General features: G+C 72.6%; 50 protein-coding genes and 1 pseudogene. 29 read left to right on the plus strand and 22 right to left on the minus strand.

Annotated elements, in window-relative coordinates; genetic code table 11:
• Nucleotides 1-535: 535 nt before the first annotated feature.
• From ACH01S_RS26400 to ACH01S_RS26420, 5 genes are all read left to right on the plus strand, one after another.
• Entirely contained in the window at nucleotides 536-1,825 is a 1,290-nt protein-coding gene (locus ACH01S_RS26400; protein ID WP_067896998.1) for a GGDEF domain-containing protein, read from the plus strand.
• Nucleotides 1,826-1,875: 50 nt separating this feature from the next.
• A complete protein-coding gene (gene ettA / locus ACH01S_RS26405; protein WP_067897000.1) occupies nucleotides 1,876-3,540 on the plus strand; it encodes an energy-dependent translational throttle protein EttA in 1,665 nt (554 codons plus the stop codon).
• Nucleotides 3,541-3,639: 99 nt separating this feature from the next.
• Nucleotides 3,640-4,077: an acyl-CoA thioesterase gene (locus tag ACH01S_RS26410; RefSeq protein ID WP_067897001.1), complete on the plus strand. Its 438-nt coding sequence runs from the start codon at nucleotides 3,640-3,642 to the stop codon at nucleotides 4,075-4,077.
• A complete protein-coding gene (locus ACH01S_RS26415) occupies nucleotides 4,074-4,667 on the plus strand; it encodes a GNAT family N-acetyltransferase (RefSeq protein WP_067897004.1) in 594 nt (197 codons plus the stop codon). Before ACH01S_RS26410 ends, ACH01S_RS26415 begins: the two co-directional genes overlap by 4 nt.
• Before the next feature lie 544 nt (nucleotides 4,668-5,211).
• Nucleotides 5,212-6,618: a S28 family serine protease gene (locus ACH01S_RS26420; protein WP_218010404.1), complete on the plus strand. Its 1,407-nt coding sequence runs from the start codon at nucleotides 5,212-5,214 to the stop codon at nucleotides 6,616-6,618.
• 418 nt (nucleotides 6,619-7,036) lie between these two features.
• On the opposite strand, the pseudogene ACH01S_RS26425 reads toward ACH01S_RS26420, so the two are convergent.
• From ACH01S_RS26425 to ACH01S_RS26435, 3 genes and pseudogenes are all read right to left on the minus strand, one after another.
• A pseudogene (locus ACH01S_RS26425) lies at nucleotides 7,037-7,402 on the minus strand (globin); the annotation flags it as partial.
• A 73-nt stretch (nucleotides 7,403-7,475) separates the two neighbouring features.
• Entirely contained in the window at nucleotides 7,476-8,471 is a 996-nt protein-coding gene (locus ACH01S_RS26430) for a mechanosensitive ion channel family protein (protein WP_067897018.1), read from the minus strand.
• A 257-nt stretch (nucleotides 8,472-8,728) separates the two neighbouring features.
• A complete protein-coding gene (locus tag ACH01S_RS26435) occupies nucleotides 8,729-9,010 on the minus strand; it encodes a hypothetical protein (protein ID WP_067897020.1) in 282 nt (93 codons plus the stop codon).
• 437 nt (nucleotides 9,011-9,447) lie between these two features.
• On the opposite strand from ACH01S_RS26435, the gene ACH01S_RS26440 reads away from it, so the two are divergent.
• Both ACH01S_RS26440 and ACH01S_RS26445 read left to right on the plus strand, forming a co-directional pair.
• A complete protein-coding gene (locus ACH01S_RS26440) occupies nucleotides 9,448-11,094 on the plus strand; it encodes an NsdA family TPR-like regulatory protein (protein ID WP_067897023.1) in 1,647 nt (548 codons plus the stop codon).
• A gap of 6 nt (nucleotides 11,095-11,100) precedes the next feature.
• On the plus strand, nucleotides 11,101-11,712 hold the full coding sequence (locus tag ACH01S_RS26445; protein ID WP_067897024.1) for a GNAT family N-acetyltransferase: 612 nt from the start codon (nucleotides 11,101-11,103) through the stop codon (nucleotides 11,710-11,712).
• A gap of 347 nt (nucleotides 11,713-12,059) precedes the next feature.
• Here ACH01S_RS26445 and ACH01S_RS26450 read toward each other — a convergent pair whose 3' ends face one another.
• Together ACH01S_RS26450 and ACH01S_RS26455 are read right to left on the minus strand one after the other, a co-directional pair.
• Nucleotides 12,060-12,830, minus strand: a complete 771-nt coding sequence (locus ACH01S_RS26450; RefSeq protein ID WP_246237183.1) for a class I SAM-dependent methyltransferase — start codon at nucleotides 12,828-12,830, stop codon at nucleotides 12,060-12,062.
• On the minus strand, nucleotides 12,827-14,929 hold the full coding sequence (locus ACH01S_RS26455) for a prolyl oligopeptidase family serine peptidase (RefSeq protein WP_067897025.1): 2,103 nt from the start codon (nucleotides 14,927-14,929) through the stop codon (nucleotides 12,827-12,829). Before ACH01S_RS26455 ends, ACH01S_RS26450 begins: the two co-directional genes overlap by 4 nt.
• Before the next feature lie 278 nt (nucleotides 14,930-15,207).
• Between ACH01S_RS26455 and ACH01S_RS26460 the strand changes: the two genes are divergently transcribed.
• Both ACH01S_RS26460 and ACH01S_RS42625 read left to right on the plus strand, forming a co-directional pair.
• Nucleotides 15,208-15,717 (plus strand): HNH endonuclease, encoded by a 510-nt coding sequence (locus ACH01S_RS26460; protein ID WP_067897030.1) that lies wholly within the window; start codon nucleotides 15,208-15,210, stop codon nucleotides 15,715-15,717.
• A gap of 201 nt (nucleotides 15,718-15,918) precedes the next feature.
• Nucleotides 15,919-16,134 carry an FmdB family zinc ribbon protein gene (locus ACH01S_RS42625; RefSeq protein ID WP_083981167.1) on the plus strand — a complete coding sequence of 72 codons (216 nt, stop codon included), beginning with the start codon at nucleotides 15,919-15,921 and terminating at the stop codon, nucleotides 16,132-16,134.
• Here the strand turns inward: ACH01S_RS42625 and ACH01S_RS26465 are convergent.
• The 3 genes from ACH01S_RS26465 to ACH01S_RS26475 form a co-directional block, all read right to left on the minus strand.
• The gene (locus ACH01S_RS26465) at nucleotides 16,131-16,478 is read right to left on the minus strand and encodes a DUF1330 domain-containing protein (RefSeq protein WP_067897033.1); all 348 of its coding nucleotides are present in this window, start codon (nucleotides 16,476-16,478) and stop codon (nucleotides 16,131-16,133) included. The genes ACH01S_RS42625 and ACH01S_RS26465 overlap by 4 nt on opposite strands.
• Nucleotides 16,479-16,572: 94 nt before the next feature.
• Nucleotides 16,573-18,426 carry a dihydroxy-acid dehydratase gene (ilvD, locus tag ACH01S_RS26470; protein WP_067897036.1) on the minus strand — a complete coding sequence of 618 codons (1,854 nt, stop codon included), beginning with the start codon at nucleotides 18,424-18,426 and terminating at the stop codon, nucleotides 16,573-16,575.
• Nucleotides 18,427-18,816: 390 nt separating this feature from the next.
• The gene (locus ACH01S_RS26475; RefSeq protein ID WP_246237184.1) at nucleotides 18,817-19,650 is read right to left on the minus strand and encodes a nuclease-related domain-containing protein; all 834 of its coding nucleotides are present in this window, start codon (nucleotides 19,648-19,650) and stop codon (nucleotides 18,817-18,819) included.
• A 234-nt stretch (nucleotides 19,651-19,884) separates the two neighbouring features.
• Here ACH01S_RS26475 and ACH01S_RS26480 point away from each other — a divergent pair, with 234 nt between their 5' ends.
• Together ACH01S_RS26480 and malQ are read left to right on the plus strand one after the other, a co-directional pair.
• Nucleotides 19,885-21,309 (plus strand): amidase, encoded by a 1,425-nt coding sequence (locus ACH01S_RS26480; RefSeq protein ID WP_067897044.1) that lies wholly within the window; start codon nucleotides 19,885-19,887, stop codon nucleotides 21,307-21,309.
• A gap of 28 nt (nucleotides 21,310-21,337) precedes the next feature.
• Nucleotides 21,338-23,419: a 4-alpha-glucanotransferase gene (gene malQ / locus ACH01S_RS26485; protein ID WP_067897048.1), complete on the plus strand. Its 2,082-nt coding sequence runs from the start codon at nucleotides 21,338-21,340 to the stop codon at nucleotides 23,417-23,419.
• Here the strand turns inward: malQ and ACH01S_RS26490 are convergent.
• Together ACH01S_RS26490 and pepN are read right to left on the minus strand one after the other, a co-directional pair.
• Nucleotides 23,400-24,404, minus strand: coding sequence for a hypothetical protein (locus ACH01S_RS26490; RefSeq protein WP_067897050.1), 1,005 nt, complete (start codon nucleotides 24,402-24,404; stop codon nucleotides 23,400-23,402). The two genes, malQ and ACH01S_RS26490, sit on opposite strands and share 20 nt — an antisense overlap.
• 109 nt (nucleotides 24,405-24,513) lie before the next feature.
• Nucleotides 24,514-27,093 carry an aminopeptidase N gene (gene pepN, locus ACH01S_RS26495; protein WP_067897053.1) on the minus strand — a complete coding sequence of 860 codons (2,580 nt, stop codon included), beginning with the start codon at nucleotides 27,091-27,093 and terminating at the stop codon, nucleotides 24,514-24,516.
• Nucleotides 27,094-27,260: 167 nt separating this feature from the next.
• Between pepN and ACH01S_RS26500 the strand changes: the two genes are divergently transcribed.
• From ACH01S_RS26500 to ACH01S_RS26520, 5 genes are all read left to right on the plus strand, one after another.
• Nucleotides 27,261-27,872, plus strand: coding sequence for a mycothiol-dependent nitroreductase Rv2466c family protein (locus ACH01S_RS26500; protein WP_067897055.1), 612 nt, complete (start codon nucleotides 27,261-27,263; stop codon nucleotides 27,870-27,872).
• A gap of 122 nt (nucleotides 27,873-27,994) precedes the next feature.
• Nucleotides 27,995-28,708, plus strand: a complete 714-nt coding sequence (locus ACH01S_RS26505) for an energy-coupling factor ABC transporter permease (RefSeq protein ID WP_067897064.1) — start codon at nucleotides 27,995-27,997, stop codon at nucleotides 28,706-28,708.
• A gap of 13 nt (nucleotides 28,709-28,721) precedes the next feature.
• Entirely contained in the window at nucleotides 28,722-29,066 is a 345-nt protein-coding gene (locus tag ACH01S_RS45475; protein ID WP_067897067.1) for a PDGLE domain-containing protein, read from the plus strand.
• Nucleotides 29,066-29,830, plus strand: a complete 765-nt coding sequence (cbiQ, locus tag ACH01S_RS26515) for a cobalt ECF transporter T component CbiQ (protein WP_067897070.1) — start codon at nucleotides 29,066-29,068, stop codon at nucleotides 29,828-29,830. The genes ACH01S_RS45475 and cbiQ overlap by 1 nt, the downstream gene beginning before the upstream one ends.
• On the plus strand, nucleotides 29,827-30,591 hold the full coding sequence (locus tag ACH01S_RS26520) for an energy-coupling factor ABC transporter ATP-binding protein (RefSeq protein ID WP_067897073.1): 765 nt from the start codon (nucleotides 29,827-29,829) through the stop codon (nucleotides 30,589-30,591). Before cbiQ ends, ACH01S_RS26520 begins: the two co-directional genes overlap by 4 nt.
• Before the next feature lie 19 nt (nucleotides 30,592-30,610).
• On the opposite strand, the gene ACH01S_RS26525 is transcribed toward ACH01S_RS26520, so the two are convergent.
• Nucleotides 30,611-31,714: a TolB-like translocation protein gene (locus tag ACH01S_RS26525; RefSeq protein ID WP_067897076.1), complete on the minus strand. Its 1,104-nt coding sequence runs from the start codon at nucleotides 31,712-31,714 to the stop codon at nucleotides 30,611-30,613.
• A complete protein-coding gene (locus tag ACH01S_RS26530; RefSeq protein WP_067897079.1) occupies nucleotides 31,711-32,187 on the minus strand; it encodes a SigE family RNA polymerase sigma factor in 477 nt (158 codons plus the stop codon). Before ACH01S_RS26530 ends, ACH01S_RS26525 begins: the two co-directional genes overlap by 4 nt.
• Nucleotides 32,188-32,522: 335 nt before the next feature.
• On the opposite strand from ACH01S_RS26530, the gene ACH01S_RS26535 reads away from it, so the two are divergent.
• Both ACH01S_RS26535 and ACH01S_RS26540 read left to right on the plus strand, forming a co-directional pair.
• Nucleotides 32,523-33,470, plus strand: coding sequence for an ATP-binding protein (locus ACH01S_RS26535; protein ID WP_174564914.1), 948 nt, complete (start codon nucleotides 32,523-32,525; stop codon nucleotides 33,468-33,470).
• A 43-nt stretch (nucleotides 33,471-33,513) separates the two neighbouring features.
• On the plus strand, nucleotides 33,514-34,593 hold the full coding sequence (locus tag ACH01S_RS26540; RefSeq protein WP_067897085.1) for a hypothetical protein: 1,080 nt from the start codon (nucleotides 33,514-33,516) through the stop codon (nucleotides 34,591-34,593).
• A gap of 25 nt (nucleotides 34,594-34,618) precedes the next feature.
• Here the strand turns inward: ACH01S_RS26540 and ACH01S_RS26545 are convergent, their stop codons facing one another.
• Both ACH01S_RS26545 and ACH01S_RS26550 read right to left on the minus strand, forming a co-directional pair.
• Nucleotides 34,619-35,095 (minus strand): ribose-5-phosphate isomerase, encoded by a 477-nt coding sequence (locus ACH01S_RS26545; protein WP_067897088.1) that lies wholly within the window; start codon nucleotides 35,093-35,095, stop codon nucleotides 34,619-34,621.
• A gap of 44 nt (nucleotides 35,096-35,139) precedes the next feature.
• Nucleotides 35,140-35,367 (minus strand): hypothetical protein, encoded by a 228-nt coding sequence (locus tag ACH01S_RS26550; protein ID WP_067897090.1) that lies wholly within the window; start codon nucleotides 35,365-35,367, stop codon nucleotides 35,140-35,142.
• Nucleotides 35,368-35,487: 120 nt separating this feature from the next.
• On the opposite strand from ACH01S_RS26550, the gene ACH01S_RS26555 reads away from it, so the two are divergent.
• Complete coding sequence (locus ACH01S_RS26555) at nucleotides 35,488-36,606, plus strand: PP2C family protein-serine/threonine phosphatase (RefSeq protein ID WP_067897092.1); 1,119 nt, start codon at nucleotides 35,488-35,490, stop codon at nucleotides 36,604-36,606.
• Nucleotides 36,607-36,619: 13 nt separating this feature from the next.
• Here the strand turns inward: ACH01S_RS26555 and ACH01S_RS26560 are convergent, their stop codons facing one another.
• Complete coding sequence (locus ACH01S_RS26560) at nucleotides 36,620-37,729, minus strand: serine/threonine-protein kinase (RefSeq protein WP_067897094.1); 1,110 nt, start codon at nucleotides 37,727-37,729, stop codon at nucleotides 36,620-36,622.
• Between the two features lie 460 nt (nucleotides 37,730-38,189).
• Between ACH01S_RS26560 and ACH01S_RS26565 the strand changes: the two genes are divergently transcribed.
• Nucleotides 38,190-39,554, plus strand: a complete 1,365-nt coding sequence (locus ACH01S_RS26565) for a sensor histidine kinase (protein ID WP_169809358.1) — start codon at nucleotides 38,190-38,192, stop codon at nucleotides 39,552-39,554.
• A 26-nt stretch (nucleotides 39,555-39,580) separates the two neighbouring features.
• Here ACH01S_RS26565 and ACH01S_RS26570 read toward each other — a convergent pair whose 3' ends face one another.
• Nucleotides 39,581-41,026, minus strand: a complete 1,446-nt coding sequence (locus ACH01S_RS26570) for an amidase (protein WP_148344752.1) — start codon at nucleotides 41,024-41,026, stop codon at nucleotides 39,581-39,583.
• 72 nt (nucleotides 41,027-41,098) lie between these two features.
• On the opposite strand from ACH01S_RS26570, the gene ACH01S_RS26575 reads away from it, so the two are divergent.
• Entirely contained in the window at nucleotides 41,099-42,589 is a 1,491-nt protein-coding gene (locus tag ACH01S_RS26575; protein ID WP_148344753.1) for a carboxyl transferase domain-containing protein, read from the plus strand.
• Nucleotides 42,586-43,203, plus strand: a complete 618-nt coding sequence (locus ACH01S_RS26580) for a class I SAM-dependent methyltransferase (RefSeq protein ID WP_067897104.1) — start codon at nucleotides 42,586-42,588, stop codon at nucleotides 43,201-43,203. The genes ACH01S_RS26575 and ACH01S_RS26580 overlap by 4 nt, the downstream gene beginning before the upstream one ends.
• Before the next feature lie 20 nt (nucleotides 43,204-43,223).
• Here the strand turns inward: ACH01S_RS26580 and ACH01S_RS26585 are convergent, their stop codons facing one another.
• Complete coding sequence (locus ACH01S_RS26585; protein ID WP_067897107.1) at nucleotides 43,224-43,469, minus strand: hypothetical protein; 246 nt, start codon at nucleotides 43,467-43,469, stop codon at nucleotides 43,224-43,226.
• A 149-nt stretch (nucleotides 43,470-43,618) separates the two neighbouring features.
• On the opposite strand from ACH01S_RS26585, the gene ACH01S_RS26590 reads away from it, so the two are divergent.
• A complete protein-coding gene (locus tag ACH01S_RS26590) occupies nucleotides 43,619-44,338 on the plus strand; it encodes a type 1 glutamine amidotransferase (RefSeq protein WP_067897110.1) in 720 nt (239 codons plus the stop codon).
• Here ACH01S_RS26590 and ACH01S_RS26595 read toward each other — a convergent pair.
• The gene (locus ACH01S_RS26595; protein ID WP_067897118.1) at nucleotides 44,283-44,993 is read right to left on the minus strand and encodes a gamma-glutamyl-gamma-aminobutyrate hydrolase family protein; all 711 of its coding nucleotides are present in this window, start codon (nucleotides 44,991-44,993) and stop codon (nucleotides 44,283-44,285) included. The genes ACH01S_RS26590 and ACH01S_RS26595 overlap by 56 nt on opposite strands.
• Nucleotides 44,990-46,459, minus strand: coding sequence for an aldehyde dehydrogenase family protein (locus tag ACH01S_RS26600; protein ID WP_067897121.1), 1,470 nt, complete (start codon nucleotides 46,457-46,459; stop codon nucleotides 44,990-44,992). The genes ACH01S_RS26595 and ACH01S_RS26600 overlap by 4 nt, the downstream gene beginning before the upstream one ends.
• Nucleotides 46,460-46,567: 108 nt before the next feature.
• On the opposite strand from ACH01S_RS26600, the gene ACH01S_RS26605 reads away from it, so the two are divergent.
• The 3 genes from ACH01S_RS26605 to ACH01S_RS26615 are packed head-to-tail and all read left to right on the plus strand — an operon-like array spanning nucleotide 46,568 to nucleotide 49,754.
• A complete protein-coding gene (locus ACH01S_RS26605) occupies nucleotides 46,568-48,016 on the plus strand; it encodes an aldehyde dehydrogenase (protein WP_067897123.1) in 1,449 nt (482 codons plus the stop codon).
• On the plus strand, nucleotides 48,004-48,909 hold the full coding sequence (locus ACH01S_RS26610) for a DODA-type extradiol aromatic ring-opening family dioxygenase (RefSeq protein WP_067897124.1): 906 nt from the start codon (nucleotides 48,004-48,006) through the stop codon (nucleotides 48,907-48,909). The genes ACH01S_RS26605 and ACH01S_RS26610 overlap by 13 nt, the downstream gene beginning before the upstream one ends.
• Nucleotides 48,906-49,754, plus strand: a complete 849-nt coding sequence (locus tag ACH01S_RS26615) for a fumarylacetoacetate hydrolase family protein (RefSeq protein WP_067897236.1) — start codon at nucleotides 48,906-48,908, stop codon at nucleotides 49,752-49,754. Before ACH01S_RS26610 ends, ACH01S_RS26615 begins: the two co-directional genes overlap by 4 nt.
• 3 nt (nucleotides 49,755-49,757) lie before the next feature.
• On the opposite strand, the gene ACH01S_RS26620 is transcribed toward ACH01S_RS26615, so the two are convergent.
• Together ACH01S_RS26620 and ACH01S_RS26625 are read right to left on the minus strand one after the other, a co-directional pair.
• Complete coding sequence (locus ACH01S_RS26620; RefSeq protein ID WP_067897127.1) at nucleotides 49,758-50,690, minus strand: TIGR03619 family F420-dependent LLM class oxidoreductase; 933 nt, start codon at nucleotides 50,688-50,690, stop codon at nucleotides 49,758-49,760.
• 125 nt (nucleotides 50,691-50,815) lie between these two features.
• Nucleotides 50,816-51,388, minus strand: coding sequence for a MarR family winged helix-turn-helix transcriptional regulator (locus ACH01S_RS26625; protein WP_067897129.1), 573 nt, complete (start codon nucleotides 51,386-51,388; stop codon nucleotides 50,816-50,818).
• A gap of 374 nt (nucleotides 51,389-51,762) precedes the next feature.
• On the opposite strand from ACH01S_RS26625, the gene ACH01S_RS26630 reads away from it, so the two are divergent.
• Both ACH01S_RS26630 and ACH01S_RS26635 read left to right on the plus strand, forming a co-directional pair.
• Nucleotides 51,763-52,566, plus strand: a complete 804-nt coding sequence (locus ACH01S_RS26630; RefSeq protein ID WP_246237186.1) for an SAM-dependent methyltransferase — start codon at nucleotides 51,763-51,765, stop codon at nucleotides 52,564-52,566.
• Nucleotides 52,567-52,924: 358 nt separating this feature from the next.
• Nucleotides 52,925-54,172 carry an HNH endonuclease signature motif containing protein gene (locus ACH01S_RS26635; RefSeq protein WP_067897133.1) on the plus strand — a complete coding sequence of 416 codons (1,248 nt, stop codon included), beginning with the start codon at nucleotides 52,925-52,927 and terminating at the stop codon, nucleotides 54,170-54,172.
• A 31-nt stretch (nucleotides 54,173-54,203) separates the two neighbouring features.
• Here the strand turns inward: ACH01S_RS26635 and ACH01S_RS26640 are convergent, their stop codons facing one another.
• Nucleotides 54,204-54,644, minus strand: a complete 441-nt coding sequence (locus ACH01S_RS26640) for a MarR family winged helix-turn-helix transcriptional regulator (RefSeq protein WP_067897134.1) — start codon at nucleotides 54,642-54,644, stop codon at nucleotides 54,204-54,206.
• 84 nt (nucleotides 54,645-54,728) lie between these two features.
• Here ACH01S_RS26640 and ACH01S_RS26645 point away from each other — a divergent pair, with 84 nt between their 5' ends.
• The gene (locus ACH01S_RS26645; RefSeq protein ID WP_067897136.1) at nucleotides 54,729-55,394 is read left to right on the plus strand and encodes a maleylpyruvate isomerase family mycothiol-dependent enzyme; all 666 of its coding nucleotides are present in this window, start codon (nucleotides 54,729-54,731) and stop codon (nucleotides 55,392-55,394) included.

A 55,394-nucleotide genomic window follows, 5' to 3' on the forward strand; every position in this document is an offset into this window, starting at 1 on the left:
TGGCCGAGCATGCGGCTGACCCACCTCGGGCAGGTGCCGACGACTAGGTCCGGACGTCTCGGCCGAGCATGGACCGGCCCACACGCGGTAACGGCGGTGGCCTCGGCGGCGGTGGCTGAGCGGGTGGTGGCTGAGCGGGTGGTGGTGTCGGGGGCTGGGGACTGGAGGTTTTCCGGCAGGTGGGAAGGGCGCCCGGCCTTCGAGGGGTCGGCGGGGCGCGGGCCGGGCCGGTGGGCCCTGAGGGGGGAAGTGGGGGGAGGTGTTTCTCCGGGGAGCGGGGGCGTGGCCGGCAGTGGTTCGGCTGCCGGTCGGCGCCCCCGCACCGTCGGGGTTCTGCGGCCTGGTCAGATCCAGGAAACGCCGCGCATGGTGTATCCCCCTCAGGATGTGCCGGGGACCGCGACTCCGCGGTCCCTGATGCGGGGCGACCTCGGCGGTCACCCGCATGTGCGTTCCCGAACGTACCTGTTTCACGCCCCTTCCGCACACGTTGCAACTATCGTGTTACACAACGTGATGCGCGTAAGGGGGAAGGATGACGGCAGTGCAGTCGTCCGCCGAGGACCGTGGTGGGGAGCTGGCCCGCAGGCCCAGGCGCCGGGCGCTTCTGGGGCGTCCGCCCCTGCTCCTGGTCTACGTTCCGGTGGTCGTCGCCGTCCATCTGGGGCTGATCGCCGGGGGGCTGGTCGAGACGCCGTTCCGGATCGGCGACGTGACGACGTTCGCGGCCCTCCTCGCGTGCAGCGCGGTGTGCATCGAGGCGTCCCGGCGGCTCGGCATGCCCGCCGGGGTCGCGCGCGACCTGCTGTCGGCGTGGTGGCTGCCGGTGGCGCTGCTGCTCCCGCCGGTGTACTCGCTGCTGCTGCCGGTGCCGCTCCAGGCGCTGCTGCAGTTCCGGGTGCGGCGGACGCTGATCTACCGGCGGGTGCTGGTCGCGGCGGCGTACGGGATCGCCGGGGCGGGGGCGTCCGGCGTGTTCCACCTGGTGGTGCCGGAGCCGTTAGAGGGGGCGCGCGACTGGGTCGTCGACGGGTATCCGGGCATCCCGGCGGCGGTCGGGTGCGCCGCGCTGTTCACCGTGGTGAACACCGCGATCGTCGCGATCGCCGCGCACGCGGCCAACCCGGAGAGCCGCTGGCGCGACGTCCTCTGGACGCGCGAGATCCTCCTGCTGGACGTGGTCGAGCTGTGCGTCGGCATCCTCGTCGCGATCACGAGCGCGCTGTCGCTCGGCCTGCTCCTCCTCGCGCTGCCCCCGGTCGTCCTGCTGCAGCGGAGCCTGATGCACCAGCAGCTCCAGGCCGCCGCCCGGACCGACGCCAAGACCGGCCTGCTCAACGCCTCGGCGTGGCAGCGCGAGGCCGACACCGAGCTGTCCCGCGCCCAGCGCACCCACGACGCCGTCGCCCTCCTGCTGATCGACATCGACCACTTCAAGCGCGTCAACGACACCCACGGCCACCTCATGGGCGACCAAGTGCTCGTCGGGGTGGCGAGCACGCTCTGCCACCAGCTCCGCGACTACGACGTCGTCGGGAGGTTCGGCGGCGAGGAGTTCGTGGTCCTCCTCCCCGGCGCCGACACCGTGGAGGCGTGCCGGGTGGCCGAGCGGCTCCGCGGCCGGGTGCGGCGCCTCGCCGTCCCGGCGGAGGAGGGCACGGTGACGGTCACGGTGTCCGTCGGCGTCGCGCTGTTCCGCACCCACGGCGAAGACCTGCTGGAGCTGATGGCCGCCGCCGACCTGGCGCTGTACCGTGCCAAGTCGTCCGGCCGCGACCGCGTGTGCCTCCCCGCCCTCGACGGCCCCCCGGCCCCCACCGCCTAACCTCCCGCGACGCGACGAAGCGGTGCCCGCGACCCTCTAGGCTTGACGATATGGCCGAGTACATCTACACGATGCAGCGTGTGCGCAAGGCACATGGCGACAAGGTCGTCCTCGACGACGTCACCCTGCACTTCCTCCCCGGCGCGAAGATCGGCGTCCTGGGACCGAACGGCACCGGTAAGTCGACGCTGCTCCGCATGATGGCCGGTCTGGAGCAGCCGTCCAACGGCGACGCGCGCCTCATGCCCGGGTACACGGTCGGCATGCTCCAGCAGGAGCCCCCGCTGAACGAGGAGAAGACCGTCCTCGGGAACGTGCAGGAGGGCGTCGCCGAGACCAAGGCGATGATCGACCGCTTCAACGAGATCGCCGAGAAGATGGCGACGGACTACTCCGACGAGCTCATGGAGGAGATGGGCAAGCTCCAGGAGCAGCTCGACCACCGCAACGCGTGGGACCTCGACAGCCAGCTCGAACAGGCCATGGACGCGCTCCGCTGCCCGCCCGGCGACGCCGACGTGACCAAGCTGTCGGGCGGTGAGCGCCGCCGCGTCGCGCTGTGCAAACTCCTCCTCGAAGCGCCCGACCTGCTTCTGCTGGACGAGCCCACCAACCACCTCGACGCCGAGAGCGTCCAGTGGCTGGAGCAGTTCCTCGCCAAGTACGAGGGCACCGTCCTGGCCGTCACCCACGACCGCTACTTCCTCGACAACGTCGCCACGTGGATCCTGGAGCTCGACCGGGGCCGCTGCTACCCGTACGAGGGCAACTACTCCACCTACCTGGAGAAGAAGGCCGACCGCCTCAAGGTCGAGGGCAACAAGGACGCCAAGCGCAAGAAGCGCCTCCAGGACGAGCTGGAGTGGGTCCGGTCCAACCCCAAGGCCCGCCAGACGAAGAGCAAGGCCCGCCTGGAGCGGTACGAGGAGATGGCCGCCGAGGCCGCCAAGACCCGCAAGCTCGACTTCGAGGAGATCCAGATCCCGCCGGGCCCCCGCCTCGGCAACACGGTGATCGTCGCGGACAAGCTGACGAAGGGCTTCGAGGACCGCGTCCTCATGGACGACCTGTCCTTCAACCTCCCGCCGAACGGCATCGTCGGCGTCATCGGCCCGAACGGCGTCGGCAAGACCACGCTGTTCCGGATGATCGTCGGCGAGGAGCGGCCGGACGCGGGCGAACTGCGGCTCGGCGAGACCGTCAAGGTCTCCTACGTCGACCAGGGCCGCGGCGGCATCGACCCCAAGAAGACGGTCTGGCAGGTCGTGTCGGACGGTCTCGACCACATCAACGTGGGCCAGGTCGAGATGCCGTCCCGCGCCTACGTCGCCGCGTTCGGGTTCAAGGGCCCCGACCAGCAGAAGCCGTCCGGCGTCCTGTCCGGCGGGGAGCGCAACCGGCTCAACCTGGCGCTCACCCTCAAGCTGGGCGGCAACGTCCTGCTGCTGGACGAGCCGACCAACGACCTCGACACCGAGACCCTGTCCAGCCTGGAGAACGCCCTCCTGGAGTTCCCCGGCTGCGCCGTGATCACCTCGCACGACCGGTGGTTCCTCGACCGCATCGCGACGCACATCCTCGCGTGGGAAGAGGGCTCGAACTGGTTCTGGTTCGAGGGCAACTTCGCCGACTACGAGAAGAACAAGATCGAGCGCCTCGGCGCCGACGCGGCCCGTCCGCACCGCGTGACGCACCGCAAGCTCACCCGCGACTGATCCGCCCGCCCCGCGGGCGCGCCGGGCGCGCCCGCGGGGACGGAACCTACTGCGGGTAACATCGGGCCGAACCGGTTTCCCGTACCCCCAGGCGAGGACATGCAGCAGACCGACCTGCCCGAGGCCGAGTACCGGCACGTCTACGAGTTCCACATCCGGTTCGGCGACATCGACTCCCAGGGCCACGTGAACAACGTCAAGTTCCTCGGCTACCTGGAGGACGCCCGGCTGGAGATGTTCCACGGCGACCCGGTGCGCAAGGGGGAGCAGCCGGTCCGCGGCATGGTCATCTCGCGGCACGAGATCGACTACCGGCTGCCGCTGCTGCCGACCGTCTACCCGATCCGGGTCGAGTCGTGGGTGACCGAGGCCCGCGCCGCGTCGTTCAAGCTGGCCTACGAGGTGCGGGACGACGACAACGTCTACGCCGAGGCGACGTCCACCCTCGTCGCGTTCGACCCGGAGACGAACCGGCTGCGCCGCTTCACCCCGGCGGAGCGGGAGTTCATCGGGCGCTACCTGGCGCCGGGCGCATGACCGCGCTGGCGGGGACGCCGCCCCGGCTCGGCCGCGTCCGGTCGGAGGTGCGGCTCCGCGTCGTCCAGATGGCGGACGCCGAGGCGCTCGCCGCGCTGTACGCGGAGAACCGCGACTACCTGCGCCCCTGGGAGCCGGTCCGGGGCGACGCGTACTTCACCGTCGACGGCCAGCGCGACAACCTCCAGCACCTGGTCGAGGCGTACGCGACGGGCGAGATGTGGCCCGGCGTGATCCTGCTGGAGGGCGAGATCGCCGGACGGATCACGCTCAACAACGTCCTGCGCGGCCCCCTGCAGAGCTGCTTCCTCGGCTACTGGGTGGCGCGCGCGCACGCCGGACGCGGCGTCGCGACCGAGGCGGTGCGCCTCGCCCTGGACGTCGCCTTCGGCGACCTCCGGCTCCACCGCGTCGAGGCGTTCACGAGGGTCGACAACCACGCGTCGCAGCGCGTCCTGGAACGGAACGGCTTCACCGTCGTGGGCACGGCCCGCCGCCACATCCACCTGGACGGCCGCTGGCACGACGAACGCTTCTACGAACGCCTGGCCCCCTGGGACGACGGCATAACCCCCACCCCACCCACCTAACCGCCCCACGACCACCCCACCACCCAGCACCACCACCCCACCCCCGCTCGCCGCCTGCTTGTGCGCCGTCCGCTTGTGCGCCGTCCGCCTGTGCCGTCCGCCCGTGTGCTGTTCGCCTGTGCGCTGTTCGCCCGTGTGCTGTTCGCCTGTTCGCCTGTTCGCCTGTGTTGTCCCCCCGCGCTTTTCGCCTGTGCGCTGGCCATCCGTGTGCTGTCTGACCGCGTGCTCTCCGCCCGGTGTACGTCCGCCCGTGGGCTGTTCGGTCGTCTGCAGTTGGGTCGTGTGCAGTTTGGTCGTGCGGTGTTCGCCCGTGCGGTGTTCGGTCGTGTGCTGTTCGGTTGGGCGGGTTCGGTTTGGCGGCGCTCCGCGTTCGGGTGGGCGCTGGGTGCTGTGGGCGGGTGGGGCGTGACAACTGACCTGTCACGGATAGGTAACAAGCGCAACAGCAATCCGTTTTCGGCACCCTTCTCCCTCTAAGGTCGCGACGCGAATGTGGAGAACCCACGCGAAAGGGGCACTAATGCGGCGCGTCTCACGAGGAGCGATGGCACTGCTGCTCGCCGCCGGAATGACCGGGGCGGGCGTCACGGCGGCGCAGGCGGGCACCACGCAGGCGAGCCCGGCCCAGCGGGGAACGGCCCAGGCCGTCGACATCCTTGATCAGCTCAAGGCGATTCCCGGAATGCAGGTGACGGAGAAGACCTCGTCACTGCCCGGCTACCGTTGGTTCTGGCTCGAATACCGGCAGCCCGTGGACCACCGGAAGCCGCGCGGGCAATGGTTCGAGCAGCGCATCATGCTGCAGCACAAGGCGTCCGACCGGCCGATGGTGCTCTACACCAGCGGTTACAACACGCCGGAGACGATGTTCACGGCCGAGCCGACCGCGCTCGTCGACGGGAACCAGATCTCCGTGGAGTACCGGTACTTCACGCCGTCCCGTCCCGAGCCCGCGGACTGGTCGAAGGACGACATCTGGCAGGCCGCCACCGACGAGCACCGCCTCATCGGCGCGCTGAAGAGGATTTACAAGGGCAAGTGGATTTCGACGGGCGCCAGCAAGGGCGGCATGACCGCCGTCTACCACAAGCGCTTCTACCCGCGTGACGTGGACGGAAGCGTCGTGTACGTGGCCCCCAACGACGTGAACAACAACGACGACCACGCCTACGACGACTTCTTCAAGAAGGTCGGCACCGACCCGCAATGCCGCGCCCATGTCAAGGCGCTCGCCCGCGAGTTCCTGAAGCGCCGTCCCGCCATGCTCAAGCGCTTCAAGGCCGCCGCCGACGAGGGCGGCTGGACGTTCAACATCCTGCGCACGCAAGATCGCGCGTTCGAGAACTCGGTAATGGACTACGAGTGGGCGTTCTGGCAGTACAGCCTGCAGTCCGACTGCGCGTCGCTGCCCGCGGTGAACGCGTCCGACGACGACATCTACCAGACGCTCGACACCATTTCCGGGCTCTCTTTCTACAGCGACCAGGGACTCCAGCCCTACATTCCGTACTACTACCAGGCGGGCACCCAGCTCGGCTGGCCCACGCCGCAGTTCAAGAACCTGCGCCCGCTGCTGCGCTACGAGAGCAGCTACCAGCCGCGCACGTACGTCCCGCGTGACATTCCGATGCGGTTCGACGGCGGAAAGGCGATGCGCGACATCGACCGCTGGGTGCGCGGAAACGCCAACCACATGCTGTTCCTCTACGGCTCGAACGACCCGTGGGGCTCCGAGCCGTTCCGCCTCGGGCACGGCAGCCGCGACTCGGCCGTCTACGTCGCGCCCGGCATGAACCACAGCGCCCGCCTGATCGACAAGCTCACCGCGGACCAGAAGGCGAAGGCCATCGCCTCCCTCAAGCGCTGGGCCGGTGTCGAGGCGGGCACGCAGTCGCTGAAGGCCGCCCCGGCGGCCGACGACCCGCTGCAGCTCCAGCGCCCGCCGCTGTAGCCCCGGAAGGCCGGTAGCGGAACCCGCGGTGTGCCCGGCCCGTGCGTTGACCCCTGGCACGGGCCCGGCACACCGTGCCGCTTTCTCGGCCGCCTCAGCAGCAGGCACAGGCGAGCCGGAGCGCGGCGGCCCAGTGCAAGTCGAAGCCCGTCCGCGTGGAGGCTAGAGCGCGTCCGCCTGAGCCGGAGCCCGTTCATGTGGGAGCCGGAGCGGCGTCCGGTGGAAGCCGAAGCGCGTGCGCGTGGAGGCCGGAGGGCGTCCGGGCGGGAGCCGGAGCGCGTTCGCGTGTGAGCTGAATAGCGTCCGCGTAGAGGCCGGAGGGCGTCCGCGTGGGGGCCCGAGGGCGTGCGCGGGCTAGCGGCGGCTTCGCGTGTGGGCGGAAGCCCGCGTCCGCGTTCGGGTCGGGCTAGCGGGCTGACGGGGCGTTGACGAGGCTCTGGGCGGCCATCGTGAAGTAGTTCCAGAGCTGCCGCTCCAGGGGCTCGGGCAGCTTCAGCTCCTCGACGGCGACCCGCATGTGGCGCAGCCAGGCGTCCCGCTGGGCCTCGTCGATCACGAAGGGGACGTGCCGCATCCGCAGCCGCGGATGCCCGCGCCGCTGGCTGTAGGTCGACGGTCCGCCCCAGTACTGGATCAGGAACAGCCGGAGCCGCTCCTCGGCGGGGCCGAGGTCTTCCTCGGGGTAGAGGGCGCGGAGGTCGGGGTCGTCCGCGACGCCCTGGTAGAAGCGGTGCACCAGGCGATGGAAGGTCTCCTCGCCGCCGACCGCCTCATAGAAGGTCACCTGTTCAGCCATAGCGCTCCCCACCCTATGCGAGACCCCGCGCGGACCGCGGCCGGGTTCGGATCTTGACCGGCTACGGCGCCGGGGTGGCGACCGTCACGCCCGCCTCGTCGAACGACCGCTTGACCCGTTCGCGCAGCTCACGCGCCACGTCGCCCTGCCTGCCCGGCGCCGTCTTCAGCACGACGCGGATCACGAGCGCGTCCCCGGCGAGCGCCTGCACGCCCCACACCGACGGCTCCTCCAGGACGAGGTCGTTCCACGGCCCGTCCGCGGCCATCTCGTCGGCGGTGTTCTGCAGGATCTCCTTGACCTTCTCGGTGTCCTCGTGGATGTCGACCGGGATGTCGAGGACGGCGCGGCCCCAGTTCTGCGACTCGTTCCCGACCTTCTTGATCTCGCCGTTCGGGACGTACCAGACGACGCCGTTCACGTCCCGCATCCGCGTGACCCGCAGCGTGACCGCCTCGACCGTGCCTTTGGCGCCGCCCACGTCGATGATGTCGCCGACGCCGTACTGGTCTTCGAGCAGCATGAACAGCCCGGCGAGGAAGTCCTTGACGATGTTCTGCGCGCCGAACCCGACGGCGACCCCGATGACGCTCGCGCTGGCCAGGATCGGCGCGATGTTGAGGCCGATGGAGCCGAGGATGCTGAACGCCGCCGTCCCCATGATCACGATGGACGCGATCGAGCGCAGCACCGAGCCGAGCGTCTGCGCCCGCTGCGCCCGCCGCTTGTTGAGCAGGACGGGGTTGCCGTCGAAGACCGTCCGGGAGCGCTCCCGGACCTTCTCCGCCATCGTCCCCTCGGCCATCTGCATCGTGACCTTGCTGATCATCCGGTGCGCGAGGTTGCGCACGATCAGCGCGATCACGAAAGTCAGGATGATCTTGGAGAGGGTGCCCAGCGGGGCGTCGAGCCAGTCCGCGTAGAACTTCGTGAACCCGCTGTTGTGCGAGATGTTCCAGACGAGCCTGCACGCGGTGGTCGGCGTCGAGTCGCCGCACGCTGCCTCAGGGGTGCCGTCCTGCGCCCACGGCAGCATCGGAGCGACGGCGAGTGACATACGAAGGACCCTCCCCGGCCATTGTGGTGCCTGGACACCGCACCGTGCCCCCGGCGGGTACGAGCCTGATCGTAGGGGACGTATCCGACCGGTTCGTACTTACGTCGGGGATGGTCACGGCTGGCCGGGGAGGGTTGGTCCGGTGGGCGCGCCCCTGCCGCGCCCGCGACCGCCGCGCTGTCTCCAGCCGCGGGGCGCGGGGCGCGCCCGGTCTCCGGGACGTTCCGGCGGCCGCCGGAACGCCGGTGCCCCCCGGGTCAGTGCCGCAGCGGCTGCAGGACGTGCGCCAGCTTCAGGGCGGCGCCGCCGACGTCGTCCACCCGGTGCATCCGCTCGCCCCACGACCACCAGAAGTAGTGGTCCTTGGTCTCGGGGGCGGGGGCGCACGTCACGTCCTCCGCGAGGCTCGCGGCCTCCGGGTTCACGACCCGCAGGAACGCCGGGCCCGAACGGGTCCGGACGACGCGGGCGACGAGCCCCCGCGTGTCGAGCTCGTGCTCAAGCTGTTCGAGGTAGCCGACGCGTCTGTCGCTGACCACCTTCGCACCCCCTCCGTAGGCGAGCCCCGGCCGCGTTGCCGGGCGGGCTCCGCGAGCACCGACGAGTGACCGACCGGGGATCGACCGGCGCTCTACCGGTGATCGACTCTGTGGAGCCGTTCGGTCACTCGCGGCGAGAATTGCAACTCTCACGGTGCCCGGTCAAGTGACCCGGCGTCCGGCGGAGAACCGGATTACCCCACCTCAGGGGAAGTCTCCACCCCTACGGAGGAAGATTCTCTACCCACGGAGTGCGGGACCCATCCAGTACGTCACCACTTCCGCGGAATCGCTTGGCCCGCACTGTGACGAGGGTTACGCTGCGTGCGCGAGAGATTATCTCTCGTGGCCAACCACAATGACCGGTCGCCGTGGCCGGGACGAACGCCCTCCCCCCCGGGAAACGACGTCCCCGCCCGACGGTGGAGGAGGCCGGGATGTCGGATCCCCCCCGCAAGGAAACGGACGTGGCCCGCCGGATCCGCGCGCACGCCCTGGCCCGCGGCCGCGGGCCGGTCGAGATCGCGCAGGAGATCCACGAGGCGTGCGGGCCGCTGTTCGGCACCAGCCGGGTCAAGGCGCACCGCCTCGCCCACGGCGTCGCCCTCTCCGACATCGTCGCCCAGGTCAAGGCCCTCTACGAGGTGGACGGCAAGCCCCCGCCCCGGTTAGGCGAGACGCTCCTGTCCGCCTACGAGAGCGGCTACAAGCGCCCCGGCCCCGAGTACCTCCACTACCTGTGCGCCGTCTACCGGGTCGAGCCCGACGCGCTCGACTACCAGAGCCCCTGCATCTGCGGACGCGGTCACGCCGTCCGCGCGGGCGCCGGCAACGTCCCCCAGCCCCGGGTGTCCGAGCGGCGCCCGGCCCAAGACCCCGACGCGCTCGTCGGGGCCATCGTCCCCAGGTCCGGAGAGCGGCCCTGGGCGACGGTGACCGACCTCCGGGGCCCCGACCGCGCAGACGGCCCCCTGAACATTGATGTGGGAGAGGAGGACATCGTGCTTCGTAGGACCCTTCTGCAACTTCTGGCCGGAGCGGGCGTGGCGCTCGACGGTCAGTTCCTTGGGGCGGTCGACAACCTGCGCCGCAAGATGGACGACACCCTCGTCGGCGCGACCGTCTCGCCGACCATGCTCGACCAGTGGGAGGAGACCACTTACGGCTACGGCCAGCAGTACCAGGCCACCCCTTCCCTGCGCATGCTCTGCGACGTCCTGCTGGACTTCAGCGAGGTGCGGCGGATGTGCGACAAGCGGCAGCCGGTCGAGCTCCAGGAGCGGCTGTGCCGGATCGCGGCCCAGCTGTCCGGGCTGTCCGGCCTGATCATGATCAACCTCGGCGACCACCGGCTGGCGCGCTCGTTCTTCCGCACCGCGCGCACCGCCGCCGACGAGACCGGCGACCGGCAGCTGCGCGCCTGGGTGACCGTCCGGGAGTCGCTCGTCCCCATGTACTACGGCGACCCGCGCGAGGCGCTGCACCTCGCCCGCAAGGCGCAGGACCTCGCCGGCCGGACGCCCGGCGTCGCCGCCGCCATGGCCCCCGCCGTGGAGGCCCGCGCGCTCGGCATGCTCGCGATGCGCGGCCGCGGCGACGCCGCCCCGAGCGCCCGGCGCGCCCTCGTCCGCGGCCGCTCGGTCTTCGACCAGCTCTCCAAGACCGACACCGGCGACCTGGTGTACGGGTTCACCGACCGGCAGATGGCCTTCTACGAAGGCGACACCTTCACGAGCCTCGGCGACCACAAGCACGGCGACGAGGCGCTCAGCCACGCCCTCACCCTCTACTCGCCCACCGACCGCGTCGACCTCACCCTCGTCCGCCTCGACCGGGCCATGTGCAAACTCCACAGCGGCAACCCCGACGCCGCGCTCGCCGCCGGGCAGGAGGCCATCCACGACCTGCCGCCCGACCACCGGTCCGACATCCTCGTGCACCGCGCCCGCCAGATCGGCGCCGCCGTCTCCGCGAAACACGGCGAGATCCCCGGGCTGAAGGACTTCTACGAGGCCCTCTCCGGGCCCTTCGTGCAGAGTCCGACGCAGGGCCGCCCGTCCGTCCCGCCGTCCGAGCAGGTCTGACGCGGCATGGGCACGCCCGACAACGCCTCCTGGCCGGGCCACCCCGCCCGCACCCTCGTCCGGCTACGGGACGAGCCGCCCGAGTGGCGCTTCGGAGAACTCCGGCTGCGCCGCTACCACGCCTCCGACCACGGCGTCGTCCTCGCCCTGCACCGCGAGGGCCTGGCCCAGGTCGGCCTGCGCCCCGGCGACGGCGTCTACTACGACCACGACTTCTTCCGCATGGACGACATCTACCTCCGCAACGACGGCGAGTTCCTCGTCGGCGAGATCGACGGCGGCATCGTCGCGATGGGCGGCCTGCGCCGGGCCGACCTCGTCCCCGGCGGCCGCGCCCGCGCCTACGGCGGCTACGCCCCCGGCACCCCCGCGCTCGACGCCGCCGAAATGGTCCGGCTCCGCGTCCTGCCCGCACTGCAACGCCGCGGCTACGGAGCCGCGCTCGTCCAAGCCCTGGAAGAACGCGCCGTCGAATACGGCTACCGCGTCCTGCGCGCCGACACGACCGAACTCCAGGAGCCCGCCCTCGCCCTCTACCGCAAATTCGGCTGGACGGAGACCCGCCGCGAGACCATCGGCGGCATCGTCAACATCTACATCGAGAAACCGCTCCGTTGAACACCTGAGCCGCGGGGTCGTCACGCCGGTGGCGCGGCCCGACGGGACGGCCCCGCTTGTTTATTGCGTTTCTCTCCTCCTTCGGGCCTTGGCGGCCCTCCATCGTCGAGAAACGCGGTGCGATCGCTGCATCGCTCCGGCTCGCCTTGCGGCTCGCTGCGCGATCAGGTTCTCGCTTCGCTCGAACCTGCCTTCGGACGCGATCGCGACCGTTTTGGTTGTTGCGGGGTTCTGTGGTGGCTGGGGTCGGTGCAGTAGACGGTGCGGGTTTTTGCCGCTCGCTCGCTGGCGCTCGCTTCGCTTTTTGGGTCGGCCAGGTTCTCGCTTCGCTTGCACCTGGCCTTGCCTTAGTGCGGTCGGCTTGCGCCTACCAACTGCATGAAGGGGTAGCGGTGCTGCTTTATGTTCTTGAAGCCTCGGGTTCTTAGGGCTGCTGTTATTTCTTTGTCGCCGAAGATTTTGTAGCCAGTGGTTCGGCGTAGTAGGGATCGGGCTGCGGGTGGGGTTGGGAGTATGGCTGGGTGGCGGGATGTCAGGATTACCAGGTGGCCGCCTGGTTTTAGGGCGCGGGTCATGCCGTCTATCGCTGCCCAGGGGTCGTTGAACAGGTAGAGGGCGCCGAAGCAGGATACGGCGTCGAAGGCGGCGTCGCGGAAGGGTAGGTCTGTCGCGTCGCCTCGGACGTATTGGATCTTCGGGTCTGTTGTGTCTTTTGCGGCGCGGGTCAGCATTGGCTGGGATGCGTCCAGGCCTATTACCAGGCCGTCTTTTCCTACGCCTTCGGAGAGGGCTCGGGTTACGTTGCCGGGGCCGCAGGCTACGTCCAGGACCGTTGCCGGGGCTCCGGACAGGCCCAGCCAGTCGCGGGCCATGGCGTGTTCGGTCGCCGTGTCGGGGCCCAGCGGCCAGCCCTTCGCCACGTTGAAGCCTATGGGGCGCCAGAATCGCTCGTAGATCTTCGGCAGGAACGTCGTTTCCATCACCGACTGGGCCAGCGAGGGGGAGCGGGGCGTCTCCGGGGGCAGTAGGTCGAGAAAGCCCTGTGAGAGGTCCGGTCGGGTGGGCTCCTCGCGCAGCAGCGCGAGGAGCCGGGCAGTGGAGCTCCGCACCATGGTCATCCCGCTATTAGACCACTTGTCAATTCATCGCCGAGGGCCAGGCCGGTCTGGGCGGCGAGGAAGGAGAGGGTGTCGGTCATCAGGTCCACCGAGCGGGTCACCGAGCGGGCCGCGTGGCCCACGTCCGACTCGTTGCGGAGGAGGATCGGGGAATCCGAGGCGGTCGCGTACTGGAGGGCGGCGCACATCTTGCGGGCGTGCAGCGGGTCCACGCGGGTGTCGCTGCCGAAGGTGGTGAACAGGACGGCCGGGTAGGCGGTGCCCGGGTGGACGTGGTGGTAGGGGGAGTAGCCGATCAGCCAGCCGAACTCCTCCGGGTCGTCGGCGGTTCCGTACTCGTCGTTCCAGGTCTGGCCGAGGCCGAAGCGCTCGTAGCGGACCATGTCCAGGAGGGGCGCCGAGCAGACGACCGCGCGGTACAGGTCGGGGCGCTGCGTCAGCGCGGCGCCGACGAGCAGGCCGCCGTTCGAGCCGCCCGAGATCGCCAGCTGGGACGGGGTCGTCAGGCCGTCCGCGATCAGCTTCTCGGCGGCGGCGTGGAAGTCGTCGAACACGTTCTGCTTGCGGTCGCGCATCCCGGCGCGGTGCCACTCCTCGCCCTCCTCGGAGCCGCCGCGCAGGTTCGCGATCGCGTAGACCCCGCCTGCCTCCACCCAGGCCAGGATGCTCGCCGAGTAGGAGGGGGTGAGCGAGATGTTGAACCCGCCGTAGCCGTAGAGGATCGTCGGGCGCGGGCCCGTGCGGCCGGGACGGGACGAGACCAGCATGCGGACTCGGGTGCCGTCGGCGGACGTGTAGGTCATCAGGCGCGTCTCGATCTCCGGGACCTCGACCGTGCCCGGCGCGGACGCCCAGAGGGTCGTCTCGCGTGTGAGCGCGTCGTAGCGCATGACGGAGGAGGGCGTCACGTTGTCGGTGTAGCCGAACCACGCCTCGTGCCCGCCCTCGGGGCGCTCGACGATGCCGCCGATCGAGCCCAGGCCCGGCGTCGGGACCGTGCCGGTCTTCTCGCCGGTCTCCAGGTCGTGGACGGTGATCTCGCTGATCGCGTGGCGCGTCCAGCCCGCGAGGAGGACCGGCCGCTCCAGGCCGTCCAGGATCGCGAAGTCGGTGAGGACGGCCTCCGGGTCCTGCGGGATCAGGTCCCGCCACGCCTCGTACGCCAGGTCGGACGGGTCGGCCACGCACAGCCGCGAGCGGGGCGCGTCGCGGTCGGTGAAGATGTAGGCGCGGCCGTCGCGTCCGATGTGGACGCCGGTGCCCGCGTCCACTCCTACCTGGACGGGACGCAGCTCCGGCGACTCCAGCGGCGAGGTGGACAGGTCCGCGATCCACAGGTCGTTCCGCGGGGCCGTGCCCTGCGAGGACGAGACCGTGAGCCACCGTCCGTCCCGGCTGACCCCCACCCCGTAGTAGTTGGTCTTGTCCATCCCGTCGCCGAAGATCAGCACGTCGTCGGTGTCGGGTTCCGCGCCGACCCGGTGCAGGTAGACGCGCCGGTGGTACTGCTCCTCGCCCGCCGGGACGTCCCGCGCGGGCAGCCGCCGGACGTAGTAGTACGCCTCCCCGCCCGGCAGCCACGCCACCGACGAGTACCGGGAGCGGTCGATCGGGCCCTCGACGCGCTCGCCGGACGCGATGTCCATGACGTAGAGCAGCGACTCCTCGTCCCCGCCCGTCGACAGCTTGTAGGCGAGGCGGCGGCCTTCCTTGTCGGGCTGCCAGCCGTCCAGCGTCGTCGTGCCCTCCGGGTCGAGGGCCGTCGGGTCGACGAGGACCCGCTCGGAGCCGTCCGGGTCGACCGTGTACAGCACCGGATGCTCCTGCTCGGCGGTGCGCCGGGTGAAGAACCGCCGCTCGCCCCGCCACACCGGCGCGCCGACGCTGCCCGCGCCGAGCAGCTCGGCGAGCCGCCGCCGCAGCCCCGGCCGGCCCGGCAGCGCGTCCGCGACCTTGTGGAACAGCCGGTCCTGGGCGGCGAGCCACTCCCTGGTCTCGGCGCTGCCTGCATCCTCCAGCGCCCGGTACGGGTCGGCGACCCGGTGTCCGTGGATCTCCTCGACGATGTCCGCGCGGTGCGCGGGCGGAAACGGCGTCATGGATGCACTGTATTGGGCGTTCTGGGCAGCCCGTCCCGCCCCTTCCAACGCGCCGCGAACCGGGGTTTGCGTTCGATCAGCCGCCCGAAGGGGGACTATTGGGGTAGCGGACGGCCTCCCTCAGACGCCACACTGATTTTGGTCGGTTCGCCCCGGGGAGGTCCTCATGGCGAGTGCGCAGGTACCGGAATCGATAATCGGGCCTCGGTGCGAGGCGCGCCCCGTCGCGCCCGCCGAGGCGGAGGAACAGCAGGACAGCCCGGCGGAGGGCGTCTGAGATGAGACAGGTCCTCCTCCTGAACGCGACGTACGAACCACTCACCACGCTCCCGCTCCGGCGGGCGGTCTGCCTCGTGCTTCGGGAGAAGGCCGAGATCGTCCACCACGACACCTCGGGCGCCGTGCTCCACTCGGCGACGATGGCCGTCGACGTCCCGTCCGTCATCCGGCTGCGCCGCTACGTGCGCATCCCGTTCCGGACCCGCGTCCCTCTCACCCGCGCCGCGCTGATGCGCCGCGACAACTTCCGCTGCGTCTACTGCGGGCTCCGTGCCGAGACCATCGACCACGTCCACCCGCGCAGCCGCGGCGGCAAGCACACGTGGGAGAACTGCGTCGCGTCCTGCATGACCTGCAACCACCGCAAGGCCGACCGCCTCCTGTCGGAGATCGGCTGGACCCTCACCGTCACCCCCGCCGTCCCCCGGGGCGCCCACTGGCGCCTGATCGGCCTCATCCACGACGGCGACCCCCAATGGGCCGCCTACGTGACCGAGCCCGCTGCGTAAGCCCAAGGGACAGCCCCGGGCCGTGCGGCCGGAGGGCGCCCAGCGCCCGGAGGCCGCACGGCCCGCCGAGCCGGGCGGCCGCAGCGGCACGACAAGAACCCGCACGGTCACGACGACCCGCACCGTGCCGTGAGGATCGACCGGCTCGCAACGGGGGTTCCAGGGGGTCGCCCCCCTGGGCCAACACCGTATTCTGGGTGGGTGCCTCGTTATGACTATCGTTGCCGTGCCTGTGGGGCGACCTTTGAGGTGTCCCGGCCGATGATCAATGCGTCCGATCCGGCGCCGTGCCCGGAGGGGCATGACGACACGGTGAAGCTGCTGTCCACGGTCGCCGTCACCGGTGGTGCGTCGGCGCCGCCTCGTCCGGCGGGCGGGGGCGGCGGCGGTTGCTGCGGCGGAGGGTGCTGCTCCTAGCCCTCCTGGGCCTTGCGCATGGCCGCGGCCGTCCGGGTGGCGTCGTAGTCCTCGGGGACGCCGTCCAGCAGGACGACCGTGCCCTCCATGTGGTCCGTTCGCATGCGCAGGATCTCGCGGTAGGCGTCCGAGGCGTACCAGGCGCGGGCCGTGGCCATGTCGGGGAACTCGACCAGGACGTAGCCGCCGTCCAGCGCTCCTTCCAGCACCTCCGCGTCAGTGCCGTGGACGAGGAAGCGTCCGCCGAACGGGTCCATGGTGGCCTGGATGCGCTCCATGTAGACGAAGACGTCCTCGTGCAGCGGTGGCCGGGGACGCAGGTGGGCGAGCGCGTACGCGGTCATCGTGGTCTCCTTCCGAGCGGCGGGGCCGGTCGGCCCGGCCCCTGCCACTCTGGCCCCTGCCGGGGAACGAAGGCGATTACCTCCGACGTAGCGCTCAGCCGTCGAGCTGGGAGACGTCGCGGGCCGCGCCCGTGGACGCCGACGTCGCCATCGCCGCGTAGGCGCGCAGCGCGGCGCTCACCGGGCGGTTCCGGTCGCGCGGCCGGTAGCCGCCGAGGTCGGCGAGCAGCTTCTCGCGCCGGATCTCCAGCTCGTCGGCGGGGACGTCCAGCTCCAGGACGCGGTTCGGGATGTCGATCACGACGCGGTCGCCGTCCTCGACCAGGGCGATGATGCCGCCGCCCGCCGCCTCGGGGGAGGCGTGCCCGATCGACAGGCCGGACGTCCCGCCGGAGAACCGGCCGTCGGTGATCAGCGCGCACGCCTTGCCGAGCCCGCGGCCCTTGAGGAAGCTCGTCGGGTACAGCATCTCCTGCATGCCGGGGCCGCCCTTCGGGCCCTCGTAGCGGATCACGACGACGTCGCCCGCCTTGACCCTGCCGCCGAGGATGCCCTCGACCGCGTCGTCCTGCGACTCGAACACGACGGCGGGGCCGGTGAACGTCCAGAGCTCCTCGTCCACCCCGGCGGTCTTGACGATCGCGCCGTCCGGGGCGATGTTGCCGCGCAGGACGGCGAGCCCGCCGTCGGCGGTGTAGGCGTGCTCGACCGAGCGGATGCAGCCGTTCTCGCGGTCGAGGTCGAGCGACTCCCAGCGGGCGCTCTGGCTGAACGCCGACGTGCTGCGGACGCCGCCGGGCGCGGCGTGGAACAGCTCGACCGCCTCGGGCAGGACGTCGGGGGAGCGGACGTCCCACTTGGCGACGAACTCGTCCAGGGACGCCGAGTGGATCGAGTGCGCGTCGCGGTGCAGCAGCCCGGCCCGGTTCAGCTCGCCGAGCAGGGCGGGGATGCCGCCCGCGCGATGGCAGTCCTCGACGTGGTACTTGCCGGTCGCCGGGGCCAGCTTGCAGACGCACGGCACGCGGCGGGACAGCTCGTCGATGTCGGAGAGCCCGAAGTCGGCGCCCGCCTCGGTCGCGGCGGCGAGCAGGTGCAGGATCGTGTTGGTGGAGCCGCCCATCGCGACGTCCAGCACCATGGCGTTGGCGAACGCGTCGCGGGTCGCGATGTTCAGCGGCAGGACGGAGGCGTCGTCGCCGTCGTAGTAGCGGCGGGCGATGTCGACGACGGTGCGGCCCGCGTCCTCGTAGAGGCGGCGGCGGGCGGTGTGCGTGGCGAGGACGGTCCCGTTGCCGGGCAGCGCCAGCCCGATCGCCTCGGTGAGGCAGTTCATCGAGTTCGCGGTGAACATGCCGGAGCAGGACCCGCAGGTCGGGCAGGCGCTCTCCTCCATCTCCAGCAGCTTCTCCTCCGACAGGGAGGAGTCGGCGGACGCGATGATCGGGTCGATGAGGTCGAGCTTGTTGCCGTCCATCACGCCCTCGACCGGCTTGCCCGCCTCCATCGGCCCGCCGGACACGAACACGGTCGGGATGTTGAGGCGCAGCGCCGCCAGCAGCATCCCCGGCGTGATCTTGTCGCAGTTGGAGACGCAGACGAGCGCGTCCGCGCAGTGCGCGTTGACCATGTACTCGATCGCGTCGGCGATCAGCTCGCGGGACGGCAGCGAGTACAGCATCCCGTCGTGGCCCATGGCGATGCCGTCGTCGACGGCGATCGTGTTGAATTCGCGGGGCACGCCGCCCGCCTCGCGGACGGCCCCGGCGACGACCTTGCCGACCTCGTCCAGGTGGACGTGGCCCGGCACGAACTGGGTGAAGCTGTTCGCCACCGCGACGATCGGCTTGCCGAAGTCCTCGCGTTCGACGCCGCTGGCGCGCATGAGGGCGCGGGCGCCCGCCATGTTGCGGCCGTGGGTGACGGTGCGTGACCTGAGCGGTGGCATCTTAGGGACCTCTCCAAGCTGGGGCGTGCGTGCCGTGCGTGTGTACCGTGTGTGCGCGGTCGCGGGTCGCGCGGACGTGGGCGCGGCGGGCGAGGCGCCGTACTGGGATCGCAGCGGCGGGTCGCGGCGCTGCCGCCGGCTCAGCGGAGATCGCGCGGCGGGCCGGTGTCCAGTCGATGCTACCAACCGCCGGGCGCCGCGAACCGCTCCAAGACGTGCGGAAAGCCGGGACGCGGGACGTCCCGGCCTGTCCGTCGTACCGGTGTGCGGGGCGGACACCGGTCCGCCGTGCTCGTTCGTGCTCGTTCGTGCTCGTTCGTGCTCGTCGCGGCCGCGCGGGGCGGGCGCGGATCGTCCGGGCGGCCCGGGGAAGTCGGGCCGCGCCGGTCCTCAGTCGGGGTACTTCGGCGGAAGGGCCTTCTCGGCCGCCTGGAAGATCCGCTGGACGTCGCCGTCCGTCAGGATCTTCGGACGGCGCCGCAGGTACGAGCGCGCCCGGTTGCCCGCGTAGACGTCCACGTCCCTGACCCGCATGACCTTCCACGGGATGGACGGTCCGTAGATCGCCACGGACGGCTGCACCGGCACGTCGAACCCGACCGACTCGCCGAGGATGTTGCTCGCCATCTGTGCTTCCCAGCGGGCCTCGTCCAGGCGGTCCTTCTTGTTGAAGGGGCCGTGGAAGAGCTTGAGGTGGGACATGGTGCGCACGGGGAGGCGCTTGTCCCACTTCTCGGAGTCGATGGCGTAGACGCCGCTCGGGCCGATGACCAGGTGGTCGATCCGGCCGTCGCTGACGCCCTCGTCGTCGCGCGGGACGGCCCGCGCGTGCAGGACCAGGTACCCGTTGCGCTGCAGGGACCTGAGCTGCTTCTCGGTGCGCCGCTCCGCCGCCGACGACTTCTGCCACGCCGTGACGGTGGAGGTCGTGCGGGAGCGGCGGACGACGTCCGCGATCACGATGAGGACCGCGAGCGTGACGCCGAGCCGCCAGCCGGCCACGAGCCCGACCAGGGCGCCCGCGCCGACCGCGACGCCGCCGCGCCACAGCCACCGGCGGGTCCGGGGGTCGTCGAGCACGCCCGCGACCGCCTCGTCCTCGGGTTCCTCGGGACGCTCCTTCACCGGAGCCTGGTGATGGTGCTCACGCATTTCCTCTGCCGCCGCCTCGTCCGACCCGGCCGGGGGATTCCCCCTGGCCGCCTGCGAATCGCCCCGCTCCATGATCGCCATGGTGACGCTCCGTGTTCCTTTCCCTTCGGGGGCATGATCCTCCGTGCGCAGAGTAATCATCAGTCCGGTTGGCGACTAGTCATGCCGGGTTAATAGTTTTGTCGCCGCGCGTGAGTGATTCACTGCCGTCAGGGATGGGTACGAAAGTATTCTTCTCCCTTCGACCGCTGTCATCCTGCCTGCCCTCTTTGATGCCCGCGCACACGGCGTCTAGCGTTCCGGTTTGTGACACAACCTCATGACCTCAGCGCCACCCGCATGGCGGCGGCCGTCCGCACCCGGGAAGTATCGCCGGTCGAGCTGACCGACCACTACCTGGCCCGTATCGAACGGCTCGACGCGCAGGTCGGCGCGTACGCGACGGTCACCGCCGAGCGGGCCCGCGACGAGGCCAGGCTCGCGGAGAAGGCGGTCCTGGACGCCGCCGACCCGGCGGAGCTGCCGCCGCTGCTCGGCGTCCCCGTCCCGGTGAAGGACCTGAACCTCGTGGACGGCGTCCGGACCACCTTCGGCTCGGCCGTGTACGCCGACCTGACCGGGTTCGCCGACGACAACGTCGTGACGCGGCTCAGGGACGCGGGCTCCGTCCTGCTCGGCAAGACGGCGGCGCCGGAGTTCGGGCTGCCCTGCTACACCGAGGGCGCGGTGTCCCCGCCCGCGCGGACGCCGTGGGACACCTCCCGGTCGGCGGGCGGGTCCAGCGGCGGCGCCGCGGCGGCGGTCGCGGCCGGGCTGGCGCCGGTCGCGCAGGGCAGCGACGGCGGCGGGTCGATCCGCATCCCGAGCAGCGTGTGCGGGCTGGTCGGGATCAAGCCGACCCGGGGCCGGGTGTCGCACGGGCCGATCGTCCCGGACCTGTTCGGGCTGTCGGCGAACGGGCCCATCGCGCGGACCGTCCGCGACGCCGCCCTCCTCCTGGACGTGATGGCGGGCCACATGCCCGGCGACCTGTACGCCGCGCCGCCGGTCGATGGAGCGTTCTCCGCCTACGCGGAGCGCCCGCCGGGGCGGCTGCGGATCGCGCGGAGCATCCAGCCCGCCGTGCCGGACGCCGAGGTGCACCCCGACTGCGTCGCCGCCTACGAGGAGGCGTCCGCGCTGCTGGAGGAGCTGGGGCACGAGGTCGTGGAGCTGCCGCAGGTGTTCGGGCCCGACCTCGTCCCGCACTTCGAGACGCTCTGGGGCGTGATGGCGACGCTGACGCCCGTCGCGGCCGAGAGCGAGCACCTCCTCCAGCCGCTGACCCGCTGGCTGCGGGCGCGCGGCGAGGCGACCGGCGCGCCGAGCCTGCTCCAGGCGCACGCGGCGCTGCAGAGCGCGCTCCGGGCGGCGTTCCCCGTGATGGACGGGTTCGACGCCATCCTGCACCCGACCCTGGCCCAGCCGCCCGCCCCGGTCGGCTACTTCCACGACCAGGAGCCCGCCGAGAACTTCGAGCGGCAGAAGCGGTTCACGCCGTTCTGCGCGATGTACAACATCTCGGGCCAGCCGTCGGTGAACGTCCCGCTGCACTGGACCGGCGACGGGCTGCCGATCGGGATCATGCTCTCCGGGCGGCTCGGCGGCGAGGGGACGCTGATCTCGCTGTCCGCCCAGCTTGAGGAGGCCCGCCCCTGGATCGACCGCAAGCCCCCGATCTGGACGGCGTGACCCCGCCCGCACCGGGCATGGTGCAGGGATGGCCGACGAACTGACCAGGCTGGCCGAGTACCACGGCGTCGCGACCCGCTACGCCGACTGGCGCGGACGCGAGGTCGCCGTCGCGCCGGACACGCTCGTCGCGGTGCTGGCCGCGCTCGGGGTGGACGCCTCCTCCCCGGCGGGCGTCCGCGACGCGCTGGAACGGGAGCGGGCGCGGGCGGACACGCTGCCGCCGGCCCTCGTCGTCCGGCGGGCGGGCGGCGGCGCCACCGGCCCGATCCTCGCCGAGCTCCGCCGCTACCTCGGGCAGGACGAGGACGCCGAGGTCGAGATCGAGATCGGCGGCGGCGAGCCGCCCGGGCTCGGGTTCGAGCCGCTGGAGCAGCGGGCCGACGTGCCGTCCGGCGGGCACCGGCTGCGCGTCCGCCGCCTGCGCGACCGGCATCCGGTCCACGTGCAGTTGCTGGTGGCGCCCGCGGCGCTCCGGCCGCCGCCGCGCGCCTGGGGGTTCACGGCGCAGCTCTACTCGGTGCGCTCGCGCGCGTCCTGGGGGCTCGGCGACCTGCGCGACCTGGCCGACCTCGCGGCCTGGTCCGGACGGGCGCTCGGCGCGGGCTTCGTCCTCGTCAACCCGCTGCACGCGACCGAGCCCGTCCCGCCGGTCGGGCCGTCGCCGTACTCGCCCGCGAGCCGCCGCTTCCCCTCGCCGCTCTACCTGCGGATCGAGGACATGCCCGAGTACGCCGCGCTGACCGCCGACGACCGGGAGCGGTTCGCGGCGACGGCCGCCGAGCTGCGCGCGGGCACGGGCCTGCTCGACCGGGACGCGGTGTGGGCGGGCAAGCTCGCCGCGTTCGAGGCGCTGTACCGCGTCCGCCGGGACGGCCCCGACCCGGCCTTCGACGAGTTCCGCCGCCGCGAGGGCCCGGCGCTCGCCCGCTTCGCGACCTGGTGCGCGATCAGCGAGGAGCAGGGGACGTCCGACTGGCGGCGCTGGCCATCCGCGCTCCAGCGGGCGGGCGACCACGCCGTGCTGGACGACCCGTCCCGGCACGCCCGCGCCGCGTTCCACGAATGGCTCCAGTGGCGGCTGGACGGCCAGCTCGCGGCGGCGCAGCGGGCGGCCCTGGACGCGGGGATGGCGGTCGGGATCGTCCACGACCTGGCGGTCGGCGTCCCGCACGGCAGCGCCGACACGTGGGCCGACCGGTCCCTGTACGCGCCGGGGATGAGCGTCGGCGCGCCCCCGGACGAGTTCAACCAGCGCGGCCAGGACTGGGGCCAGCGGCCGTGGCGCCCGGACGCGCTCGCCCGCGGCGGCTACGCGCCGTTCCGGGAGCTCGCGGCGGCGGCGCTGCGGCACGCGGGCGGGATCCGGCTGGACCACGCCATGCAGGTGTCGCGGCTGTGGTGGGTGCCGGAGGGCGCGTCCCCGGCGGACGGCACCTACGTCCGCTACGACCGCGACGCGCTGCTCGGCTGCCTGACCTGGGAGGCGGAGCGGTTCGGCGCGGTGGTGGTCGGGGAGGACCTCGGCACGGTCGAGGCGGGGCTGCGCGAGGAACTCGCCGGGCGGGGCGTGTTCGGCACGTCGCTGCTCTGGTTCGAGCGCGACGCGGCGGGACGTCCGAAACCGGCGGAGCGGTGGCGCGAGTGCTCCCTCGCCACGGTCGGGACGCACGACATGCCGCCGATCAGCGGGTTCGCGCACGGCGACCACATCGACCTGCGCGACCGGCTCGGGCTCCTCACCCGCCCCCGCGCGGACGAGGAGGACGACCACCGCCGCGCCCTGTCCGGCTGGCTGGACGTCCTGCACGAGGAAGGTCTGCTGGACGTCCCGCCCGGCGAGGTCATGCGGGCCCTCGCGGACGGCTCCACCGCCTACGACGAGCGGATCGCGACGGCGCTCCACGACTTCCTGGCCCGCACCCCGGCCCGGCTCGTCGGCGTCTCCCTCGCCGACGCCGTCGGCGAGCGCCGCACCCAGAACCAGCCCGGCACCACCGACGAGTACCCGAACTGGCGCGTGCCCCTCGCCGACGCGGGCGGGACGCCCGTCCTGCTGGAGGACCTCGAAGCCCGCGCGCTGAACCTCTTCAGCCGAGCGCCGCGGTGATCCGCTTCGTGACGTCGTGGAGCAGCGTGTCGGGACGCAGGTCGGCGGCGGCGATCGCCGAGAACAGCGCGGGCAGGCCGGGCAGCGGATAGGGGTCGTCGTCCGCGCCCGCCAGGGCCTTCTTGCCGAGCGGCTGGTGCGCGAGCGACGTGCGGGCCCGCGTCCACGCCGCCTGGACCTCCTCCGGCGACGGCACCCCGAACCCGTGCCCGACCGGCGCCGCGTGCCGCAGCTTGACCAGCGCGCCGTCGGTGAAGTCGGCGGCGAGCCGGCACCGGGCGGCGAGGTCGGCGCGGACGAGGCCGTCCAGCCGGGTCACGACCGTGCAGGGGGTGCGGCAGCGGGCCGCGCAGTCGCCGAGCGCGGCGGCGACCTGGCTGTGCTGGCGGTCCAGGTAGGCGCGCCAGCCCGGCCCCGGCTCGCGCGACACGCGGAGCGTCCGCTCGCAGGCGGCGCGCTCCGGACGGGTGTGGTCGCACATCCGCGGCTTCGCCGGGTCGAGGGGGACGCCGAACCGGCTGCCCTCCCCGTTCACCGCCGCGCCGATCCTGGCCGGGTCGCCGGCGTGCCCGAGGACCGGCTCCCAGGCGAGCATCGGCAGGTACTCGCTGGCGATGTGCACGGCCGCGACCAGCGCCGCCATGTCCCGCCGGTACCAGCGGACCGCGACGACCTCCAGCAGCAGCGAGTACGCGGGACGCAGGCTGGCGAGCGCCCCGCGCGGCCGCTCCCGCGCCGTCTGCGGCATCCGGCTGGCCCGCGCCCGGTCGAGCAGGTCGGCGGGGACCTCGCCGACCGCCTCGGGCATGCCGAAGTCCTCGGCGTCGAGGTCGAGGACGCGCTGCCCGAACGCGCAGAGCGCCGCGACCCGGGCGGCCCCGGCGGCCTTGCCGTCCGCCAGGGCGCCCTCGGCGATCAGGGCCTCCAGGTCGCCGAAGGCGTACCGGCGCGCCAGCGCGGTCAGAACGTCCCGAGCCGTCTTCACATCGACCCCTCCCCGTGACCCCGGCGGTGCCGCCGTCCCCGTGACCATGTAACGATCGCACGGTCACGGGGCACCCGCACAGGGTCATCGAGGCCGGGTCAGGCCGGGGTCAGCCCGCGGCGGCGTCCTTCGCGCGGGCGCGCAGCGCGCGGGCCACCCCGTCGCGCCCCTCCGACAGCAGCCGGGCGAGCGCGGGCGGCGGCTTCTCGTCGGCCAGGTACGCCTCGGTGCGGTCGATCGTGGACTGCTCGATCACGAGGAAGGGGTAGGCGGCCTCGGCGAACGTCTGGGACATGTCGCTGGTCCACTCCTTCCACACCCGTCCGACCTCGGCGAAGTACCGGTCGACGTAGGGGACGAGCAGCGCGGCCTGGTCGGGCTCGACGAACCCGCCGAGCGTCGCCCGGTACACCGCGTTCGGCAGGTCGCCGGACACGATCTTCTCCCACGCGGCGGACTTGGCCTCGGCGGACGGGATCGCGGCCGCGCACGCGGCGGCGTGCCGCTCGCCCGCGGCCGTCCGGTCGCGCTCGTGCTCGGCGTCGATCTCCGCCCGGCCCGCCCGCCCGGTGATGACGAGGCGGCGCAGCAGCGACCAGCGCAGGTCGGTGTCGACGGTGAGGCCGTCGAGGACCTGGGAGCCGTCCAGCAGGCCCTGGACGAACGCCAGGTGCTCGTCGGACACCGCCGACGCCGCGAACGCCTGCGTGTAGGCGAGCTGGAAGTCCGAGCCGGGCTCGGCGCGCCGGGCCAGCTCCGACAGGGTGTCGGCGAGCAGCGCGAGGCCCTCCTCGCGCCACCCCGGGTCGGCGTACTGCTGGACGGCCGTCCGCGCCTGCCGCAGCAGCGTCTGCGTGACCGAGATGTCGGTGACGCCGCTGACGCCCTTCGCGACCAGCCGGATGTAGTCGCGGGTCGCCATCTCGGCGTCGCGCGTCATGTCCCACGCCGCCGACCAGCACAGCGCCCGGGGGAGGCTCTCCCTGATCTCGCCGATGTGCTCGATCAGCGTCCGCCGCGAGTGCTCGTCCAGCCGGATCTTGGCGTAGGTGAGGTCGTCGTCGTTGACCAGGACGAGGTCCGGCCGCTTGCGCCCGACGAGCTGCGGCACGTCGGTACGGGCGCCGACCACGTCCAGCTCGACGCGCTCGCGCCGGACGATGCCCTCGTCCGTCCGGTCGTAGAGCCCGATGGCGAGGCGGTGCGAGCGCAGCGTCGGGTAGTCGGCCTTCGCCTCCTGCAGGACGGTGAACGACGTGAAGTTCCCGTCGGCGTCGACCTCGTACTCGGGGCGCATGGTGTTGACCCCGGCGGTCTCCAGCCACTCCTTCGACCACGCGGCGAGGTCGCGACCGGACCTCTCCTCAAGCGCGCCCAGCAGGTCCGTCAGGACGGTGTTGCCCCACGCGTGCCGGTCGAAGTAGCCCCGCACCCCCTCCAGGAAGTTGTCGAGGCCGACGTACGCCACGAGCTGCTTCAGCACGGACGCGCCCTTGGCGTAGGTGATCCCGTCGAAGTTCACCTCGACCGCGCGGATGTCGGGGATGTCGGCGGCGATCGGGTGCGTGGACGGGAGCTGGTCCTGCCGGTACGCCCACGCCTTCTCCAGGTTCGCGAACGTCGTCCACGAGCCCTTCCACTTGGTGGCCTCGGCCTGGCACAGGACGCTCATGTACGTGGCGAACGACTCGTTCAGCCATAGGTCGTCCCACCAGCGCATGGTGACGAGGTCGCCGAACCACATGTGGGCCATCTCGTGCAGGATCGTCTCGGCGCGGCGCTCGTACGCCGCGTCCGTGACCCTCGAACGGAAGACGTAATCCTCCAGGAAGGTCACCGCCCCCGCGTTCTCCATCGCGCCCGCGTTGAACTCGGGGACGAAGAGCTGGTCGTACTTGGCGAACGGGTACGGGCGGCCGAACACGCGCTCGAAGTAGGCGAAGCCCTGCCGGGTGACGTCGACGATCGCGTCCGCGTCGAGGTGCTCGGCGAGCGACGCCCGGCAGTACACGCCGAGCGGGATGGCGGTGCCGTCCGCGCGGCGGTACTCGTCCCGGACGACGTGGTACGGCCCCGCGATGAGCGCCGTGATGTAGGTGGAGATCTTCGGCGTGGGCGCGAACCGCCACGTCCCGCCCTCGACCGACTCGCCGTCCTTCTGGGGGGACGCCCCCCCAGACCCCCCGTGGGCCTTGGGGGCCTCGTTCGTCACGACCTCCCAGCCCTCCGGGGCCTTGACGGTCAGCTCGAAGGTCGCCTTGAGGTCGGGCTGGTCGAAGCAGGTGTACATCCGGTGCGCGTCGGCCGTCTCGAACTGCGTGTACAGGTAGACGCTGTCGTCGACCGGGTCCACGAACCGGTGCAGGCCCTCACCCGAGCGCGAGTAGGCGCAGTCGGCCACGACCCGGAGCTCGTTGTCCGCGGCGAGGCCGGGCAGCGGGACGCGGCCCTTCTCCGCGTCGTAGGACGCCGGGTCCAGCGCGTTCCCGTTCAGCGTCACCTCCCGCACGACGGCGCCGTGCAGGTCGATGAACGTCGACGCGCCGGTCTCGGCGCTCGCGAACCGCACCACCGTGGTGGAGCCGAACCGCTCACTGCCCGTCGTCAGGTCCAACTCGACCTCGTACGACTCGACGGCGAGCAGCCGGGCCCTGTCCCGCGCCTCGTCGCGCGTGAGGTTGCCTGCCACATGAACTCCTCGGTCGGCTTTATCGTCTGGTGCCCCCATGTCTACCAACCGGACGGCGATACGGCCCGTCCCGCCACGGTCTTGGGGGCTTCGCGCGGCAGGGAATCAGGACGGGCGGCCCCCGGTTGTCGCATTCACGTACCTGGTACAGGCCAAGGAGGCTGACGTTGACGACCGACGCGCGCACGCCGGTGGACTTCTGGTTCGACCCCCTCTGCCCGTGGGCGTGGATCACGTCCCGCTGGATCCTGGAGGTGGAGCGGCAGCGCCCGATCGACGTGCGCTGGCATGTGATGAGCCTCGCCGTCCTCAACGAGGACAAGGACGTCCCAGAGGACTACCGCCGCGGGCTCAAGGACGCGTGGAAGCCGGTGCGCGTCTGCATCGCCGCCGAGCAGAAGTACGGCTCCGAGGTGCTAGGACGCCTCTACACGGAGATGGGCACCCGCCGCCACCATGAGCGGCAGAAGTTCGACCGGGAGTTCCTGGAGGCGTCGCTGAGCGCGGCCGGGCTCGACCCGTCGCTCGCCGCCGCCGAGTCGACCGACTTCGACGAGGCGGTCCGCGCGTCGCACAAGGACGGCATCGACCGGGTCGGCCAGGAGGTCGGCACCCCGGTGATCGAGGTCGAGGGCCACGCGTTCTTCGGCCCGGTCGTCACCCCGATCCCGCGCGGCGAGGCGGCCGTCAAGCTCTTCGACGGCGTCCTCGCGGTCGCGTCGACCGACGGGTTCTTCGAGCTCAAGCGGACCCGCACCCGGGACCCGATCTTCGACTGACCGGGAGTCCCCGCCGGGGCGCCGGAGGGTGCCGCCACGGTCAGGTAGTTGCGACTTAGTTGCAACTACCACGGCGATGCCTTCAAACTGGTCCTATCGAAAACGGGTAGGGGCGGTGAAGCATGCACGTACCGGACGGATTCATCGACGCGCCGGTGTCGGTCGCGGCCGGGGCGGTCGCGGTCGTCGGGGTGGGGATCGCGCTGCGCGGCGCCAGGCGGGAGCTGGACGACCGCACGGCGCCGCTCGCCGGGCTGACCGCCGCGTTCGTGTTCGCCGCGCAGATGCTCAACTTCCCGGTCGCGTCCGGGACGAGCGGGCATCTGCTCGGCGGGACGCTCGCCGCGATCCTCGTCGGGCCCTACACGGGCATCCTGTGCGTGTCGGTCGTCCTGCTCATGCAGGCGCTGCTGTTCGCCGACGGCGGCCTCACCGCGCTCGGCGTCAACATCACCACGATGGCGCTGGCCACGGTCGTCGTCGGGTACGGGCTGTTCCGGCTGCTGGTGCGCGTGCTGCCGAAGACGCGGGCCTCCGTCGCGGGGGCCTCGTTCGCCGCCGCCGTCGTCTCGGTGCCCGCCGCCGCCGTCATGTTCACGCTGATCTACGCCCTCGGCGGGACGGCGGACGTGTCGCTCGGCAAGGTCGCCGCCGCGATGATCGGCGTGCACGTGCTGATCGGCGTCGGCGAGGCCGTGATCACCGCGGTGACGGTGTCGAGCGTGCTCGCCGTCCGGCCGGACCTCGTGCACGGGGCGCGCGGGCTGATCAGGCCGCTGGAGCTGCGCACCGCCGCCCGTCCCGCCGACGGACCGGCCGAGCCGTCGCGGGCCTGAGAGGAGCGATTCGATGACCACCAAGAGGTTCTTCGCCGGGTTCCTGATCGTCTCGCTCATCCTCGCCGGGATCGTCAGCTACTACGCGAGCGGCGACCCGGACGGGCTGGAGAAGGTCGCGTCCGACAAGGGCATCTCCGCCAAGGAGAAGGACCACTCCCTCAAGGACTCGCCGCTCGGCGACTACGGCGTCAAGGGGATCGACGACGCGCGGCTGTCCGGCGGACTGTCCGGCGTGATCGGCGTCGGGGCCGTCCTGCTGGTCGGTGGGGGGCTGTTCTGGGCCGTCCGGCGGCGCGGCGCCGCCGCCGCTGCGGAGCAGGCTGAGGCCCCGGCCGAGCCGTCCCGGAAGGGCTGATGGGCGCCGGGCACGCGCACCGGCTGTACGTGCCCGGCACGTCGCCGGTGCACCGCCTGCCGCCGCAGTGCAAGCTCGTCGCCGTCCTCGCGTTCGTGCTGCTGGTCGTCGCCACGCCCCGGGAACGGGTCTGGGCGTTCGGCGTGTACGCGGTGCTGCTGGCGGTCGTCGCCGCGACGGCCCGCGTCCCGTTCCGGACGGTCGCGCGCCGCGTCGTGATCGAGGTGCCGTTCGTCGCGTTCGCGTTCCTCATGCCGTTCGTCGCGAACGGGGACAAGATCAGCGTGCTGGGGCTGCGGCTCAGCGAGAGCGGCCTGTGGGGCGCCTGGAACATCCTCGCCAAGGGGACGCTCGGCGTCGTCGCGTCGATCCTGCTCGCCGCGACCACCGAGCCCCGGCTGCTGCTCCTCGGCATCGAGCGGCTGCGCATGCCGCAGCTCATCACGCAGATCGCGACGTTCATGCTGCGCTACGGCGACGTCGTCGCCGCCGAGCTCGGCCGGATGAAGGTCGCGCGGGCGTCGCGCGGCTTCGAGGCCCGCGACGTCCGCGCCACGCGGGTGCTGGCGAAGTCGGTCGGCGCGCTGTTCCTGCGCTCGTACGAGCGGGGCGAGCGCGTCCACCTGGCCATGCTGAGCCGGGGTTACGACGGGCGGATGCCCGTCACGCACGACGTCGGCGCGTCCGCCGCCCAGTGGACGGCCGCCGCCGCGCTGCCCCTCGCCGCCGCCCTCGTGACGCTGGCTGCTTGGATGGTGCCATGACCGCGCAAGCGCCGCCGTCGCTGGAGGTGACGGGCCTCGCCTACGCCTATCCCGACGGCACGCAGGCGCTCTACGGCGTCGACCTGACGATCGGGCGCGGCGAGCGCGTCGCCCTCCTCGGGCCGAACGGGGCCGGGAAGACGACGCTCGTCCTGCACCTGAACGGCATCCTGCACGGCGGCCTCGGCGCGGTGCGGGTCGGCGGGCTGCCCGTCGACGCCAAGGACAAGAAGACGCTGCGGGAGATCCGCCGCCGCGTCGGCATCGTCTTCCAGGACCCCGACGACCAGCTCTTCATGCCGACCGTCCGCGAGGACGTCGGGTTCGGCCCCGCGAACCTCGGCCTGCGCGGCGCCGAGCTGGACCGCCGGGTCCGGGACGCGCTGACCCGCGTCGGCATGCTGGACGTCGCCGACCGCCCGCCGCAGCACCTGTCGTTCGGGCAGCGCCGCCGCGTCGCCGTCGCGACCGTCCTCGCGATGGAGCCGGAGATCCTCGTGCTGGACGAGCCGTCCTCCAACCTCGACCCGGCGAGCCGCCGCGAGCTCGCCGAGATCCTCCTCGGCCTGGACGTGACCGTCCTCATGGTCACGCACGACCTGCCCTACGCGGCCGAGCTGTGCCCGCGCTCGGTCATCCTGTCCGGCGGCGTCATCGCCGCGGACCGTCCGACCCGGGACCTGCTGACCGACGCCGACCTGCTCGCCGCGCACCGGCTGGAGCTGCCGTTCGGCTTCGACCCGGCGGCCGCCGTCCGCTGATCCCGGGGGACGGCCGCGATCAGCAGACGATCTCCCTGTTCAGGACGTTCCCCGTGTCGTGGACGGCCACGGCGCGCCCGCTCCGCAGATCGAGCCACTCCAGCGCGGTACCGGTCCCGAGCAGCAGGTGGCGGCCGTCGGCGGAGCGGCAGGAGAGGGTGAACGCCGCCCGCTCCAGCACCGTGCCGGTGACCGCGCCGGTGGCGGGGGACACCTCCACGAGCCTGGCGCGCGACGCCCGCGCGGACTCCACGAGGAGGCTCCGCCCGTCCGACCGCAGCCACAGGTTCCGCACCTCGTCCAGCGGGCCGGGGACGGGCACGGCGGGACGGCCCCAGGAGGCCGTGTCCCCGGGGAGCGTGCCGGTGTCCAGCACCCGGACGCCGTCGCCGCGGGGCGAGGAGAACCAGGCGAGGGCCAGTCGGCGGCCGTCCGCGCTCAAGGACAGGTACTCGGCGTACCCCGTCAGGTCCCAGGCCCTGCGGTGCCCGCTCGCGACCTTCTGCACCGTCAGGGCGACGCCCGGACGGTCCGGCCCCTTGCCCGCGTCGACCGTGAACGCGAGGGTGCCGCCGTCGGCGGAGGCGGTCAGGCGCCCGACGGACCCGCCGGGGAGGTCGCCGCCGGGCAGCGGGTCGAGCGCGACGGTGCGGCCCCGGTCGTCGACGCGCAGGCGGTACAGGCGGTCCGGCCCGTCCGCGCCGTCCTCGGGGGTGCCGAGCAGGAAGAAGGTCCGGTTGCCCGCGGTGCCCGCCGCCGCCGACCAGCGGCCCACGCCGCGCGGGGTGGACACCTCCTGCAGCGAGCGTCCCGTGGACGGGTCGATGATCCGGGCCCGGTCGTGGACGTTCGGACCCTCGGAGGGGGGCAGCGCGAGCAGGTAGCGCGTCGCCGCCGAGACGGGGCGCGTGTCCGGCGCCTCGCCGCGTCGCCCGGTGACCAGCACGGCGCCGGCCACGACCATGGCGACCATGAGCACGGCGGCGACCGGCGCCCAGGTGCGGGCCGTCCTGCGGCGGGACGGCGCGGCCTCCGGCGTCGACAGCGGTCTGAGGTCCTCCGGCCGCACCGTCGCGGCCGCGGCGTCCAGCGCCCGCCCGAGCCGTTCCTCGATCTCGTTCACCGTCGCTCCTCCAACCTGCCGGCGAGCGCGGCCAGCGCCCGCGCCGACGTCGACTTCACGGTGCCGCGGGAGATCCCGGCGGCCTCGGCGATCTGCGCCTCGTCCAGGCCGAGGTAGAACCGCAGGACCAGGACCTCGCGCTGGCGGTCCGGCAGCGTCCGCAGGGCGGCCAGCACCTCCCGGTGCTCCTCGCCGAGCAGCGCGGCGGACTCGGCCGACCAGACGGGCGGCTCGTAGTGGCGGTGCAGGCGCCCCGCGAGCTTCCGCCGCCGCAGGACGGTGCGGCACCTGTTGACCACGGCGCGGCGCGCGTAGGGCAGCATCCGGTCGTGGTCGCGCAGCCGGTCCAGCCTGGCGTGCATGGCGGCGAACACGTCCTGGACGACGTCCTCGGCCGTAGGCCGGTCGCCGACGACGAGCAGTGCCAGCCGCACGAGGGACACGTGATGGTCGGCGAACAGCGCGGTGAGCATGGCCGCCGGACCGTCCTCGCCCCCGGGGCCCGACCCGCGGGCTACCGCTTCTTCTGTTTCCACACCTATGACACCCGCGAGGCCGCGCCGGGGTTGCTCGCCGTGGCCGATTCGTCGGCGTCCCCGCTCCCGGCCGCGCCGCGGCGGCGGACGCGCGGTGGGGAACCGGCCTGTTCACAGGGCTCCGGCCGCCTCGCACGGCGTTCGCGGCGGGTGCTCACACCGGGTGAATTTTCGGTTCGGGGTTTCCGCTTGCGCGCGGACTCCCGGGCTTGCCAGACTCGTGACCCCGAAGGAACAACGGTTACGGTTTTCATTTCCGAAATGGGGTTTTCGTGAAGGTTGCGTTCGTGGGAAAGGGCGGCAGCGGCAAGACCACCCTGTCGTCGCTGTTCGTCCGGCACCTCGCCGGGCGCGGGCTTCCCGTGGTGGCCGTCGACGCCGACATCAACCAGCACCTCGGCGTCGCGCTCGGCCTCGACGAGGACCGCGCCGCCAAGGTCCCCGCCCTGGGCGACCGGCTCACCGAGATCAAGGAGCACCTGCGCGGCGACAACCCGCGCATCTCCTCGGCGTCCGCCATGGTCAAGACGACCCCGCCGGGCGAGGGCTCGCGGCTGCTCCGCTTCCGCGGGGACGACCCGGTCCACGCGGCGGGCCAGGAGGTCGGCGGCATCACGCTGCTCGCCACCGGGCCGTTCAACGACGACGACCTCGGCGTCGCCTGCTACCACTCCAAGACGGGCGCGGTCGAGCTGTACCTCAACCACCTCGTCGACGGTCCCGGCGAGTACGTCGTCGTCGACATGACCGCGGGCGCCGACACGTTCGCGTCCGGGCTGTTCACGCGGTTCGACCTGATGTTCCTGGTCGCCGAGCCCACCCGCAAGGGCGTCGGCGTCTACCGGCAGTACACCGAGTACGCCCGCGACTACGACGTCGCCATCCGCGTCGTCGGCAACAAGGTCCAGTCCGAGGACGACGTCGCCTACCTCCGCGAGCACGTCGGGGACGACCTGCTGACGTGGGTCGGGCAGTCCGCCGCCGTCCGCGCCGTGGAGCAGGGCCGCGCGGGCGTCCCGCTGGAGGACGCCAACGCCGCCGCCCTCGACCGCATGCGCGCCGAGGTCGACTCCCGCGCCAAGGACTGGGACAAGTTCCAGCGCCAGGCCGTCGAGTTCCACGTCAAGAACGCGCGGAGCTGGGCGAACCGGGCGACGGGCGAGAACCTCGAAGCGCAGGTCGATCCGGGGTTCCGGTTCCCGGTCGCCTACGCGGGGTGACGAACGCCTACCGGCGGCGGGTGATCGGCACTACCCTTCGACCATGACGATGCGCCGGATCCTCATGATGGCGGGCGGCGCCGTGCTCCCCGTCGCCGTATTCGCTCTCCTCTTCGACAACCAGTGGGTCGTCGACGCCATCAGGGACAGCGACTTCAGGTACAACGAGGGCATCGGCCCGCTCGTCTCGTGGTCGCACGCGCTGGCCTGGCGGTTCACCCCGGCCGACGGGTCGAAGTGGACGTTCGTCCTCGCCGTGGACTTCACCACCCTGCTGTTCTTCGTCCTGCTGGCGGCGCTCGTCGCGGCGGCCGGGCGGATCCTCGACCCGAACCGCGGCCCGCTCGGCGCGCTGATCGTCGGCTGGTGGGCCGCGATCGTCGCGGCCGGGATCGGCGGGCTCGTCTTCGGCCCCCTGCTGTACTGGACGCTCGACCTCAGGTCCGCGTCGGAGGCGATCTTCTCGTCCATCAGCCAGGGCGTCTCGTCCGGCTTCGCGTTCGGCTGGATCGCCGGGCTCGGCGCGGTGGGCGGCTTCCTCATGTCCCGGCCGCGGACGCCGGGCGTCCAGCAGCCGTACGGGGGCGGCGGGCAGCCCTACGGCGCCCAGCAGGGAATGCAGCAGGGGATGCAGCCTCCGCAGCACCCGCAGCAGCCGTACGGCGGGCAGCAGCAGCCGTACGTCCCGCAGCAGCCCGGCCCGCAGATGCCGCAGCAGCAGATGCACCAGCAGCCCATGCCCCAGCAGATGCCGCCGCAGCAGCAGATGCCGCCGCATCCGTCGGCGGTGCCGTACGTCCCGCCGCAGGGCCAGCCGCAGGGGCAGCAGCCGCCGTGGGGCGTCGCGGCCGCGCCGCCGCAGCAGCAGCCGGGAGCGCCCGCGCCGCAGCAGTTCGGCGCGCCGCCCGTCCCGCCGCAGCAGCCCGCCCAGCCCGCCGCTCAGCCCGCCCCGCAGGCGCCCGCGCCGGAGCCCGCGGCGGACGAGGAGGAGCCGGCCGAGCCCGAGACCGCGGCCGAGCGGTCCGACGCGCCCGCCGACCCGCCCGAGGACACCCCGGAGCGGGACGACGACGACCTCGACCTCGCCGACCGCACCCGGATCGACCGCCAGCGCGACGAGTAGACCCGGGGAGGGCGGTCGGCGCCGGTCAGGCCTCGTCGGGCAGCGGCGGTAGCTCGCCGGTGCGCTCGTACTCGGAGAGCATCTCGATCCGGCGGGTGTGCCGCGGCTCGCCGGAGTAGGCGGTGCCGACGAACAGCTCCAGGAACCGGGTCGCGGTCGCGAGGTCGTGCTGCCGGGCGCCGATGCTGATGACGTTCGCGTCGTTGTGCTCGCGGGCGAGGCGCGCGGTGTCCTCGTTCCAGACCAGCGCGGCGCGGACGCCCTTCACCTTGTTGGCCGCGATCGCCTCGCCGTTCCCGGAACCGCCGATCACGACGCCGAGCGTGCCGGGCTCCGCGGCCGTCCGCGCGGCGGCGCGCAGGACGAACGGCGGGTAGTCGTCCGCGGCGTCGTACCCGAACGCGCCGCAGTCGACGGCCTCGTGCCCGTTCTCCTTCAGCCAGGAGACCAGGTGCTCCTTCAGCTCGAAGCCTGCATGGTCGGTTCCAAGAAACACGCGCATGGGCCCGATTGTGGCAGGCTCCGGGACCCGGCGGCGCGCCGGGGCTAGCCGCCGTCCGCGGACGGCCTGCGGGGCGCGCCGCCGCGTTTGCCGAGGCGGCGCCGCTCGTTCTTGGCCGCCTTCGTCCGCCGTCCGGCCCCCGGCGCCGGGTCACCGGCTCCGGGCGGCTGCGCGGCGGGGGGTGGCTGCTCACCGCCCTCGGGCCTCGGCCGGGACACGTCCCGCGCCCGCATCGCCGCGTCCACCGTGATCCGCATGCCGGGCTGCCCCATGTGCCGCTCCCTCGAAGAACGCAGGTAACCAGGATCATAGGAGGCTGGACCGTTGCAAGGCCCCGCCGGTGCCCCGGATGCGGGCCCCCGGACGTGTTTGGTCGGTACAGTGCCGGAGTAATGCTTCAACGACTGGTGCACGTCCTTCCGCCGAGGCTGCGAGCCGTGCTGCGCAGGATCCCGATCCTGGTGCTGCTGTATCGCTGGCTCCGGAGGGGCAAGCTCACCAGGGAGCGGTACATGTTCGCCGGGCTGGCGGCCGCCGCGATCGCGATCGGGCTCGCCACCTCCAGCGACTCGCGCGGTCTCGCCCCGTCCGGCGCGCTGGTCCTGATCGTGCTCGGCGGCGGGCTGCTGCTGAAGGTCCGCGCCCTGCTCGCGCTGCTCGGCGTCGTCGTGGCGATGGCGGCCTACAACGCCTCGCAGGACGTCGCCGCGATCGGCCCCGGCATGATCGCCACGCTGACGATCACCGCGGTGCTCGCGCTCAGCCTCGCCCGCACCCGGCAGAAGCTCGGCGTCCAGGGGCTGCGCGGCGACTCGATGCTGCTGGAGCTGCGCGACCGGCTGAAGCGGCAGGGCGAGCTGCCCGAGCTGCCGGACGGCTGGGGCTCGCAGGTCGTCCTGCTGCAGGCGGGCGGGTCGTCGTTCGGCGGCGACTTCGTCGTGTCGACCTGCGACGGCGGGACGCTTGAAGTGGCGCTCGTCGACGTGTCCGGGAAGGGCACCGACGCGGGGACGAGAGCGCTCATGCTGTCCGGTGCGTTCGGAGGGCTGCTTGGATCGGTCCAGCCTGATCGCTTCCTGCCCGCGTGCAACGTCTACCTCCAGCGCCAGCGGTGGGACGAGGGCTTCGTCACCGCCGTCCACGTCGTCGTCGACCTGAAGACCGGCGAGTACACGGTGGAGTCGGCGGGCCATCCGCCCGCCGTGCAGTTCGACGCGGGCAGCGGCGTCTGGCAGGTCAGCTCGGCGAAGGGCGTGGTGCTCGGCGTCGTCCCCGACCTGCGGTGCGTGCCCGAGCACGGGACGCTCCGCCCCGGCGACGCGCTCCTGCTCTACACCGACGGGCTGGTCGAGTCGCCGGGCAGCGACCTCGACGCGGGCATCGACCGGCTGCTCGGCGAGGCGGAGCGGCTCGTCCCGCAGGGCTTCGGCAGCGGCGCGCGGGAGCTGGTCGAGACGATGGCGGCGGCCCGCGACGACGACTGCGCCCTCGTCGTGATCTGGCGCACCTGACCGACCGGCGGCGCTAGCGGCGCGAGCGCTGGTCGGTCCGGCCTTGGGCGCGGCCGACGAGGATGGCGCCGATCAGTACGCTCCCGGCGGCGGCGCCGAGGCCCGCGAGCAGCCGCGTCCGCGACGACGGCCCGGTCACCGCCCACCCGAGCGGCGTGAACGCCTTGGTCGGCGTCTCCACCGGATCGGCGGGCGGGCGCGGGAACGCGGGCGAGGGCGCCGGGCGCGGCCGCCGCGGCACGGCGATCTCCACCCCGCCCGCCGCCACGGCCGCCGCGGGCGCCGGACGCGCCGCCGCCCCGACGCCGACCGGCGGCTGCGCGACGAGCGCGAGCAGCAGGTCCGACGCGGGCGGACGGTCCGCGGGATCGCGCGCCAGCGCCCACCGCACCGCCGGGACGAGCGGCTCCGGTAGCCCGGACAGGTCCGGCTCGTCGGCCCCGGTGCGCAGCGTGGCCGGGTCGCCGCCGATGGGCATGCGCCCCGTCCCGGCGTGCGCGACGAGGCAGCCCCACGCGAACACGTCGGCGGCCGGGGTCGCGGGCCCGCCGATGAGCACCTCGGGCGCCATCCAGCCGGGCGTGCCGAGGACCTTGCCGGTCGCCGCGGTCGCGCCGGGCATGTCCTGGCTCCGCGCGATCCCGAAGTCGATGACCCGGCAGCCGGACAGCGTGAGCATCACGTTGGCGGGCTTCAGGTCGCGGTGCACGAGTCCGGCCGCGTGGATCGCGGCGAGCGCGGACGCGACGCCGACGGCCACGCCGTGCAGGTCGGCGGCGGGCAGCGGGCCGTCGTCGACGAGCCGGTCGTGCAGCGAGATGCCGCCCACGTACTCGGTGACGAGGTAGGGGCGGCCGTCCTCCTCGCCGTGCGCGAGGACCCGCGCCGTGCAGAACGAGGCGACGCGCCCGGCGAGGTACGCCTCGTCCTTGAAGCGGCGGCGGTAGGACGGGTCGCCCGCGAGGTGCGGATGGATGGTCTTCACGGCGACGCGCCCGCCGGACACCGGGTCGGCGCCGAGGTAGACCGTCCCCATGCCGCCGGTGCCGAGGCGGCCGAGCAGCGTGTGGCCGCCGACCTCGCGCGGGTCGGCGGGTTCGAGCGGCCTGATGTCTCCGTCCATGCCCGCTCCCGTGGCTCCGTTCCCGACGTTTCGTCTCCGACGTTCCGTTCCCGGGGCTCCCGGCGTCCTCCGGGGCCTCCGGCTCCGGTGTTCCCGCGGTCTCTGACGTCTCCGCGGGCACCCGGTGTCTCTCCCGCAGTCCCGTCCATCCCCGTTCGGCGGCGGATTATGGCGTGATCTTCCAGGAAGTGCGCGGACCGTCCGCTGGAACGCGCCATTCGCAGGGGCGGCGGATCGTCCGGAAATGTGGCGGCCATGCCCGCGCAACGCCGTGTGCACCGGGGCGCCACACCGGGCGGGCCGGGACGTCCGCCCAGCGTGCGGCCATGTTTCGGCGGGCAATGACCAGGTAACAACCAGTTCTGCGTTCAACCCCCCGGGCGCTGGACGCGCGCTGGACGGGCGCGGCGCCCGGCGCCGCGCGCGGACCGCGCGTGCCGGAAGGGGGAGGGACGCCGGGGTGCGGAGATTCCGGGGCGTGCTGTCGCCGTCGCGCTGGTCGCTGCGGACCCGCGTGACCGCGGCCGCGACCCTCGTCGTGGCGCTCCTGCTCACGGTCGGCGCCGTCATCTTCTACGAGGCCGTCCGCGGCGTCGTGTACGGCGGGCTGCACGAGCGGGGCGACTTCGTCGTCACGGACCTCAGCACGCTCGTGCACAGCACCGACCCGCACGGGACGCTGCCTGTCCAGGACACCGAGTTCACCCTCCTCCAGGTGGTGAGCGAGGAGGGCGCGCTCGTCGCGTCGAGCGACTCGCTGAGCGGGCACGGGCCGCTGGACGTCCCGCCGCCGCGCAGGCCGGGGCATCCCGAGGCCCGCACGATCGAGATCCCGGGGAAGGGCGTCGTGTACGTCGTCTCCGAGAAGGTGCGCTCGCCCGGCGGCTGGCGGATCGTGCACGTGGGCGCGCCCAGCACGCTGTTCGTCCGGTACCGGGGCCTGCTCGTCGGGCTGCTCACCGGACTGGTGGTGATCGCGACGGTGGCGCTCGCCTGGATCGTGTCGCTGTCGGTGCGGCGGGCGCTGCGCCCGGTGCGGGTGATGAGCGGCGAACTGGCCGAGATCACCGGACGCGGCGCGGGCCGCCGGGTCACCGTGCCGGGCCCGAAGGACGAGGTGTCCGAGCTGGCGGAGTCGGTGAACGTGACGCTGGGCAGGCTGGAGGCCGTCCTCACCCGGCAGCGCGGCTTCGTCGCGGACGTCTCGCACGAACTGCGCAGCCCGCTCACCGGCCTCCGCGCCCAGCTCGAGGTCGCGCTCGAACACCCCGAGGACGAGGACTGGCCCGCCGTCGCCCGCGCGGCGCTCGCCGACGCCGACCGGCTCCAGGGGATCGTCAGCGACCTGCTGATCCTCGCCAAGCTCGGCGCGGGCGTGCACGTCGCGCGGGAGCGGGTGGACCTCGGCGAGCTGGTCCGGGCGGAGACGGGGCGGCGGGCCCGGCGCGTCCCGATCGAGGTGCGCGCGCCCGACGGGGTCATGGTGAGCGCCACCCCGCACCATCTCGTCCGGCTGCTGACGAACCTGCTCGACAACGCCGAGCGGCACGCCGCGTCGCGGGTGTGGGTGACGGTCGCGGTGGACGGCGGCGACGCCGTCCTGGAGATCCTGGACGACGGCGTCGGCATCGCCCCCGAGGACCGCGAGCGCGTCTTCTGGCGGTTCCAGCGGCTCGCCGAGGGCCGGGGCCGCGACCCGGGCGGCACCGGGCTCGGCCTGACGATCTCCCGCGACATCGCCCGCGCGCACGGCGGGACGCTCGTCGCCGCCGACAGCGACAAGGGGGCGCGGTTCGTCCTGCGCCTCCCGCTGGACGACGGCTGAGCCCCGTCGCGAGGGCGGGCACGGGCTCAGGCGAGCGGCGGGCGGCGGGCGCCGTGCCGGGTGGCCCGCTCGAACGCGTGCCCGATCCGCAGGACGTCGAGGTCCGCCCGGTGCGGGCCGACGATCTGGAGCCCGACCGGGAGGCCGTCCCCGGTGAACCCGGCGGGCACCGACAGCGCGGGGCAGCCGGTCGCCGAGACGAGGAAGCACGACCGCATCCATTCGAGGTAGTCGGGCATGGGGTGCCCGGCGACCTCGTCCGGGTACTCGATCCCGGCGTCGAACGGCGGGACCTGGCTGACCGGGAGGAGGAGCGCGTCGTACCGTCCGAAGAACTCCCGCACGCGGTGGAACAGCGCGGTGTGCAGGGCTTCGGCGCGCCCGATGTCGGAGCCGGACAGGACGCGTCCGGCCTCGATGTTGGCGGCGAGGGACGGCTTGAAGTCGGCGCGCCGCTCGTCCAGGAGGGGGCCGAGGGCGACGTCCCAGTGCCAGGCGCGGAGCGTCCGGAAGACCTCGTCCGCGCCGGACAGGTCGGGGCACGCCTCCTCGACCGCGCAGCCCAGGTCCTCGAACACCTTCACCGCCGGTTCGAGGACGCCCGTCACGGCGGGGTCGACGGGGACCGTCCCGCCGAGGTCGGGGGACCAGGCGACGCGCAGCCCGGCGAGGTCGCGGTCGAGCGGGACGGCGAACGCCGGGCCCGGCGTCTCCAGCGCGATCGGGCTGCGCGGGTCGGGGCCCGCGAGGACGGACAGCAGCAGCGCCGCGTCGGCCACGGTCCGCGCCATCGGGCCCTGCACGCCCATCGTCGCCCACCCGGCGGGCACCGGCCAGGACGGCACCCGTCCCGGCGACGGGCGGAACCCGACGACGTTGCAGAACGACGCGGGGTTGCGCAGCGAGCCGCCCATGTCGCTGCCGTCCGCCACCGGGTGCATGCCGCACGCCAGCGCGGCCGCGGCGCCGCCGCTGCTGCCGCCCGCCGACCGCGACGGGTCGTAGGGGTTGCGGGTCACGCCGAACACCGGGTTGAACGTGTGCGACCCGGCGGCGAACTCCGGGACGTTGGTCTTGCCGAGCGTGATCGCCCCGGCGGCGCGGATCCGCTCGATCACCAGGTCGTCGGCGTCCGGGACGTGGTCGGCGAAGATCGGCGAGCCGGACGTCGTGCGGATCCCGGCGGTGGCGTGCGTGTCCTTGTGCGCGACGGGCAGGCCGTGCAGCGGACCGGGGGCCGCGCCCCGGGCGAGCCGCTCGTCGGCGTCCCGCGCCTGGTCGAGCGCGCGCTCGGCGACCAGCGTGACGATCGCGTTGACCCGCGGGTTCGTCCGCTCGATCTGGTCGAGGTGCGCGCGCACGACCTCCCGCGCGGACAGCTCGCGCGCGCGGATCCGGCGGGCCAGCTCGCGGGCGGACGCGAAGCAGATCTCCGCGTTGCCCTCCTCGGACACGGCGCTTTCATCGGACACGGCGACGTCCCTTCTGCCACGGTGCCTCCAGTGTCCACCCCGGACGGCTCCTGACCAGCCCTCACGGTCATGATGGAGCACGTGACGGAACGGGTCGGCGCGCGCGGGCTGCTGCGCCGCGTGCTCGACGGCGGCCGGTGGACGTCCTGGGACGTCCCGCCCCGCGCCGGGCCCGAGCCCGGCTCGCCCTACGGCCGGGACCTCGCCGCCGCCCGCGAGCGCAGCGGCTGCGACGAGGCCGTCCTCACCGGGGAGGGGCGGCTGCGCGGCCGCCGCGTCGCGTTCGTCGTGTCGGAGTTCGGCTTCCTCGCCGGGTCGATCGGGCTCGCCACCGCCGACCGGATCGTCGCCGCCGTCGAGCGCGCCGCCGCCGAGCGGCTGCCGCTGCTCGCCGCGCCGTCGTCCGGCGGGACCCGCATGCAGGAGGGCACGGCCGCGTTCGTGCAGATGGCGCGCATCACCGCCGCCGTCACGGCGCACCGCGCGGCGGGGCTGCCCTATCTCGTCTACCTGCGGCATCCGACGACCGGGGGAGTGTTCGCGTCGTGGGGGTCGCTCGGGCACGTCACGGCGGCCGAGCCGGGCGCGCTGATCGGGTTCCTCGGGCCGCGCGTGTACGAGGGGCTGCGCGGCGAGCCGTTCCCGCCGGGCGTGCAGGTCGCCGAGAACCTCGCCGCGAAGGGGCTGCTGGACGCCGTGGTCGGCGTCGACGACCTGGGCGGGGTGGCGGCCCGCGCGCTGGACGTCCTGTGCGGCGCCCCTCCGCCCGCCGCCGCCGCGCCCGCGCGGACCGTCCCGGCCGCTCCGCCGGAGACCGGGGCGTGGGAGTCGATCGAGCGGTCGCGGCGTCCGGACCGTCCCGGCGTCCGCGACCTGCTGCGGCACGGCGCGGCGGACGTCACGCCCCTGTCGGGCACCGGCGAGGGGGAGGCCGACCGGGGGATCGTCCTCGCGCTCGCCCGGTTCGGCGCGGCGCCGTGCGTCCTCGTCGGCCAGGACCGGGCCGGCCAGCGCGCCGGGCACCCGCTCGGCCCGGCCGGGCTGCGGGTCGCGCGGCGCGGCATGCGGCTCGCCGCCGAGCTCGGCCTGCCGCTGGTCACCGTCGTGGACACGCCGGGCGCCGCGCTGTCGGCCGAGGCGGAGGAGGGCGGCCTCGCCGGGGAGATCGCGCGCTGCCTCGCCGACCTCGTCACGCTGCCCGCGCCGACGCTGTGCCTGCTGCTCGGCGAGGGGACGGGCGGCGCGGCGCTCGCCCTGCTGCCCGCCGACCGGGTCCTCGTGGCGCGGCACGGCTGGCTGTCGCCGCTGCCGCCGGAGGGGGCGTCGCTGATCGTCCACCGCACCCCGGCCCGCGCGGACGAGCTGGCGGCGGCGCAGGGCGTCCGGGCGGCGGACCTGCTCCGCGACGGGTTCGCCGACGTCCTCGTGGACGAGCGCCCCGACGCCGCCGACGAGCCGGAGCCGTTCTGCCGCCGCGCGGCGGCCGCCGTCGGACGCGAGCTGGCCGGCCTCGCGCCGGGCACGGCGGCGTCCCGGCAGGCGCGCTACCGTGCGGGATCATGACCGAATCCGCCACGCGCGAGGCGTATGACGCCGTCGCCCGGCTCTACGCCGACACGTTCCGCGACGCCCTCGCCGACATGCCGCTGGACCGCGCCATGCTCGCGGCGTTCGCCGACCTCGTCCGGGGCCTCGGCCCCGTCGCCGACCTCGGCTGCGGGCCGGGGCGGCTGACCGGCCACCTGGTGTCGCTGGGCCTGGACGCGTTCGGGATCGACCTGTCGCCGGAGATGATCGAGCTGGCCCGCGCCGAGCACCCCGGCCTGCGGTTCGACGTCGGGACGATGGCGGCGCTCGACCTCGCGGACGAGAGCGTCGGTGGCGTCCTCGCCTGGTACTCGACGATCCACACCGCCCCGGCCGACCTGCCGCAGGTCTTCGCCGAGCTGCACCGGGTGCTCGTCCCCGGCGGGCACCTGCTGATCGGGTTCCAGTCCTGCGGCGGGGACCGGCCGCTGCCGCACGACCACCGGGTCGCGCCCGCCCACCTCTGGCCGCTGGAGCCGATGGCCGTCCTGCTCGCCGAGACGGGTCTTGTGGAGGTGTGCCGCGTCGGCCGCGCGGCCATGGAGGGCGAGCGCGTCCCCTCGGGCCACCTGCTGTTCCGCAAGCCCTGAGACGGCGCGCGGGTGTGGGGTCAGGGGGCGGGTTCGCCGGGGCCAGGCGCGCGGTGCCAGGGGCGGTGGCGGCGCAGCCGCCGGGTGCCGCGTCGGCGGCGCGGCAGGTACCCGGCGAGCAGGGCCGCGAGCACGCCCGCCGCCGTGACCGTGAACAGGGCACCGAGGGTCCGCGCGACGATCCAGTGCCGCAGGCACTGCCTGGCCCGCCCGCACGGACCGGGGACGGTCCGCTCGGCGGGGCCCGCCGCGGTGCTGTCCGCCATGTGCTCCGCTTCCCTTTTCGGCGCTTTCCTGTTCCGGGTCGCCCTGATTCGGTGACAGCATGTCATGGAACGGCCACCGCGCGCATCGCGGTGTACCGGGTACGGAAAAGTCGTTTGGGGGCTTACGATTTGGTCCGGGAGGGGGTGCCGTGCGCGCGTTGCTGGTACAGCATGATCATGTGTCGCCGTCCGGGCCGGTCGGGGAGCGGCTGGCCCATCACGGGTACGAGGTCGCCGAGCTCATGGTGGTGCCCGAGGAGCGGCAGCACACACCGGACGTGACCTTCGACTTTCCCGATCCGGAGGAATGGGATCTGATCGTCCCGATGGGCGCGCCCTGGTCGGTGTACGACCCGGCGGTCGCGTCGTGGGTCGGGCCCGAGCTGCGGATGCTCGCCGCCGCGCACCGCGCCGGGGTCCCGGTCTTCGGGGTCTGCTTCGGCGGCCAGGCGCTCGCGGCGGCGCTCGGCGGCCGCGTGGAGCGGTCGCCGAGCCCCGAGATGGGCTGGGTGGACGTCGAAACGGACGACCCGTCGATCGTCGGCCCCGGCCCCTGGTTCCAGTTCCACTTCGACCGGTGGGTCCTGCCGCCGGGCGCCGTGGAGGTCGCGCGCAGCGCCGTGTCCTCGCAGGCCTTCGTCCTCGGACGGTCCATGGGCGTGCAGTTCCATCCCGAGATCACGGCCGAGGAGTTCGGGCTCTGGGCGGCGCACGGCGCCGCCGCGCTCATGCGCGCCCGGGGCATCGACCCGGACGCGGTGCTGGCCGAGGTTCAGCGGGACGAGGCCGAATCGACCCGCCGCACCTTCGCCCTCATCGACGCCTTCCTTGAGCGGACGAACGGGCGGAAGCCTGCACCAGGGCGGTGAACAGCGCCTGCTGGGTCCGGTCGGTGGCGGCCGTGTCCTCGGGATGCCACTGGACGGCCAGGAACCACTGCCCGGGTTCCGCCAGTTCCGCGCCCTCGATCGTCCCGTCGAACCCGAACGCCGTCGGGGTCAGGGCGGGGGCCAGGGACGCTATCGACTGGTGGTGGTAGCAGGACGCGGCGGTCTCCTCCGTGTCCAGGGTCTTGGCCAGCAGGGTGCCCGGCTTCACCGTCACCGAATGCACCTTGTGCCGGTGGTCGCGCGGCATGTGCTGGTTGAGCGTCCCGCCGAGGACGGTGTTGACGATCTGGAGTCCCCGGCAGATCGCGAGGGTCGGGACGCCCGCCTCCAGGACGTGGGCGGCGAGCGCGAGGTCGAACTCGTCCTGCTCGTCGTCGACGTCGTAAAGGGCTTCGTGCTCGGTCTTCTCGCCGTAGTGGCGCGGGTGCAGGTCGCCGCCGCCCGGCAGCAGGACGCCGTCGCAGCGGGCCAGCCGGGACGCGTCGAACGGCGCCGCCGGATGCATCACGAACGGCTCGCCGCCCGCCCGGAACACCGCCTCCACCAGGGCGCGGGCGGCGACCTCGGCCCGATAGCGCAGCGCGGACGCCGACTCGGAGAAGCGAGCCGGAAGAGCGATCAGCGGGCGGGTCACAGTTCGATCCACGTGGTCTTCAGGTCGGTGTACTTGTCGAGGGCGTGGAGGGACTTGTCGCGTCCGTGGCCCGATTGCTTGACGCCGCCGAAGGGGACGCTCATGTCGCCTTCCTCGTAGCAGTTGACCCAGACCGTCCCGGCGCGGAGGGCGCGCGAGACGCGGTGCGCGGTGGACAGGTCCGTCGTCCAGACGGCGGCGGCCAGGCCGTAGTCGGTGTCGTTGGCGAGCGCGACGGCCTCGTCCACGTCGTCGAATTCCAGCACGGCGAGGACGGGCCCGAATATCTCCTCCCGCGCCACCCGCATTCCGGGTTTCACCTGGTCGAACACCGTGGGGGAGATGAAGCGCCCGTCCACCCGTGCGCCCGTGCGCAGGCGGGCGCCGTCCGACTGCGCGGCCCTGATGTGGGAGAGGACGCGGGAGTGGTGCGTGGCGGAGACCAGCGGGCCCATCTCGGTGGCCGGGTCGAGCGGGTCGCCGGTGCGCAGCGACTCGGCGCGGGCGACGACGCGGTCCACGACCCTCGCGGCGATCGAGCGGTGGACGAGGAGCCGCGACGGCGCCGTGCACATCTCGCCCGCGTTGAAGAAGATGCCCCACGCGGCGGTGTCGGCGGCGGCGTCCAGGTCGGGGGCGTCCGGCAGGATGATGTTCGGCGACTTCCCGCCGAGTTCCAGCCACACGCGCTTCAGGTTGGAGTCGGCGGCGTAGCGGAGGAAGTGGCGTCCGACCTCCGTCGAGCCGGTGAAGGCGAGGACGTCGACGCCCGGGTGCTCGCCGAGCGCGCGTCCGGCCACCTCGCCGGGGCCGTTGACGACGTTGAACGCGCCGGGCGGCAGCCCCGCCTCGGTGGCGAGCGCGGCCAGGTGCAGCGCCGACAGCGGCGACTCCTCGGCGGGCTTGAGGACGACCGCGCACCCGGCGGCGAGGGCCGGGGCGAGCTTCCACGCGGCCATCGTCAGCGGGAAGTTCCACGGGACGACCGCCGCGACGACGCCGACCGGCTCCCGGGTGACGAGCGCCAGCGACGAGGAGGCGGTGCGCGGCGACTCGTCCAGTTGCTTGTCGGCGGCCTCGGCGTACCAGCGCAGGCAGTTGAGCACGGCGCGCAGCTCGATCCCGTACGCCTCGGTGATCGGCTTGCCCATCTCCAGGCTGATGAGGAGGGCGAGCGTCGCGCGGTCGCGCTCGACCAGGTCGGCCCAGCGGAGCAGGGCGGCCTTGCGCTCGGCGGGGGAGAGGCGGGGCCAGGGGCCGGTGTCGAAGGCGGCGCGGGCGGCGGCGACGGCCGCGTCGACCTCGGCCGTCCCGGCGGACGCCACGCGCGCGATCGCCCTGCCGTCCCGGGGCGAGACGACCGGTGTCGTGCCGGTGCCGGTGAACTCGCCGCCGATGTGGTGCCCGGTGTACGGGACGAGCCCGGCGGCGCGGGCGCGCCACTCCTCGTACGGGACGTCGTTCACAGGCCCTCCTCGAAATTTCGTTTGATCCCGAACAGTAGTCGCCGCGGCTTGACCATCGCACCCCCGCTTCCTAGATTATTTGGGACCAAACAAAGTGGAGGTGGAGCGATGGCAACCGTCGCGGGGGTCGCCGTCGACCCCGGGCACTGGATCGGCGGCGAGCGCGTCCGGTCGGCGGGGACGTTCACCGACGTCTCGCCGATCGGGGAGACGCCGCTCGCCGAGATCGCGCGGGGCGGGGCGGCCGAGGTGGACGCGGCGGTCGCCGCCGCCCGCCGCGCCTTCCCGGCCTGGGCCCGGACGAGCCGGGACGAGCGCGCCCGGCTGCTGCACGCCGTCGCCGACGGCGTGGAGAAGCGGATCGAGGAGCTCGCCCAGGTCGAGACGGCCGACAACGGCGCGCTGATCCGGTCGCACCGGCGCGGCGTGATGCCGCGGGTCGCGCACAACTTCCGGTTCTTCGCGGACTGGCTGCTCAGGCTCGGGCACGACGACTTCGAGACGCGCGGGCACACCAACCACGTCAGCTGGGACCCGGCGGGCGTGTGCGCGCTCATCACCCCGTGGAACGCTCCGCTGATGCTCGCGACGTGGAAGATCGCGCCCGCGCTGGCGGCCGGGAACACGGTCGTGCTGAAGCCCGCCGAGTGGACGCCGCTGACCGCGTCGCTGCTCGCCGACATCGCCGCCGAGGCCGGGCTGCCGGACGGGGTGTTCAACGTCGTCCAGGGCTACGGCGCGGAGGTCGGCGGCCCGCTGACCGCGCATCCGGACGTCCGGCGGATCAGCTTCACCGGGTCGGTCCCCACGGCCCGGACGATCGCCGCCGCCGCGGCGCCCAACCTGACGCCGCTGTCGCTGGAGCTCGGCGGCAAGTCGCCGCTGCTGGTCTTCGCCGACGCCGACCTCGACCTCGCCGTCGACCTGGCGGTCGAGCAGTACGACAACGCCGGGCAGGTCTGCCTCGCCGCGACCCGGCTGCTCGTCGAGTCGTCCATCGCGGACGAGTTCACCGCGCGCTTCCTGGAGAAGGCCGGGCGGATCGTGCAGGGCGACCCGCGCGACGAGGCCACCGACATCGGCCCGCAGATCCACCGCCGCCACCTCGAACGCGTCGACGGCTTCGTCCAGCGCGCCAAGGCGGACGGGGCGCGAGCCCTCATCGGCGGCGGTCCCAACGAGGAGCTGGGCGGGCTGTACTACCGGCCCACGCTCTTCACGGGCGCGCCCGACGGCGCCGAGATCCTGACCGAGGAGGTCTTCGGGCCCGTCCTCACGCTCCAGACGTTCGACACCGAGGACGAGGCCGTCGCCATGGCGAACGGCACCCGGTTCGGGCTCGCCGCCACGCTCGCCACGGGCGACCCGGAGCGCGCGCGGCGCGTCACCGAGCGGCTCGTCGCCGGGACGGTCTGGGTCAACTGCTTCTTCGTCCGCGACCTGAAGGCCCCGTTCGGCGGGTCCCGGCAGTCCGGGATGGGACGCGAGGGCGGCGACTGGAGCTTCGACTTCTACTGCGACCTGAAGAACACGGTGACGGCGCCATGGGCGAGGTAGTCGGCGCGGGACTCCTCGCGCACGTCCCCACGATCGTGCTCCCCGAGGTCACCCGGCGCGAACTGAACAACGGCGAGGACACCACGCTCGTCTCCGGGCTGGAGCGCCTCCGCCTGGACGTCTTCGAGAAGGACGACTACGACACCGTCGTCGTCCTCGACTCGCACTGGGCGACGACCGTCGAGTTCGTCACCACCGCGCAGGAGCGGCGCGCCGGGCTGTACACGTCCGAGGAGCTGCCGCGCGGCATGTGCCGGATGCCGTACGACTTCCCCGGCGACCCCGAGCTGGCGCGGGCGGTCGCCCGGTACGCCGACAAGCACGGCACGTACATCACCCCGATCGACGACCCCTACCTGCCGATCTTCTACGCGACCGTGAACCTGTGGACGCACCTCGGCGTCCGCGACGACCCCTACCTCGGCCTGCCCGGCAAGCGGTGGATGTCGATCGGGGTGTGCCAGACCGCCGACACCGAGGACTTCCTGCGCCTCGGCCGGGCGCTCGGCGACGCGGTCGCCGCGACCGACCGGCGGGTGCTGCTGATCGCGTCCGGCGCGCTGTCGCACACGTTCTGGCCGCTGCGGGTGATCCGCGACCACGAGGCGTCCGGGCCCGAGCACATCTTCACGCCGGAGGCGCGGGCGGCCGACGAGCAGCGCATCGCGTGGCTGAAGGACGGCGACCACGGCCGCGTCCTCGACGCCATGCCGGAGTTCCTGACCTTCAAGCCCGAGGCCCGCTTCGGCCACTACCTCATGATGATCGGCGCCCTGGGCGAGCACGCCTGCACGGCCCCGGGACGCCTCTACAGCGAGTACGAGAACTCCGTCGGAACCGGCCAGGTGCACATCTGGTTCGACCGCCCCGAGAACGGATGGACCAGCCGATGACCGAGTACCGACGGATCCTGCTGGACGGCGCCGCCACGGTCGTCGTCCGGGACGGCGACGAGCTCGTCAGCGGGGACGGACGGCGCGTCGGCGTCGACGACGCCGTGCATCTGCCGCCCTGCGAGCCGTCCAAGGTCGTGGCGGTGCACCTCAACCACCGGAGCCGCGTCGAGGAGTTCCAGACGAGGCTGCCGTCCGCTCCTACGTACTTCCACAAGCCGATCTCTGCGCTGAACGCGCATGGCGGCGCCGTCGTTCGTCCTGAGCGGTGCAAGTACCTCAACTACGAGGGCGAGATCGCGATCGTCATCGGGCGGACGGCGCGGAACGTGTCGCCGAAGGAGGCCGGGGACTACATCGCCGGGTACACGGTCGCCAATGACTACGGGCTGCACGACTTCCGCGACACCGACGCGGGGTCGATGCTGCGCGTGAAGGGGTCCGACACCTTGTGTCCCCTGGGGCCCGGCCTTGTCACCGACTGGGACTTCCACGGGAAGTACCTGCGGACGTACGTCAACGGCGAACTCGTCCAGGACGGCAGTACGGACGAGATGGAGTGGGACATGCACTACCTCGTCGCCGACATCGCCCGCACCATCACGCTCTATCCCGGGGACGTGCTGCTCTCCGGGACGCCCGCCAACTCGCGTCCCGTCCAGCCGGGGGACGTGGTGGAGGTCGAGGCGGAAGGGCTCGGACGGCTCCGCAACCACATCGTCGCCGGGCCCGTCCCGATCCGGGACGACTGCGGCGCCCAGCCCACCGAGTCGGAGGAGGTCATGTCCACCGTCCTCGGTGGGGACTGGGAGTTCCGCGGGATCCGCCCGCCGCGTTCCTCCTGATTCCTAGGAGGTCAGGGCCGCCGCGCGGGTCACCACCTCGCGGCAGAACGCGCCCACCGCGTCCGGGTCGTCGGTGAACTGGGACGGCTTGATGCAGAACGTCGTGAACCCCTGCTCGACCTGCGCTGGGATGCTCTCCAGCGCGGGTTCGAGCGGGGACACGGAGTCGTCGTCGGGGAACACCGGGCGGCAGCCCCCGATCATCTCCAGGTCGGCGGCGTCGCGGCCGGCGGCGGACATCGCGGTCTTCAGGCGGGCCACCTCGTCCGGCGTCGGGCGGCCCAGCGGGTGGAAGCCGTGCCCGTACTTCACGAGGCGGTCCAGCAGGCGGTCGTGGAGGTGCTGCCCGCCGAACCACATGCGCGGCCCGTCCGGACGGTACGCGCGAGGCTCGAAGTAGACGTCCTCGAAGGAGAAGTGGGTCCCGGAGTAGGAGACCGGGGAGCCGCGCCAGAGCAGGTCCCAGATCTCCAGTTGCTCGTCCAGGATCGCACCCCGCTTCTCGAACGGGACGCCCATCGCGGCGTACTCGTCCCGGCTCCAGCTCACGGTCGGCTGGACGACGAGGCGGCCCTCCGACAGGAGGTCGAGCGTGCCGATGTCGCGGGCCAGCGCCAGCGGGTGGCGGAGGGGGGCGAGGACGGCCGCCGCGGCGAGCCTGATCCGGGTGGTGGCGGACGCGATCGCGCCGAGCAGCATCAGCGAGCCCGGCCACGGGGTGAACGGGTCCTGGTTGCCCGGGTAGGCGTAGTCGCGGGGGTTGCCCATCACGCCCTTCGCGCCCGCGTCCGGGCCTAGGACGATGTGCTCGCTGACCATGACGGCGTCGAAGCCCGCGTCCTCCGCCTCCCGCGCCCAGCGGACGAGGACGGGCAGGTCGCGGCCGGTGGTCAGGGTCCAGTTCTCGCTGAGCACGAGCACGAAACGTGGCGTCATCCCGGTATCGTATGGGCCCAAACGATACCGGGGCAAGGGGTGGGCAGGGGTGTCGGAGCCGGGGTGGTCTGGGAGCCCAGGTGTGGTCCGGGTGTGGTCCGGGTGGTAGCCCGGGGTGGCCTAGGTCAGGTGCGGGAGCGGCGGCCTGAGCGGCGGGGTGGGGGCGGGGACTGCTCGCGGAGGGCCGCCCGGCGCTGCTCGCCCTCGTCCTCCAGGTGCTCGATGACGGAGCGGAGCGTCTCGGCGAGGTCCTTGTTGTCGTCGGCGCTCAAACGTTCCACGACGAACGCCTCCTCGGCGTTGAACGCCGGGAACAGGCCGCGCATCAGCTCCTGGCCCTTCGAGGTCAGGCGCAGCAGGACGAGCCGTCCGTCGGTTGCGTGCGAGCCGCGCTCGATCAGGCCGCGGCCCTCCAGCGTCTTCACGACGCCGGTGAGCGTGCCCTTGGAGATGCCCGCCTCCTCGGCGACGTGGCGCGTCTCCATCTCGTCCCAGATCCAGACGACCCAGAGGACGACGAACGCCGTCCAGGTCAGGTCGGCGCCGCGCAGGACCGAACTCTCGAAGTGCTGGCGGATGGCGGCGGCGGCGCGGTAGATGTTGGAGACCGCCATCATCGCGTCGTGCCGCAGCGGGACGTCGCCGAGGCGCCGCTGGATGGCCTGCTCGGTCTCTTGCAGTGTGTGGTGCCCGGTCACGTGCGTCCTCTCTTTGGACAGAATGTGAATCTACCCCTTACCGCGCCTCGTTTGGCTCCGTACGATCCCTGTGGCGCGGAAAATCGGCCGGGGGGCCGTGTGTGTGCGCCGGGGGTGTGTGTGGTGATCGGGGCGGGTGTGTCCGCTTCGTCGGGCGGCCGGGGGGTGTTGGACCGGCGTCCGCGAGGTCGCGAGGTTGCCTTCTTTGGGGTGGTGGCGGCCCTCCTGCCGAGGACGTCGCTGGTCCTGGGGTCGCCGTTTAATTGCTAGTTGCTTGATCGTCCACCTGCGGTCAGATCGGCAGTGGATGGCGTGATCCGGGGTGTTGATCGCTAGGTTGTTCTGCTAGTTGATCACTCCTGGAGGTGGTGGCGGTGGCGGAGGCGCCTCGTATCGACACGTCCGTTCCGCATTCGGCGAGGGTGTGGAACTTTCTGTTAGGCGGCAAGGAGAATTATGATGTCGATCGGCGGGCGGCCGAGCAGTTTCAGGCCATGTTCCCGCAGATCGTGGATATCGCGCTCGCCGATCGCGCCTTCCTCGGGCGGGCGGTGAGGCATCTCGCCGGGGAAGGCGGGATCCGCCAGTTCCTGGATATCGGTACCGGGCTGCCTACCATGGACAACACGCACGAGGTGGCGCAGCGGGTCGCTCCGGAGTCGCGGATCGTTTATGTGGACAACGATCCGCTGGTTCTCACGCATGCTCGGGCGCTGCTGAGCAGTAGTGCCGAGGGCGAGTGCGACTATATCCAGGCCGACCTTCGCGATCCGGGCGGGATCTTGGAGCGGGCCGCCGATACTCTGGACTTCTCTCGGCCGGTCGGGATCATGCTGCTGGGGATCATGCATTTCGTGCACGAGGACCGGGAGGCCCAGCTCATTCTGCGTCGGCTGATGGACGCGGTTCCGCCGGGCAGTTATCTGGTCATGACGCATGCCACGCTGGACTTCGACGCGGGGGAGACCGCTCAGGAGGAGGCGCAGGCCGAGTGGAACCAGAAGTCCGCGAACCCGATGGTGCCGCGAGGGCGGGACGAGATCGAGTCGCTTGTGGAAGGGCTCGACGTGCTGGAGCCGGGGCTGGTCTCCATGTCTCGGTGGCGTCCCGAGCACACGCCATGGGGAGAGCCTGAAGAAGTCGCCGGATATGCTTTGGTGGCGCGTAAGCCTTTCTAGGTTTTCTCGGTTATTTGTTTTTCGGCTTTTTGTTTTTCGGTTTTTCTGTGTTCTAGTTCTTCAGACGGGGTGGGGGCGGCGCTGCGTACGGGGCCGCCCCTCCAAAGTCAAGGGCGCCTTCGGCGTCGCTTCGCGATGGCCTTCGGCCACCCTTGACTTTGGAGCCTCTGCGGCCCCTGGTGCAGCTTTCGTCGGGCAGGCTCCGCCTGCCCCTGCCCGACGCGCCGCCCCCACCACCAGCCAAGAGGGTTGAAAATCCGTTCGGGAATTTTCTGTGGTGGCTCGGCTTTCTTGTGGGTGACACTATTGCAGCTTTTTTCGTGGTGCTGGCGTTGGGCGGAGCTTCTATAATTGAGGTATGGAAAGTGTCGTGATCGAACTGGGCGGGGCCTCTGCCATGGAGTTGGTGGAGGCCGCCTCGGCGATCGCGGCTGAGCTCGCCCGGCGTTCAGCTCCTGAGTCGGCTTCTGCGTGTCTGGAGCTCACGGAGACCCTGGCCCGTGCGAATGATATGCATGAGGTCGCCATTGCCGGTTTTGTGGCCGTTGTTGATCGGGCGCAGGAGGTCCGGCGGTGGGGTTTTCCGTCCACTCAGGCGTGGCTGCGTAATCGTCTGGGCATGCGGGACGCGCGTGCCAAGGAGCGGCTTTCGCTGGCCCGGCAGTTCGAGCGGGTTGGTGAGATGGCTGGGCGGTGGGCCGCCGGGGAGCTTTCGTTCGGGTATGCCGCCACCATTGCGGGGGCGGTCGCTCGGCTTGACGATGACGACTGCCGGGCCGCTGAAGAGATCCTGTTGGGGATGGTCGATCAGGAGTTCTCGGCCGGGAAGGTCGCCTCGTTCGGCCGCCGGATCCGGGACGTGATCGCCGAACGCGACGGGACCGAGCCGCCCGATGGTGACAGTCGGCGTGGATATGAGCGGTCCTGGATCGACTCCACCCGGTCATTGGACGGCGGCCGCTACATCAGGGGCTGGCTGAACGCCGAGGACGCGGCCGTCCTGGACGGGACGCTCGGCCCCCTCGCCAAACCGGCCGGGCCCGACGACCACCGCGACCTGTCCGAGCGGACGGCCGCCGCCCTGACGTCCGTTCTGGCGGGTGGGCACAAGGCCACCAAGGTCACCGTCGTCTGCGATCTCGACACCCTGACCGGTGGTGCCGCTCCGGCCCGGCTGGCGGACGGTACGCCCATTCCCGCCGAGCATGCACGTCGCATCGCGCTTAGTGCAGGGGTGTCGCCTCTGCTGCTCGGGCGCGGGAACCATCCCCTTTACCTGGGGCGTGCCGTCCGGTTCGCCTCCGCCGGGCAGCGCCAGGTGCTCGAAACGCTCTACGCGACGTGCGCCGTCCAAGGGTGCGAGGTGCCGGGGACGCTGTGCGAAGTCGATCACGTGGACGGGTGGGCACTCGGCAACGGCCCCACTGACATCGACCGGCTCGCCCTCTGCTGCGGATGGCACAACCGTTTCAAGCACACGAACGCCGAACAGATCCGCGTCGTGCGAACCGAGGACGGGCTCTACCGGTACCGCGTCCTTCCGCCGCCGGGTAGTAGAGCGGAAGTCGGTGTCGGGCGACCGCCGCCCCAACTGCAGGCCGCCTAGTGATCTACGACGCTGGACCTGGCCGGTCGTGTCAGCGGTCCAGGTAGGGGTCGGTGATCTCGCGGAGGCGGGTGAGGATGTCGTGGAGTTGGTCCATGCGGCGTTTGCCCAGGTGGGCCGTCCAGCGGGCTTCTACCTCGGCTACCGCGGCGTCGCCCACGGGGCGGAGGGCGCGGGCCTGGGCGGTGAGGCGGACGAGGCGGGCGCGGGCGTCGGCCGGGTCGATCGTCCGCTCCACGTATCCGGCCTTCTCCAACTGGTCTACCAGGTATCCGGCCGTCTGCTTGGTCACCTGGGCTGACTCGGCCAGGTCGCTGAGCCGGGAACCGTCCTCGTCCACCCGCTGGAGGAGCTTGGCCTGCGCTTGCGTGATGTCGTCGTGGCCCGCCGCCGCCAGCTCCGCGAAGACGTGGTTCTCCAAGGACCGGTAGGCGATGAACAGCAGGACGCCGATGTTCGGTTCGGCCGCCATGCGACTCCTTGACATTGGTCAGAGGTTCGAATTAATTTAGACAGAGAGGCTGACTAAAAGTCGATCGTACCAAGGCGGGCGCGCGTGGATGCTGCGGCGATGTGGCGGGTCATCGACGCCGAGCGGACGGGAGTGGCCGAGCTGCTCGCCGGGCTCACGGACGAGCAGTGGGAGCGGCCGTCGCTGTGCGCGGGGTGGCGGGTCCGCGAGGTGGCCGCCCACCTGGGGATCGGGCCGCGCGCCCGGCTCGGGTGGGTGCTGGTCGAGACGGTCAGGGCCGGGGGCGGCTTCAACCGGATGGTCGACCGCACCGCCCGGCGGGAGGCCGCCCGCCGGTCCCCTGAGCAGTTGACGGCGGAGCTGCGGGAGGCGTCCGGGTCCCGGCACCTCGCGCCGGGGCAGAAGCTCGGCTACGCGATGCTCGACATCCTCGTCCACGGGCAGGACATCGCCGTCCCGCTCGGGCTCGACCGGGCCATGCCGCTGGAGGCGGCCCGCGGTTCGGCGGAGATCGCCTGGCGGATCGGGTTCCCCTTCCACGCTCGGCGGCGGCTGCGCGGGGTGCGGCTGGCCGCCACCGACGTCGACTGGACGGCGGGCGACGGGCCCGAGGTCGCCGGTCCCATCGCCGCGCTGCTCCTGCTGCTCACCGGGCGGGACGGCGCCGCGCTGGCGCGGCTCGACGGGCCCGGCGTCGCGGTGTTGGACGGGGCGAGATCTCACCCGTCCGGGGGAGCGGGCTCGCGCTGA

The sequence above is a fragment of the Actinomadura chibensis NBRC 106107 genome (assembly GCF_001552135.1).
GTDB classification, from domain to species: Bacteria; Actinomycetota; Actinomycetes; order Streptosporangiales; family Streptosporangiaceae; genus Spirillospora; species Spirillospora chibensis.

Excerpts from the sequence above, each read along its gene's own strand:
- ACH01S_RS26465 (WP_067897033.1), bottom strand. The coding sequence starts at position 16,478 with ATGACCGCGTACGCGCTCGCCCACCTGCGTCCCCGGCCACCGCTGCAC.
- ilvD (WP_067897036.1), bottom strand. The coding sequence starts at position 18,426 with ATGCCACCGCTCAGGTCACGCACCGTCACCCACGGCCGCAACATGGCG.
- ACH01S_RS45475 (WP_067897067.1), top strand. The coding sequence starts at position 28,722 with ATGACCACCAAGAGGTTCTTCGCCGGGTTCCTGATCGTCTCGCTCATC.
- ACH01S_RS26580 (WP_067897104.1), top strand. The coding sequence starts at position 42,586 with ATGACCGAATCCGCCACGCGCGAGGCGTATGACGCCGTCGCCCGGCTC.
- cbiQ (WP_067897070.1), top strand. The coding sequence starts at position 29,066 with ATGGGCGCCGGGCACGCGCACCGGCTGTACGTGCCCGGCACGTCGCCG.
- malQ (WP_067897048.1), top strand. The coding sequence starts at position 21,338 with ATGGCCGACGAACTGACCAGGCTGGCCGAGTACCACGGCGTCGCGACC.
- ACH01S_RS26530 (WP_067897079.1), bottom strand. The coding sequence starts at position 32,187 with ATGCTCACCGCGCTGTTCGCCGACCATCACGTGTCCCTCGTGCGGCTG.
- ACH01S_RS26550 (WP_067897090.1), bottom strand. The coding sequence starts at position 35,367 with ATGGGGCAGCCCGGCATGCGGATCACGGTGGACGCGGCGATGCGGGCG.
- ACH01S_RS26410 (WP_067897001.1), top strand. The coding sequence starts at position 3,640 with ATGCAGCAGACCGACCTGCCCGAGGCCGAGTACCGGCACGTCTACGAG.
- ACH01S_RS26415 (WP_067897004.1), top strand. The coding sequence starts at position 4,074 with ATGACCGCGCTGGCGGGGACGCCGCCCCGGCTCGGCCGCGTCCGGTCG.
- ACH01S_RS26475 (WP_246237184.1), bottom strand. The coding sequence starts at position 19,650 with ATGGAGCGGGGCGATTCGCAGGCGGCCAGGGGGAATCCCCCGGCCGGG.
- ACH01S_RS26445 (WP_067897024.1), top strand. The coding sequence starts at position 11,101 with ATGGGCACGCCCGACAACGCCTCCTGGCCGGGCCACCCCGCCCGCACC.
- ACH01S_RS26440 (WP_067897023.1), top strand. The coding sequence starts at position 9,448 with ATGTCGGATCCCCCCCGCAAGGAAACGGACGTGGCCCGCCGGATCCGC.
- ACH01S_RS26620 (WP_067897127.1), bottom strand. The coding sequence starts at position 50,690 with ATGACGCCACGTTTCGTGCTCGTGCTCAGCGAGAACTGGACCCTGACC.
- ACH01S_RS26610 (WP_067897124.1), top strand. The coding sequence starts at position 48,004 with ATGGGCGAGGTAGTCGGCGCGGGACTCCTCGCGCACGTCCCCACGATC.
- ACH01S_RS26520 (WP_067897073.1), top strand. The coding sequence starts at position 29,827 with ATGACCGCGCAAGCGCCGCCGTCGCTGGAGGTGACGGGCCTCGCCTAC.
- ACH01S_RS26505 (WP_067897064.1), top strand. The coding sequence starts at position 27,995 with ATGCACGTACCGGACGGATTCATCGACGCGCCGGTGTCGGTCGCGGCC.
- ACH01S_RS26460 (WP_067897030.1), top strand. The coding sequence starts at position 15,208 with ATGAGACAGGTCCTCCTCCTGAACGCGACGTACGAACCACTCACCACG.
- ACH01S_RS26585 (WP_067897107.1), bottom strand. The coding sequence starts at position 43,469 with ATGGCGGACAGCACCGCGGCGGGCCCCGCCGAGCGGACCGTCCCCGGT.
- ACH01S_RS26540 (WP_067897085.1), top strand. The coding sequence starts at position 33,514 with ATGACGATGCGCCGGATCCTCATGATGGCGGGCGGCGCCGTGCTCCCC.
- ACH01S_RS26605 (WP_067897123.1), top strand. The coding sequence starts at position 46,568 with ATGGCAACCGTCGCGGGGGTCGCCGTCGACCCCGGGCACTGGATCGGC.
- ACH01S_RS26430 (WP_067897018.1), bottom strand. The coding sequence starts at position 8,471 with ATGTCACTCGCCGTCGCTCCGATGCTGCCGTGGGCGCAGGACGGCACC.
- ACH01S_RS26450 (WP_246237183.1), bottom strand. The coding sequence starts at position 12,830 with ATGACCATGGTGCGGAGCTCCACTGCCCGGCTCCTCGCGCTGCTGCGC.
- ACH01S_RS26455 (WP_067897025.1), bottom strand. The coding sequence starts at position 14,929 with ATGACGCCGTTTCCGCCCGCGCACCGCGCGGACATCGTCGAGGAGATC.
- ettA (WP_067897000.1), top strand. The coding sequence starts at position 1,876 with ATGGCCGAGTACATCTACACGATGCAGCGTGTGCGCAAGGCACATGGC.
- ACH01S_RS26615 (WP_067897236.1), top strand. The coding sequence starts at position 48,906 with ATGACCGAGTACCGACGGATCCTGCTGGACGGCGCCGCCACGGTCGTC.
- ACH01S_RS26640 (WP_067897134.1), bottom strand. The coding sequence starts at position 54,644 with ATGGCGGCCGAACCGAACATCGGCGTCCTGCTGTTCATCGCCTACCGG.
- ACH01S_RS26545 (WP_067897088.1), bottom strand. The coding sequence starts at position 35,095 with ATGCGCGTGTTTCTTGGAACCGACCATGCAGGCTTCGAGCTGAAGGAG.
- ACH01S_RS26575 (WP_148344753.1), top strand. The coding sequence starts at position 41,099 with ATGGAGCACGTGACGGAACGGGTCGGCGCGCGCGGGCTGCTGCGCCGC.
- ACH01S_RS26635 (WP_067897133.1), top strand. The coding sequence starts at position 52,925 with ATGGAAAGTGTCGTGATCGAACTGGGCGGGGCCTCTGCCATGGAGTTG.
- ACH01S_RS26555 (WP_067897092.1), top strand. The coding sequence starts at position 35,488 with ATGCTTCAACGACTGGTGCACGTCCTTCCGCCGAGGCTGCGAGCCGTG.
- ACH01S_RS26420 (WP_218010404.1), top strand. The coding sequence starts at position 5,212 with ATGGCACTGCTGCTCGCCGCCGGAATGACCGGGGCGGGCGTCACGGCG.
- ACH01S_RS26400 (WP_067896998.1), top strand. The coding sequence starts at position 536 with ATGACGGCAGTGCAGTCGTCCGCCGAGGACCGTGGTGGGGAGCTGGCC.
- ACH01S_RS26560 (WP_067897094.1), bottom strand. The coding sequence starts at position 37,729 with ATGGACGGAGACATCAGGCCGCTCGAACCCGCCGACCCGCGCGAGGTC.